61 protein-coding genes, 4 tRNA genes, 5 pseudogenes and 3 riboswitches (2 of these 73 only partly in view) are annotated in these 56,476 nt (G+C 42.1%); of the genes and pseudogenes, 15 read left to right on the top strand and 55 right to left on the bottom strand.

Features of this window, described 5'->3' with window-relative positions; genetic code table 11:
* On the bottom strand, positions 1–26 hold the 5' end (the start) of the coding sequence (locus G4V62_RS00925; protein ID WP_165198895.1) for a YqhR family membrane protein. It extends 496 nt beyond the left edge of the window; 26 of the gene's 522 nt are visible here — the first part of the coding sequence; it begins with the start codon at positions 24–26; its stop codon lies off the left edge, out of view.
* Between the two features lie 122 nt (positions 27–148).
* Between G4V62_RS00925 and G4V62_RS00920 the strand changes: the two genes are divergently transcribed.
* A complete protein-coding gene (locus G4V62_RS00920; RefSeq protein WP_165198894.1) occupies positions 149–1,090 on the top strand; it encodes a DUF1385 domain-containing protein in 942 nt (313 codons plus the stop codon).
* 68 nt (positions 1,091–1,158) lie between these two features.
* On the top strand, positions 1,159–1,611 hold the full coding sequence (locus G4V62_RS00915; RefSeq protein WP_165198893.1) for an SA1362 family protein: 453 nt from the start codon (positions 1,159–1,161) through the stop codon (positions 1,609–1,611).
* 4 nt (positions 1,612–1,615) lie between these two features.
* Here G4V62_RS00915 and G4V62_RS00910 read toward each other — a convergent pair whose 3' ends face one another.
* Positions 1,616–2,500, bottom strand: a complete 885-nt coding sequence (locus G4V62_RS00910; RefSeq protein ID WP_165198892.1) for a patatin-like phospholipase family protein — start codon at positions 2,498–2,500, stop codon at positions 1,616–1,618.
* A 257-nt stretch (positions 2,501–2,757) separates the two neighbouring features.
* Positions 2,758–3,207 carry a transcriptional regulator MntR gene (gene mntR / locus G4V62_RS00905; RefSeq protein ID WP_165198891.1) on the bottom strand — a complete coding sequence of 150 codons (450 nt, stop codon included), beginning with the start codon at positions 3,205–3,207 and terminating at the stop codon, positions 2,758–2,760.
* Between the two features lie 193 nt (positions 3,208–3,400).
* Between mntR and G4V62_RS00900 the strand changes: the two genes are divergently transcribed.
* Positions 3,401–3,784 carry a rhodanese-like domain-containing protein gene (locus G4V62_RS00900; protein ID WP_165198890.1) on the top strand — a complete coding sequence of 128 codons (384 nt, stop codon included), beginning with the start codon at positions 3,401–3,403 and terminating at the stop codon, positions 3,782–3,784.
* Between the two features lie 52 nt (positions 3,785–3,836).
* Here G4V62_RS00900 and gcvPB read toward each other — a convergent pair whose 3' ends face one another.
* From gcvPB to gcvT, 3 genes are read right to left on the bottom strand one after another with little or no spacing between them, the layout of a single operon-like run.
* Positions 3,837–5,303: an aminomethyl-transferring glycine dehydrogenase subunit GcvPB gene (gene gcvPB / locus G4V62_RS00895; protein ID WP_165198889.1), complete on the bottom strand. Its 1,467-nt coding sequence runs from the start codon at positions 5,301–5,303 to the stop codon at positions 3,837–3,839.
* Entirely contained in the window at positions 5,275–6,651 is a 1,377-nt protein-coding gene (gene gcvPA / locus G4V62_RS00890; protein WP_165198888.1) for an aminomethyl-transferring glycine dehydrogenase subunit GcvPA, read from the bottom strand. The genes gcvPB and gcvPA overlap by 29 nt, the downstream gene beginning before the upstream one ends.
* Positions 6,652–7,746 (bottom strand): glycine cleavage system aminomethyltransferase GcvT, encoded by a 1,095-nt coding sequence (gene gcvT / locus G4V62_RS00885; RefSeq protein ID WP_165198887.1) that lies wholly within the window; start codon positions 7,744–7,746, stop codon positions 6,652–6,654.
* A gap of 103 nt (positions 7,747–7,849) precedes the next feature.
* Positions 7,850–7,936, bottom strand: a riboswitch (glycine riboswitch).
* A 1-nt stretch (position 7,937) separates the two neighbouring features.
* Positions 7,938–8,027, bottom strand: a riboswitch (glycine riboswitch).
* A gap of 106 nt (positions 8,028–8,133) precedes the next feature.
* On the opposite strand from gcvT, the gene G4V62_RS00880 reads away from it, so the two are divergent.
* Positions 8,134–9,777 carry a DEAD/DEAH box helicase gene (locus G4V62_RS00880; protein WP_165198886.1) on the top strand — a complete coding sequence of 548 codons (1,644 nt, stop codon included), beginning with the start codon at positions 8,134–8,136 and terminating at the stop codon, positions 9,775–9,777.
* Complete coding sequence (locus G4V62_RS00875; RefSeq protein ID WP_165198885.1) at positions 9,774–10,550, top strand: YqhG family protein; 777 nt, start codon at positions 9,774–9,776, stop codon at positions 10,548–10,550. The genes G4V62_RS00880 and G4V62_RS00875 overlap by 4 nt, the downstream gene beginning before the upstream one ends.
* A 228-nt stretch (positions 10,551–10,778) precedes the next feature.
* Here G4V62_RS00875 and G4V62_RS00870 read toward each other — a convergent pair whose 3' ends face one another.
* From G4V62_RS00870 to G4V62_RS00830, 9 genes are read right to left on the bottom strand one after another with little or no spacing between them, the layout of a single operon-like run.
* Positions 10,779–10,949 carry a YqzE family protein gene (locus G4V62_RS00870; protein ID WP_165198884.1) on the bottom strand — a complete coding sequence of 57 codons (171 nt, stop codon included), beginning with the start codon at positions 10,947–10,949 and terminating at the stop codon, positions 10,779–10,781.
* 38 nt (positions 10,950–10,987) lie between these two features.
* A complete protein-coding gene (locus tag G4V62_RS00865) occupies positions 10,988–11,491 on the bottom strand; it encodes a shikimate kinase (RefSeq protein WP_165198883.1) in 504 nt (167 codons plus the stop codon).
* A 31-nt stretch (positions 11,492–11,522) separates the two neighbouring features.
* Positions 11,523–11,924 (bottom strand): hypothetical protein, encoded by a 402-nt coding sequence (locus G4V62_RS00860; protein WP_165198882.1) that lies wholly within the window; start codon positions 11,922–11,924, stop codon positions 11,523–11,525.
* Complete coding sequence (locus tag G4V62_RS00855; RefSeq protein WP_165198881.1) at positions 11,917–12,321, bottom strand: competence type IV pilus minor pilin ComGF; 405 nt, start codon at positions 12,319–12,321, stop codon at positions 11,917–11,919. Before G4V62_RS00855 ends, G4V62_RS00860 begins: the two co-directional genes overlap by 8 nt.
* Positions 12,318–12,653, bottom strand: coding sequence for a hypothetical protein (locus tag G4V62_RS00850; RefSeq protein ID WP_165198880.1), 336 nt, complete (start codon positions 12,651–12,653; stop codon positions 12,318–12,320). Before G4V62_RS00850 ends, G4V62_RS00855 begins: the two co-directional genes overlap by 4 nt.
* Positions 12,643–13,077, bottom strand: coding sequence for a hypothetical protein (locus G4V62_RS00845; RefSeq protein ID WP_165198879.1), 435 nt, complete (start codon positions 13,075–13,077; stop codon positions 12,643–12,645). Before G4V62_RS00845 ends, G4V62_RS00850 begins: the two co-directional genes overlap by 11 nt.
* Positions 13,064–13,366: a competence type IV pilus major pilin ComGC gene (gene comGC, locus G4V62_RS00840; RefSeq protein ID WP_165198878.1), complete on the bottom strand. Its 303-nt coding sequence runs from the start codon at positions 13,364–13,366 to the stop codon at positions 13,064–13,066. Before comGC ends, G4V62_RS00845 begins: the two co-directional genes overlap by 14 nt.
* 27 nt (positions 13,367–13,393) lie before the next feature.
* On the bottom strand, positions 13,394–14,437 hold the full coding sequence (locus G4V62_RS00835) for a type II secretion system F family protein (RefSeq protein ID WP_376768240.1): 1,044 nt from the start codon (positions 14,435–14,437) through the stop codon (positions 13,394–13,396).
* Complete coding sequence (locus tag G4V62_RS00830; protein ID WP_165198876.1) at positions 14,410–15,441, bottom strand: ATPase, T2SS/T4P/T4SS family; 1,032 nt, start codon at positions 15,439–15,441, stop codon at positions 14,410–14,412. Before G4V62_RS00830 ends, G4V62_RS00835 begins: the two co-directional genes overlap by 28 nt.
* Positions 15,442–15,528: 87 nt before the next feature.
* Here G4V62_RS00830 and G4V62_RS00825 point away from each other — a divergent pair.
* Positions 15,529–15,600 (top strand) — tRNA-Gln (locus tag G4V62_RS00825).
* Positions 15,601–15,706: 106 nt separating this feature from the next.
* On the opposite strand, the pseudogene mgsR reads toward G4V62_RS00825, so the two are convergent.
* Positions 15,707–16,072: pseudogene (mgsR, locus tag G4V62_RS00820) on the bottom strand (transcriptional regulator MgsR); the annotation flags it as partial.
* A 186-nt stretch (positions 16,073–16,258) separates the two neighbouring features.
* Here mgsR and G4V62_RS00815 point away from each other — a divergent pair.
* Entirely contained in the window at positions 16,259–16,498 is a 240-nt protein-coding gene (locus G4V62_RS00815) for a DUF2626 domain-containing protein (protein ID WP_165198875.1), read from the top strand.
* 44 nt (positions 16,499–16,542) lie between these two features.
* On the opposite strand, the gene G4V62_RS00810 is transcribed toward G4V62_RS00815, so the two are convergent.
* Positions 16,543–17,160 (bottom strand): MBL fold metallo-hydrolase, encoded by a 618-nt coding sequence (locus G4V62_RS00810; RefSeq protein WP_165198874.1) that lies wholly within the window; start codon positions 17,158–17,160, stop codon positions 16,543–16,545.
* Positions 17,161–17,624: 464 nt separating this feature from the next.
* Between G4V62_RS00810 and G4V62_RS00805 the strand changes: the two genes are divergently transcribed.
* Positions 17,625–17,810 (top strand): DUF2759 family protein, encoded by a 186-nt coding sequence (locus G4V62_RS00805; protein ID WP_165198873.1) that lies wholly within the window; start codon positions 17,625–17,627, stop codon positions 17,808–17,810.
* 50 nt (positions 17,811–17,860) lie between these two features.
* Here G4V62_RS00805 and G4V62_RS00800 read toward each other — a convergent pair whose 3' ends face one another.
* The 19 genes and pseudogenes from G4V62_RS00800 to rpmG form a co-directional block, all read right to left on the bottom strand.
* Positions 17,861–18,649, bottom strand: a complete 789-nt coding sequence (locus G4V62_RS00800) for an FAD-dependent oxidoreductase (RefSeq protein ID WP_312855403.1) — start codon at positions 18,647–18,649, stop codon at positions 17,861–17,863.
* Complete coding sequence (locus tag G4V62_RS20500; RefSeq protein ID WP_312855402.1) at positions 18,595–18,981, bottom strand: FAD-dependent oxidoreductase; 387 nt, start codon at positions 18,979–18,981, stop codon at positions 18,595–18,597. The genes G4V62_RS00800 and G4V62_RS20500 overlap by 55 nt, the downstream gene beginning before the upstream one ends.
* 12 nt (positions 18,982–18,993) lie before the next feature.
* A complete protein-coding gene (locus G4V62_RS00795) occupies positions 18,994–19,764 on the bottom strand; it encodes a thiazole synthase (RefSeq protein WP_165198872.1) in 771 nt (256 codons plus the stop codon).
* Between the two features lie 5 nt (positions 19,765–19,769).
* Entirely contained in the window at positions 19,770–20,597 is an 828-nt protein-coding gene (gene thiE / locus G4V62_RS00790) for a thiamine phosphate synthase (RefSeq protein ID WP_165198871.1), read from the bottom strand.
* Positions 20,598–20,676: 79 nt separating this feature from the next.
* Positions 20,677–20,784: riboswitch (TPP riboswitch) on the bottom strand.
* A 41-nt stretch (positions 20,785–20,825) separates the two neighbouring features.
* Positions 20,826–21,869: a YqgU-like beta propeller domain-containing protein gene (locus G4V62_RS00785; RefSeq protein WP_165198870.1), complete on the bottom strand. Its 1,044-nt coding sequence runs from the start codon at positions 21,867–21,869 to the stop codon at positions 20,826–20,828.
* 99 nt (positions 21,870–21,968) lie between these two features.
* Entirely contained in the window at positions 21,969–22,850 is an 882-nt protein-coding gene (locus tag G4V62_RS00780; protein WP_165198869.1) for a M14 family metallopeptidase, read from the bottom strand.
* 476 nt (positions 22,851–23,326) lie between these two features.
* A complete protein-coding gene (locus tag G4V62_RS00775; RefSeq protein WP_165198868.1) occupies positions 23,327–24,466 on the bottom strand; it encodes a hypothetical protein in 1,140 nt (379 codons plus the stop codon).
* The gene (locus G4V62_RS00770; RefSeq protein WP_165198867.1) at positions 24,456–25,907 is read right to left on the bottom strand and encodes a sensor histidine kinase; all 1,452 of its coding nucleotides are present in this window, start codon (positions 25,905–25,907) and stop codon (positions 24,456–24,458) included. The genes G4V62_RS00775 and G4V62_RS00770 overlap by 11 nt, the downstream gene beginning before the upstream one ends.
* A 2-nt stretch (positions 25,908–25,909) precedes the next feature.
* Positions 25,910–26,563 carry a response regulator transcription factor gene (locus G4V62_RS00765; protein WP_165198866.1) on the bottom strand — a complete coding sequence of 218 codons (654 nt, stop codon included), beginning with the start codon at positions 26,561–26,563 and terminating at the stop codon, positions 25,910–25,912.
* 149 nt (positions 26,564–26,712) lie between these two features.
* The gene (locus tag G4V62_RS00760; RefSeq protein WP_512698557.1) at positions 26,713–27,825 is read right to left on the bottom strand and encodes an LTA synthase family protein; all 1,113 of its coding nucleotides are present in this window, start codon (positions 27,823–27,825) and stop codon (positions 26,713–26,715) included.
* A gap of 171 nt (positions 27,826–27,996) precedes the next feature.
* Positions 27,997–28,577, bottom strand: a pseudogene (locus tag G4V62_RS21090) (hypothetical protein); the annotation flags it as partial.
* Positions 28,578–28,897: 320 nt separating this feature from the next.
* Positions 28,898–29,860, bottom strand: coding sequence for an ROK family glucokinase (locus tag G4V62_RS00755; protein ID WP_281357964.1), 963 nt, complete (start codon positions 29,858–29,860; stop codon positions 28,898–28,900).
* Positions 29,861–29,895: 35 nt separating this feature from the next.
* Positions 29,896–30,627 carry an oxygen-insensitive NADPH nitroreductase gene (gene nfsA / locus G4V62_RS00750; RefSeq protein ID WP_165198865.1) on the bottom strand — a complete coding sequence of 244 codons (732 nt, stop codon included), beginning with the start codon at positions 30,625–30,627 and terminating at the stop codon, positions 29,896–29,898.
* Between the two features lie 3 nt (positions 30,628–30,630).
* The gene (locus G4V62_RS00745; protein ID WP_165198864.1) at positions 30,631–30,837 is read right to left on the bottom strand and encodes a YqgQ family protein; all 207 of its coding nucleotides are present in this window, start codon (positions 30,835–30,837) and stop codon (positions 30,631–30,633) included.
* A gap of 233 nt (positions 30,838–31,070) precedes the next feature.
* Positions 31,071–32,495 (bottom strand): annotated as a pseudogene (locus tag G4V62_RS00740) (spore germination protein); the annotation flags it as partial.
* A 173-nt stretch (positions 32,496–32,668) separates the two neighbouring features.
* Positions 32,669–32,851 carry a protein YqgO gene (gene yqgO, locus G4V62_RS00735; RefSeq protein ID WP_165198862.1) on the bottom strand — a complete coding sequence of 61 codons (183 nt, stop codon included), beginning with the start codon at positions 32,849–32,851 and terminating at the stop codon, positions 32,669–32,671.
* A gap of 61 nt (positions 32,852–32,912) precedes the next feature.
* Positions 32,913–33,920, bottom strand: coding sequence for a ThiF family adenylyltransferase (locus G4V62_RS00730; RefSeq protein WP_165198861.1), 1,008 nt, complete (start codon positions 33,918–33,920; stop codon positions 32,913–32,915).
* A 130-nt stretch (positions 33,921–34,050) separates the two neighbouring features.
* Positions 34,051–34,491, bottom strand: a complete 441-nt coding sequence (locus tag G4V62_RS00725; protein ID WP_512698556.1) for a 5-formyltetrahydrofolate cyclo-ligase — start codon at positions 34,489–34,491, stop codon at positions 34,051–34,053.
* A gap of 86 nt (positions 34,492–34,577) precedes the next feature.
* Positions 34,578–34,727 (bottom strand): 50S ribosomal protein L33, encoded by a 150-nt coding sequence (rpmG, locus tag G4V62_RS00720; protein ID WP_165198859.1) that lies wholly within the window; start codon positions 34,725–34,727, stop codon positions 34,578–34,580.
* Between the two features lie 240 nt (positions 34,728–34,967).
* On the opposite strand from rpmG, the gene G4V62_RS00715 reads away from it, so the two are divergent.
* Together G4V62_RS00715 and G4V62_RS00710 are read left to right on the top strand one after the other, a co-directional pair.
* Positions 34,968–35,333: a hypothetical protein gene (locus G4V62_RS00715; protein ID WP_165198858.1), complete on the top strand. Its 366-nt coding sequence runs from the start codon at positions 34,968–34,970 to the stop codon at positions 35,331–35,333.
* Positions 35,333–35,878 carry an MltG/YceG/YrrL family protein gene (locus tag G4V62_RS00710; RefSeq protein ID WP_165198857.1) on the top strand — a complete coding sequence of 182 codons (546 nt, stop codon included), beginning with the start codon at positions 35,333–35,335 and terminating at the stop codon, positions 35,876–35,878. Before G4V62_RS00715 ends, G4V62_RS00710 begins: the two co-directional genes overlap by 1 nt.
* A 68-nt stretch (positions 35,879–35,946) precedes the next feature.
* Here G4V62_RS00710 and G4V62_RS20230 read toward each other — a convergent pair whose 3' ends face one another.
* The 10 genes from G4V62_RS20230 to G4V62_RS00665 all read right to left on the bottom strand — a co-directional run bounded on the left by G4V62_RS20230 (position 35,947) and on the right by G4V62_RS00665 (position 44,250).
* Positions 35,947–37,542 carry a peptidoglycan D,D-transpeptidase FtsI family protein gene (locus tag G4V62_RS20230; RefSeq protein WP_281357962.1) on the bottom strand — a complete coding sequence of 532 codons (1,596 nt, stop codon included), beginning with the start codon at positions 37,540–37,542 and terminating at the stop codon, positions 35,947–35,949.
* The gene (locus tag G4V62_RS20225) at positions 37,470–37,958 is read right to left on the bottom strand and encodes a hypothetical protein (protein WP_312855399.1); all 489 of its coding nucleotides are present in this window, start codon (positions 37,956–37,958) and stop codon (positions 37,470–37,472) included. Before G4V62_RS20225 ends, G4V62_RS20230 begins: the two co-directional genes overlap by 73 nt.
* A gap of 77 nt (positions 37,959–38,035) precedes the next feature.
* Positions 38,036–39,331 (bottom strand): MFS transporter, encoded by a 1,296-nt coding sequence (locus G4V62_RS00700; RefSeq protein ID WP_165198856.1) that lies wholly within the window; start codon positions 39,329–39,331, stop codon positions 38,036–38,038.
* 318 nt (positions 39,332–39,649) lie between these two features.
* Positions 39,650–40,258, bottom strand: coding sequence for a superoxide dismutase (locus tag G4V62_RS00695; protein WP_165198855.1), 609 nt, complete (start codon positions 40,256–40,258; stop codon positions 39,650–39,652).
* Positions 40,259–40,559: 301 nt separating this feature from the next.
* Positions 40,560–41,582 carry a Gfo/Idh/MocA family protein gene (locus G4V62_RS00690; RefSeq protein ID WP_212508610.1) on the bottom strand — a complete coding sequence of 341 codons (1,023 nt, stop codon included), beginning with the start codon at positions 41,580–41,582 and terminating at the stop codon, positions 40,560–40,562.
* Positions 41,583–41,750: 168 nt separating this feature from the next.
* Positions 41,751–41,843: transfer RNA gene (locus G4V62_RS00685), tRNA-Ser, on the bottom strand.
* Positions 41,844–41,853: 10 nt separating this feature from the next.
* Positions 41,854–41,927, bottom strand: a tRNA-Ile gene (locus G4V62_RS00680).
* A gap of 18 nt (positions 41,928–41,945) precedes the next feature.
* Positions 41,946–42,022 (bottom strand) — tRNA-Met (locus G4V62_RS00675).
* 104 nt (positions 42,023–42,126) lie between these two features.
* Positions 42,127–42,609, bottom strand: a complete 483-nt coding sequence (locus G4V62_RS00670; protein ID WP_165198853.1) for a DUF456 domain-containing protein — start codon at positions 42,607–42,609, stop codon at positions 42,127–42,129.
* 12 nt (positions 42,610–42,621) lie between these two features.
* The gene (locus G4V62_RS00665) at positions 42,622–44,250 is read right to left on the bottom strand and encodes a Na/Pi cotransporter family protein (protein ID WP_312855398.1); all 1,629 of its coding nucleotides are present in this window, start codon (positions 44,248–44,250) and stop codon (positions 42,622–42,624) included.
* Between the two features lie 403 nt (positions 44,251–44,653).
* Here G4V62_RS00665 and G4V62_RS00660 point away from each other — a divergent pair.
* Positions 44,654–45,355 (top strand): annotated as a pseudogene (locus G4V62_RS00660) (DUF1189 family protein); the annotation flags it as partial.
* Positions 45,356–45,409: 54 nt separating this feature from the next.
* Here the strand turns inward: G4V62_RS00660 and G4V62_RS00655 are convergent.
* Positions 45,410–46,033 carry an NfeD family protein gene (locus G4V62_RS00655; RefSeq protein ID WP_312855397.1) on the bottom strand — a complete coding sequence of 208 codons (624 nt, stop codon included), beginning with the start codon at positions 46,031–46,033 and terminating at the stop codon, positions 45,410–45,412.
* Between the two features lie 161 nt (positions 46,034–46,194).
* Between G4V62_RS00655 and yqfZ the strand changes: the two genes are divergently transcribed.
* Both yqfZ and ispG read left to right on the top strand, forming a co-directional pair.
* Complete coding sequence (gene yqfZ / locus G4V62_RS00650) at positions 46,195–46,557, top strand: protein YqfZ (protein ID WP_165198851.1); 363 nt, start codon at positions 46,195–46,197, stop codon at positions 46,555–46,557.
* A gap of 83 nt (positions 46,558–46,640) precedes the next feature.
* A pseudogene (ispG, locus tag G4V62_RS00645) lies at positions 46,641–47,853 on the top strand (flavodoxin-dependent (E)-4-hydroxy-3-methylbut-2-enyl-diphosphate synthase).
* On the opposite strand, the gene G4V62_RS19645 reads toward ispG, so the two are convergent.
* The 5 genes from G4V62_RS19645 to G4V62_RS20490 all read right to left on the bottom strand — a co-directional run bounded on the left by G4V62_RS19645 (position 47,846) and on the right by G4V62_RS20490 (position 52,569).
* Positions 47,846–48,223, bottom strand: a complete 378-nt coding sequence (locus G4V62_RS19645; RefSeq protein ID WP_246218174.1) for a DUF4190 domain-containing protein — start codon at positions 48,221–48,223, stop codon at positions 47,846–47,848. The pseudogene ispG and the gene G4V62_RS19645 sit on opposite strands and share 8 nt — an antisense overlap.
* Positions 48,224–48,306: 83 nt before the next feature.
* On the bottom strand, positions 48,307–49,152 hold the full coding sequence (locus tag G4V62_RS00635) for a metal ABC transporter permease (protein ID WP_165198849.1): 846 nt from the start codon (positions 49,150–49,152) through the stop codon (positions 48,307–48,309).
* Positions 49,145–49,891: a metal ABC transporter ATP-binding protein gene (locus G4V62_RS00630; RefSeq protein WP_165198848.1), complete on the bottom strand. Its 747-nt coding sequence runs from the start codon at positions 49,889–49,891 to the stop codon at positions 49,145–49,147. The genes G4V62_RS00635 and G4V62_RS00630 overlap by 8 nt, the downstream gene beginning before the upstream one ends.
* Positions 49,892–50,319: 428 nt before the next feature.
* Complete coding sequence (locus tag G4V62_RS00625) at positions 50,320–51,063, bottom strand: transglycosylase SLT domain-containing protein (protein ID WP_246218173.1); 744 nt, start codon at positions 51,061–51,063, stop codon at positions 50,320–50,322.
* A 102-nt stretch (positions 51,064–51,165) separates the two neighbouring features.
* Positions 51,166–52,569 carry a two-component system sensor histidine kinase NtrB gene (locus G4V62_RS20490; protein ID WP_165198847.1) on the bottom strand — a complete coding sequence of 468 codons (1,404 nt, stop codon included), beginning with the start codon at positions 52,567–52,569 and terminating at the stop codon, positions 51,166–51,168.
* A gap of 133 nt (positions 52,570–52,702) precedes the next feature.
* On the opposite strand from G4V62_RS20490, the gene G4V62_RS00615 reads away from it, so the two are divergent.
* Positions 52,703–52,966, top strand: coding sequence for a DUF2624 family protein (locus G4V62_RS00615; RefSeq protein WP_165198846.1), 264 nt, complete (start codon positions 52,703–52,705; stop codon positions 52,964–52,966).
* A 79-nt stretch (positions 52,967–53,045) separates the two neighbouring features.
* Here the strand turns inward: G4V62_RS00615 and G4V62_RS00610 are convergent, their stop codons facing one another.
* Positions 53,046–53,948, bottom strand: a complete 903-nt coding sequence (locus G4V62_RS00610; protein ID WP_165198845.1) for a deoxyribonuclease IV — start codon at positions 53,946–53,948, stop codon at positions 53,046–53,048.
* 152 nt (positions 53,949–54,100) lie between these two features.
* Here G4V62_RS00610 and G4V62_RS00605 point away from each other — a divergent pair, with 152 nt between their 5' ends.
* Positions 54,101–55,057 (top strand): 4-hydroxy-3-methylbut-2-enyl diphosphate reductase, encoded by a 957-nt coding sequence (locus G4V62_RS00605; protein WP_165198844.1) that lies wholly within the window; start codon positions 54,101–54,103, stop codon positions 55,055–55,057.
* Between the two features lie 44 nt (positions 55,058–55,101).
* On the opposite strand, the gene G4V62_RS00600 is transcribed toward G4V62_RS00605, so the two are convergent.
* Positions 55,102–56,199, bottom strand: coding sequence for a Nif3-like dinuclear metal center hexameric protein (locus G4V62_RS00600; RefSeq protein WP_165198843.1), 1,098 nt, complete (start codon positions 56,197–56,199; stop codon positions 55,102–55,104).
* A protein-coding gene (locus G4V62_RS00595) for a tRNA (adenine(22)-N(1))-methyltransferase (RefSeq protein ID WP_165198842.1) crosses the window boundary here: on the bottom strand, positions 56,196–56,476 show its end. Its footprint extends 415 nt past the window's final position; 281 of the gene's 696 nt are visible here — the last part of the coding sequence; its start codon lies beyond the right edge, outside the window; the stop codon is at positions 56,196–56,198. The genes G4V62_RS00600 and G4V62_RS00595 overlap by 4 nt, the downstream gene beginning before the upstream one ends.

Genomic DNA, 56,476 nt, shown 5'->3' with positions numbered 1-56,476 from the left:
TGCTCTTGCAATTTATCTTCTGCCATTTTAAAAAACCTCCTACGTCTTTACCCTCAGTATGTCCACGTTGATTTCATTTTTTACATGTCTGTTGAAAAACATGGTACACTAATAAAATGAATGCTGGGTTTGTAAGGAGGATTTGTGAATGGCGGATGAAAAAACACCGGTCTACGGTGGGCAAGCCGTAATCGAAGGTGTCATGTTTGGCAGTCGCACTCATGGGGTGACGGCAGTCCGGAGAAAAGATGGCACACTTGCATTTTATCAAGCAGATCGGGCGACTCGTCCGTGGTTAACAACGATGAAAAAAATGCCTTTTATCCGTGGTATCGCCGCGATGATTGAGGCAAGTGCAAACGGATCAAAGCACCTCCAGTTTGCTAGCGATCAATATGAGGAAGATCATGACGACGGAAAAACGGATCAAAAAGAACCTTCTAAAATGCAGATGGCTTTAGGGATCGCAGTGATCGGCATCATCTCTTTTATTGTCGGTAAATTAATCTTTACATTAGTCCCAATGCTGTTAGCTATGTCTCTGTACAAATGGTTTCCAGGCCATCTTATTCAGAACTTGTTAGAAGGGGGCTTTAAACTACTATTTTTGCTTGTTTACATTTATGCTTTATCGTTTGCCCCATTAATTAAACGTGTTTTTCAATACCATGGCGCTGAGCATAAAGTGATTAACGCCTTTGAAAACGGGAAGTCCCTCACACCAGAAAATGTAGCCAAGGCATCCAGGCTCCATTACCGGTGTGGAAGTAGCTTTATTTTGTTAACCGTCGTCGTCGGAGTTTTTATTTATTTAAATTTCCCGTCCGATCCATTTTGGCTACGTGTGATGAACCGAATTGCGCTCATCCCTGTCGTTCTTGGGGTATCTTTTGAAGTGCTTCAGCTTACGAATAAACTGAAAGATGTTCCTGTCTTGCGTTACCTTGGCTATCCAGGACTCTGGCTACAGCTACTCACAACAAAAGAACCAAACCGTGAACAAATTGAAGTAGCCATCGCCTCATTTAATGAACTCAGACGCATTGAACAAGAAGAGCAAAAAAGTAAACAGGTTGAGAGCGTCATTTGATTATGTCGTATCTTTTTCGGGAATAAGTGAATAGAGATAAAGTGAAATGAAGAAGGAGGTGTCCGGTCATGCGCCGGCATAAAGGGTTGAGCGTCATTATTGGTTTGGTTTTTGGATTAGCAGCGATAGGTCTTGCATCCACTTTGATTAACAACCCAGGCTCATTGTTCATGTCCCTTTTAATCGCCGCAGGGCTCGTCGTACTTCTCTTATGGTTGATGCGCAGGTTTTTAGGCGTCCAGGGACCAAAAACAATGTCACAAGAAGATATTCGTTACAAAAAAGCGGTGCAACAATCTAAAAGAAAATATCAGACTGCTTCTCGGAACAACGGACGACGAGATACGAAAAAGCCAAAAGCGTTTAAGCTAAACCAAAAACCTTCTAGTTCACGAAAATCAGCACGACCTACCCATCTGCGCGTGATTGAAGGCAAGAAACGGGAAAACATGCCGAAAAAAACATTCGTTAATTCGGACTTAAGAGGATTCTTTCGCGAGAATCTTCTTTTTTGTCGATGAAAATCTATGCCCATGTCTTTAAAAATTGTCCCGCTTTTTCACGACCAAGCTCAAGAAGGGATTCTTTTTCTACCTCCGAAAGTTCAAAATCGGTCGTTTGAACTTTTGAAACAGGCAGAAACATAATATCATCAATGTGGTGCTGGCTAATGTAGCGGTTGTCGTGCGCATTTTGCATCGTCTTAAATAGATGACGGTACAATTGAAGTGCGTTTGAAATAGGTGCTTGTGTCTGCGGTGGGCGATCTCCTGTTAACCGTATCCCTAACACTGGACGTTGAGGCTTCGTCGTTTGCGGCTTAAATAACCACATTGGGAAATTACTTAATACACCTCCGTCAACAATGAGACTTTTCTTTCCCGCACCATTGTATAATTGTACCGGTTGGAAAAAGAAAGGAAGGGTACAACTCATCCGCACCGCACGCGCCACAGGAAAGGCTTTCAATTGTATGCCGTAATGCTCCAAGTCATCTGGAAGAACGACCATGCGACCTTTGGAAACGTCTGAGACAACAACCCTCAATGCTCCCTCAGGCAAATCTTGAAAAGTTTCAACACCCCGCTGGGCGAGCTTGGTTGCGACCCACTCTTCTAAAGCATCTCCTTTGTACAAGCCCATTTTAAAGTAAAGCTTAAACCAGCGGAGTACCCCTCCACGGCTTTTCTGCCCTTCTCCTTCTAACAACGTAGTGCCGTTTAATTCATCGAGGATTGGAACGAGTTCATCCGCCCGATACCCTGCTGCGATCAATGCCGCCAACAACGCTCCCGCACTCGTTCCTGCCGTTCGAACAAAAGAAATCCCTTGCTTTTCGACCTCTTGGATGGCACCAACCATAGCAATCACTTTTATTCCTCCGCCAGAAAACACTCCATCTACATTCATGCCGTCGTCCCCCTTTGCATGCTTTACCGACATCCTAAGCGGGAACGCTTCGATTTAGTACATTACTTTTTTATCTATCCAATCTTTAAGTCATATAGTGAACAAACACAAGCGCTGCACGTGTTTCGATAGAGTTGACACACAAAACGAAAAGCGACCGCCTCATTCGTCTTGACCAGTCCATTTTCAAGAATTTTCTTCATAAAAAAAGCGGATCAACTATGCGTTCATAGCATCCACTTTAAAAACCCGTTTATTTACGATTCTTGCTCTTGTTCAGAAGCTGCTGACGCTTCATTCTTTTTCTGGATAGCCCGCAACACCTGTATACGGCTTTCATCTTCCTCAAAGTATTCTACAAGATCGCCAATACGATCGATTGCTTCCCAACTAATATGATGTTCAATACCTTCTACATCATTATAGATTTTTTTCTCATCAAGACCGATGACGCGCATAAAATCTTCAAGAAGTTCATGGCGAAAAACGAGGCGCTTGCCAATCTTCTTACCTTTTTTCGTGAGTACGAGACCTCGATATTTTTCATAGACGAGATATTCATCTTTATCTAAGCGTTGCACCATTTTTGTTACAGACGATGGATGGACTTCAAGAACTTCAGCAATATCTGAAACTCGAGCATATCCCTTTTCGTTAATTAATATGTAAATTTGTTCGATGTAATCCTCCATACTTGGCGTCGTCATTTCTGATCCCCCAGACCGTAAGAACGTAATACTGACAGGATACAATAGAATCAAAAGAGTTACAAGCAAAGCTATTAGTTTACATAATAAATTTTATGTATACTTAAGCACGTGGCTTTTCTAAATGGCGGATATCGAGTATACTGGGAAAAGAAATTATTGCAACGTTTTTTACGATTAAGGGGGCTTAAGCTTGGAAGCTTTAATTGTTATTGGTCTTATTTTACTCGCGTTAATCAGCTACAGTGTGATTAGTCGCTTGTTACAACGACGGTACTTGAAAACTTTAAGCGAAGAAGAGTTTAAAGAAGGGTATCGTAAAGCGCAGCTTATTGACGTGCGAGAATCACAAGAATTTGAAGGTGGACATATTTTAGGTGCCCGCAATATTCCGCTTTCTCAAATTAAAATGCGACAAAAAGAGATTCGTAAAGATAAACCAGTGTATCTCTATTGTCAAAGTGGCACACGGTCAATGCGAGCAGCAGCCATGTTAAAAAAATTAGGTTGTGAAGATATTAATCATTTACAAGGCGGCTTTAAAAAATGGTCAGGCCGTATTAAAAAAAATAAATAAAAGACCAACACGCAGGCTCCGAAAAATGGATGCCTGCGTTTTTCGTAATGATTTATTGATCATCTTCGGGCCAAGAATAAGTGAGCACTGGCTGACGTGCCGCTCTTGTTTCATCAAGACGGGCCACAGAAGTCGTATGTGGTGCTTCTTGAACAATTTCGGGATTTGTTTTGATCTCTTCATTAATTTGACCAAGAGCATCAGCAAACGCATCAAGCGTCTCCTTGGCTTCTGTTTCCGTCGGCTCAATCATCATACACTCATCCACATTTAAAGGGAAATAAATTGTTGGCGGATGATAACCATAATCGAGCAATCGCTTACCAATATCAAGCACACGTACGCCGAGCTTCTTTTGCGACTTTCCTGACACGACAAATTCATGCATGCAATGGCTTGGGTAAGGAACATCAAACCATTCAGCCAATCGGTGCTTTAAATAATTTGCATTAATGACAGCTTGCGTTGACACTTCATCCATGCCATCTTTCCCCATTGACAATATATACGCATAAGCACGCAACGCAATACCAATATTGCCGTAATACGAACGGACGCGTCCAATGGACTGAGGTCGCTCATGCTCCCAACGGTATCCTTCCGTCGTTTTCGCAAGCACTGGCTTCGGCAGAAACGGCTCGAGTTCTTTTGACACACCAATAGGTCCAGAGCCTGGCCCGCCTCCTCCGTGAGGGCCGGTAAATGTTTTGTGTAAGTTTAAATGGACAACGTCGAAGCCCATATCCCCAGGGCGTACTTTTCCTAAGATGGCATTCAAATTGGCACCATCATAGTACAATCTTCCACCTGCTTTATGAACAATTTCCGCCATTTCGACAATCTGTGTTTCAAAAATACCTAATGTATTCGGGTTTGTCAGCATCAGTGCTGCCGTTTTGTCGTTGACAAGTTCCTTCAGGTGTTCTAAGTCAACGGTTCCTTCGTCTGTAGATCGAACGGTTACTGTATTGTAACCAGCTACGTTTGCCGATGCAGGGTTCGTACCATGCGCAGAATCTGGCACGATCACTGTATCTCGCTCTTGTTCTCCATTGGCTTGATGGAATGCTTTAATCATCATTAAACCAGCCCACTCACCGTGAGCACCTGCTGCTGGCTGCAGGCTCACACTATGCATGCCCGTTATTTCCGATAAAATAGACTGCATATCATAAAGCATAGACAGCATGCCTTGTACTGAATCCTCAGGCTGATACGGATGTACGTGAGCAATCCCAGGTAGGCGAGCAATCGTTTCATTCGTTTTCGGGTTGTACTTCATCGTACAAGATCCGAGCGGATAAAAACTCGTGTCGACACCAAAGTTCCGATTGGACAAATGAACGTAGTGGCGCATAATTTGACCTTCAGATACCTCAGGTAAACGTGGTGCCTTTTTCCGGCGATGGGAGTCTGGGATTGGATTTTCGTCTAATTCAGGTACATCACTTTTTGGCAATGAATACGCAATCCGACCTTCCCGCGACATCTCAAAAAGTAGTGGTTGTTGTTTTTCCATGAGTCATGACCTCCTTAACGAGACGAACGAGCTCGTCAATCTCTTCTCTTTTTCGACTTTCTGTCACACATACGAGCAGATGACTTTTTTCATCATCTGACGTTCTTCCAAGGTCAAAGCCCCCAAGAATACGCTTATCCATGAGCTTCTTCACGACATCCGCAGCTAGACACTCAGTATCAATCACAAACTCGTTAAAGAATGGTCCATCATAGACGACTTGAACGCCTGCTTCCTTAAACGCTTTTTTTGCATAATGTGCATGACGAATATTTTGCTCAGCCATTTCTTGAATACCTTGCTTACCTAGAACGCTCATCGCTACAGAAGACGCCAACGCAAATAGTGCATGGTTGGAACAAATGTTAGATGTCGCCTTGTCACGACGAATATGCTGCTCTCTCGTTTGTAACGTCAATACGTAGCCACGCTGACCGTTTTCATCAACAGTTTCACCAACAATACGCCCGGGAATTTTGCGCATAAAGGTTTTTTTGACTGCAAAGAAGCCACAGTGAGGCCCTCCGTATTGCGCTGGAATACCGAATGGTTGAACATCTCCAACAACAATGTCAGCGCCAAAGTCTCCTGGCGGCGTCAAGACACCTAATGAGAGCGGATTGGCGCTTACAACAAATAACGCTCCTGCTGCTTTTGCTGCATTGGATAAAGCTTCAAGATCTTCCAACTGTCCGTAAAAGTTCGGAGACTGAACGATGACACACGCCGTCTCGTTATCAACCACTTCTGTTAAGAGACTTAAGTCAGTCACACCTTGCTTTTTTTCCACTTGCACAACATCAAAATTGCCGCCACCGCTATACGTATGCAACACTTCGATTGATTCTGGATGGACAGTTTCCGAGACGATGACTTTACGCCTTCTTTTATGACTTGCAGCAAGCTGCGCAGCTTCAGCCATCGCTGTTGCGCCGTCGTACATTGACGAGTTCGCAAGATCCATTCCTGTCAGCTCGGCAATCATCGTCTGAAATTCAAAAATGGCTTGCAGCTCTCCTTGTGACATTTCTGGCTGGTAAGGCGTATAAGCCGTGTAAAATTCCGATCTTGAGATAACATGGTCAACGATCGTTGGGATGTAATGATCATATACACCTGCACCAAGAAATGATGTGTACGAGTTCGTATGAGCGTTTTCATTTGCTTTATTTTGAAAATACGTAAGCACATCGGCTTCAGACATACTTTCCGCCAAATGGCTTTGACGAATTTGATAACGTAAATGCGTTGGAACGCTGGCAAAGAGCGACTCTGCGTCCTCCAACCCAAGTGCAGTCAGCATTTCAGCTTGATCCGCTTCTGTCATTGGCAAATAACGATGCTTCATTTAATTATCCTCCTTAGAACGTTTATAAAAAGGCAGCTTAACAATGGTCGCCGTTTCTTTTGCGCCCCGAATGTCGACGACGACAGTATCCCCCGGCATCATCGTCGCAGGAACATACGCTAGCGCAATTGGCTTTCCTAATGTCGGTGATTTAGTTCCGCTCGTCACTACACCAATTGGTTCTGTGTCGTCTGCCTGCTCGTAGACATCATGTCCTGTGCGTGCGATTCGTTTACCATTCATCGTTAAGCCGACTCGCTTCTGGGGTACGCCTTCTTCTTTTTGCTTCGCAAGTGCTTCCTGCCCAATAAACGGACGTTCTTTCCATTTCACAGCAAAGCTAAGCTTCGCCTCTAATGGTGTAATGTCTTCAGTCAGATCTTGACCGTATAATGGTAAGGCAGCTTCCAACCGTAGTGTATCACGCGCCCCTAGACCACATGGCTTAGCCCCAGCCTTTTGTAATGCTGTCCAAACTGCCTCTGCACCAGATGAAGGAATGTACATTTCAAAACCGTCTTCCCCAGTGTAGCCTGTGCGGGCAACAAGGACATCGTATCCAACAATGGAAAGTGATTGGAATGAAAATGGCACAAGTTCAACAGATGTCCCAGCCACTTCAGTCAATAACTGCTCAGATGTTGGCCCTTGTAAAGCGATTAACGCTGTGTCATCCGAAACATCTCGTAAAGAACAGCCTTCTACAGGTAAATGTTGTTCAAGCCAAGCCCAGTCTTTTGGCCGGTTGGCTGCGTTAACGACGAGCCAGAACAATTCATCGCTTAAACGATAAATGATAAGATCATCAATGATGCCCCCTTGTGGATTACACAAAAAGGTATACATTGCTTTACCGATTTTTTGCTGATCCACATGACCGGTCACCAGCCGATTTAAATAATCGACACTGTTCGGACCGCTCACTTCAAATTCGCCCATATGGGAAACGTCAAAAATCCCTGCCGCAGTACGAACAGCCGTATGTTCATCGATGATGCCTGAGAATTGAACAGGCATCGCCCATCCGGAAAAATCAATCATTTTAGCTTTTTCAGACAACGCTACATCATACAGTGGCGTTTTTTTCAAACCCATACACTCACACCCTTTTTCATTTTTCTTACATTTCAAAGCATTGGTTTTAGGGATCATAAAAAAACAAGGACAGCAAAACAGCGCGAGTCTTCCTCACGAACTGTCCTCTGTCCTTGTCACCTGAGAGTTTTGCACAATTAAAAAACAATTGTATCCCCGTTGGCGGCTGCAAGCAGCACTCTCCAGAGAAGCGTCCCACAAGAGTCTTTTTGCCTGAGAGATTCACTTTGGTTTGCTCCTTCGGCGTCGGAAATAAATCCGATCTCTCCCCTTGTTTTCATCCGCAACAATATTTTTTAAGTTTATTGGTTACACTGAAAATAGCTATCTACATCCTACCACCAAACGGGAGGATGATTCAACACGTATTTTTTAAGAGGTGCCACGATGACAGATATTCAATTCGATTCATCATTTAATGATCAGTTTATGAAACGTTATGAAGCTGACGGCCACTGGGACGATTGGACGCTTTATCAGCTTCATTATGAAGTTGAGAAGAAAAAGCGCATCCAAAGCTTTGATCAGCTGCTTGCACCAGATCACTTGCCAGAGCTTGAAATTTTTAAGCATCAGCGTGAAACGGCTGAAAGAGTCATCCAGCAAATGAACGGCAAGGCCATTCTCGCGGACGAAGTTGGACTTGGAAAAACAATTGAAGCGGGGCTTATTTTAAAAGAATATATGATTCGCGGGCTCGTACAAAAAGTATTAATTCTAGCTCCGGCCTCACTTGTTTCACAATGGGAGCAAGAATTAAACACGAAGTTTTTCATTCCCGCTGTCTCCCATCGAAAAACGTACGTATGGGAGCAATGTGATGTTGTCATTTCTTCGCTAGATACAGCAAAACGCGAACCGCACCGCTCCATCATTTATGAACAAAATTACGACATGGTCATCATTGATGAAGCACATCGTTTAAAAAATCATAAAACGAAAAACTATGAATTTGTTAGGCATTTAAAGAAAAAATTCTGTCTCCTACTAACAGCAACGCCCGTGCAAAATAAAATCGATGAAGTGTTTCACCTCGTTTCTCTCTTAAAGCCAGGCCACCTCGGCCCAATCGAAAAACGAGGCAAGCTAGGGAAGAGTACGAAAGAACAGCATGACTTGAAAGAGCTCATCGGGCGAGTGATGGTACGGAACCGACGGCAGGACACAGGTCTGGAATGGCCGGATCGGGTTGTCCATACCGAGAATATTGACATGAGCGAAGAGGAGCATGCCATTTATCAAGAAATTTCGCGTCTGCCAGAAACGTTAGAGCGATTTAGAAAGCACCCTTTCTTACTGATTACGCTACAACGAGAATTTTGCAGTAGCCGTGAAGCTTTTTTTCAGACCATTTCTCAATACGCCCAAGATCAAACGTTAACTTCTGGAGAAGTGGACGTGCTGCAACCTCTTCTTAATCGGATGCAAGAACTAAAAATTCATGCAAAGGCAGAGCACCTTCTCAAATTGCTCCAGCAAACGAAGGAAAAGGCCGTCGTCTTTACCGAATATCGTGCGACCCAAGTTTATTTACAATGGTTGTGTCAACAACATGGGATTCGTTCAGTTCCTTTTCGCGGTGGCTTTAAACGAAGCAAAAAAGATTGGATGCAGCAGCTATTTCGCGATCACGCCGACGTCCTCATTGCGACAGAAGCTGGAGGTGAAGGGATTAATTTGCAGTTTTGCCACCACGTTTTCAACTATGACCTGCCGTGGAACCCAATGCGCGTTGAGCAACGTATCGGCCGTCTCCATCGTCTCGGTCAGGAAAACGATGTGCACATCTACAATCTAGCTTTAAGAGACACCATCGAGACACATATTGTCTCAATGCTGTATGAAAAAATTCATCTCTTTGAAAACGTCATCGGTCGGTTAGATGATATTTTGGAGCGAGTGCAAATGACCGAAGTGGATGAGTACATTGAGGATATTTTTACACACTCAGAATCAACTGGCGAACAGAAAATCAAAATTGATCATTTAACATCCGTTCTTAAAAATCTCGGAGAGGAGAAGGCGCAATGAATGCATATGAAGTGCAAGACATTGCACAGACCATTTTTCGTCGCTCAGGAGCCGACATTCTTTCTTCGCCACCTGGTACACTGCACATTCAACTAACTGAAGAGCTTGACCAAGCGCTTATGAACCGGCCGTTTTACTGGCAATACGTTCGCAGTACAGGAGAAACGCCAAAGCCGATGCAGCTCCATTTAAAAATAAATCCAGACGCTCCTGGTGACGGTGAAGTTCTTCATTCTGGCTCACCCCGCTTTCATCAATTGCTGGATCAGCTCCGCCTGCGCGGTCGGTGGACACGCCTTTACGAGGAGACTCGAGGTATTCCTGGTAACCAAACGGGGCTGCACCCTTGGCTTAATGTGAATGTAAAAATATCGTACTTATGCGACCGACGAAAAGATATTATTTTGTCTCTTGGGATTCATTTGTTAACCGGTACAGTCAAAGATCATTTTATGGATTCTCTTGCCTCTCGTCCGCTTAGCCCCCATTTGCCTGAATTGACTTTTATCATGGCGCCAATTATTAAACCACCAAGCGCCTTCGTTCGCATAAAACAAATGCTTATGGAGGCCATAGATCAAGGCCCAGACGATTGGGCAAAAGCCGCTGAAGCACGTATGCAAGAGGATCTCGAGCTATTAGACGCTTTTTATGCGGGTGAACATGAGCTACCGGAAAGCTATGAGATTGAAAAAAAAGCCATCGAAGAGCAGTATACGCCTCATATTTATGTAGAAGTGATTAACGCAGGAATATTTTACCTTCTTCCTTGACACTTCGACAAACTTAAAAATCCCCGGCTTCATCATCGCCGGGGTCAGCTGTTGACCTGTGTCATCCTTTTTTATATGAATATTTTTAATATTACTTAGTCTTAATTAAAGGCCAAGCTAAAATTAAAATTTCGCAAGCATGTGCTGAAGTGAAGACAAAATCGCAAAATGATTTTGTCTTCACCTTGCCGCGGATCTATTACCCGAGCATCTTACGCCAAACAGGTGTTATGACGACCGTCGCCCCCGCAGCATAGAGATAGAGAAAGGCAAGAGCCCAAACCACCGATGGCTGTATGGGTGTTTCTGATGCTTTGACTGCACCTCAGGTTTGTTTTCTGGATCGATCCATGTGGCAAACTGCGCGGTGACCTGTTTTACAAAATCATTGGTGCTCATCTCTTCACCTCCTTACCTTTCAACTATTTATTATGTCCTTATACAGCGTTTTGTATACGATCGATTACACTTGAAGCAATCTCCTTTGGCGAGCCTTGATCCGCTTGTACGATCCAAGATGCTTGCCGATATAAGGCTAGCCGCTCCTTATAGAGCGTTTGAATTCTTTCTCTAGCATTTCCTTTTAAGAGCGGCCTCTTTAAATCATCTTCAAGACGACGTTCAATCTCCTCAAGAGAGCACTCTAAAAATACCCATAAACCATTCTCTAACATCCACCGACGGTTCGCTTCTTTTAATACAATTCCACCGCCAGTAGACAGTACAGTTGCTGGTTTTGTAACTGAGCGGAGCACCGCAGCCTCTACGGAACGAAAATACGCTTCTCCTTCTGTTTCAAAGATCGTACGGATTTCTCGCTTCTCTTGCTTTTCAATTTCTTCGTCTGTATCAATAAATTCTGCCTGAAGCTGTTCAGCGATAATCTGACCAACCGTTGTTTTCCCAGCTCCCATGAAACCAGTTAAAAAGATAGGCTGCACCGATGATTCTCCCTTCACGGTAAACATTTTCTCAATATACCCTATAGTTTAACACGATGTGCTCGTCAGGTTCGTATAGAAATGTCACCATTGCCAGCATTTCTTGATCATTTTCAGCACGAATTGTCACATTGAGAAGCTCCGTATATGGTTCATAAACAACCGTACATGTCACTTCTCCATGGTTGAAGGTTTTTGTCGCTTCAAAACCAGCCTCACGCCACCCGTCATCCGTATACCCTCCTTCTCTTAAGATGTCCATCGTCCACTCATTGCCATAATGAAGGAAGTCCTCTAACTGCCTCCGCTCCATTTCTAATTGGTAAGCTTTTTTATCCGAAAAATGCAGAGAGCTGGCATGCAAAACGAGAGCTGTCAAAAGCAAACCTGTCACGAGTGCAGACACACAGACAAACCCTCCTTCCTTAGCCATCGTGCTGCCCCATTGACGGAATTGTTTCTAAAACGGTTTGACCACTTTTAAATTGGATAGCGACGAGTAGTCCTCCTTTCAACAACTGAAAAGACATATTTTTAACATCTTGTAAGACGACATCATGCCCTCGTCCATTCACTTGGCGACGATAAATATCATTGTATTTTTCGTAGGTCACACGTTCACCGTTCACTGTTAGATGCAGCTCGTCTCCCTGGACTTCAGCTTTTGCAGACATCTGATATTCTCTTTGCAGATCGCGAACGAACAGATACAATTCCTGCCTTTCCATCGCAGCTTCAGGCTGTAACTCAAGTGACGCAATCAACCAGCCAGTAATAATGAAAACAAAGGAGGCAAACAGCAAGCCATAAGAAACGCTGACGATGTTCATCCACCGCCCCCCTCGTACATCAACTTACACTCCGCTGTCGACTCACTTATGTCCTCTGTCACACACAGCGTTGTTGTGCCGTCGACCGTTCGTTTCGTCCATAAAAAAATGGACTGATCATATCGATACTCCCCTTGTGCTCCACCGATCTCCCCATTTCGATGTTTTAAAGCCAACAGCTCAGCAAGCTCATACTTTAGCAGCGTTCTTTTCATTTCCTTCTCTTCTTTTTGAAAATAAACAGACATTGGTGTGAGCAAACTGATCAACATCATCATTGTGACGAGACCATACAACGCATCGAGCGCAATTGAACCTCTCTCAGATCTCACGATAGGTCACTCTTCCAGTACCAACCGAAATACTTACCCTGATAAGCCTATTTCGATCTGTAATATGATATGAACCTGCTTTATAAGGAGAGCCATGCCCGAAATACGTTGTTGGAGCAATGGATATAGGCTCGACATCGACCCCTTCTGGGATATCATACGTTCGACGTTCACTTGCACAGCACGTCCATTTCATCGTATACGAACGATCCCGAAGCTCAAAAATACCTACTGTATTTAATTGTTGACTTGACAATTGCAGCTCTCTTAGATGGGTTACAAATTGTTGAACAAAACGATCTGTTTTGGCTGCTTGCGCTATTGGCATTTGCCAAGCAATCATGACAGCAAATGAAGAGACGATCGATAAGACGAGCATAAGCTCGATAAGGGAATGCCCCTCATCTTGCTTAAGTAGACCCATCACCAACGACCTCCCCACCTTCGATTGTGTACGTTATACCATTCCGACACGTATTTGTTTGAATGTAACCATCCTCGATAAGCAATTGAATATCTTCAACAGCTGCATCTTGATCAATTTCATATACTTTCATTTGATTCTCAATAATATTTTTTAACGCCTCACATTCCTTCGCTTCAGCAACCTCTTTATTTTTGGACAGGTTTGCTACGGTGAGCACAATTAGAATAGAAATAATCACGAGAACAATCAACATTTCCACGAGTGTAAATCCGCTTTCACTTTTCATGAACAATACTCCTTTCAGGAAGAAGATCTATATATCAGACATCATTTGAAAGACAGGGAGCATAACAGACAGAAAAAGCACAAAAATAAAGCAACCTAGCGTAAGCAAAAGGATAGGCTGAGTGCGTTGAACAATACTTTTCATCATGTCATTCATCCGTGAAGCCATGCTTTCGCCTAGCTCAAATAGCTGTTTTGATAAATCACTATTTAATTGCCCCATAGAAATGATGGCGGGAAGCGAAGGATCGTAGCAGTCGCTTTTTTTTATCGCAACAATGAGCGTCTCACCCGACTCAAGGCAATCATAGATACGGTGGCTTTCTATTTTTAAAAACGCACTGCTAGATGTTTTGGACAGGAGAGAAAAGGCTTCTTTGGCAGAACAACCAGAGGAAAATAGCGTAGAAAGCTGAGTGGAAAGAAAATAGGTGTAATAGTAACGCAACCATTGCTTAACTAAAGGGATACGTAAATAAAGCGTTGTTCTTACGTGCGGTGAAGCCCACCTTTGCAAGCTAAATACGAGGAGCACCGTTAGGAGAAAAGCGATAAACAACACTTGGATAACGATGAGGAGCACATCAGGAAGAGCGGTGGCAAACCAAGCCGATTTTTCCTGGGTAATGCCTTGAAACAACGGGAGGATATATATCTTTAAGCAAATAAGAAACAAGAGCATGCCGATGGTCATCATGATAGGGTAGCGGAGGATACGGTAAAATTGATGGCGATACGTAGCCCAGCCAGCTAGCATCTCCCCGGATTGTTTAAGCAGATCAGGGAAGCTTTTTTGCGAGTGCGGCATTTTGAAAAAACTAAGGACGTGCGCGTGAAAGCCGAGGTGATGTAAAGCATCAGAAAACGATACCCCTTGTGATAGCTTTAACAGCATTTCCGTAAAGCTTTTTTCATATTTTGGACCAAAATAGGCTTGGAGGTGTACTAACGCATCCTGCATCGAGTACCCCTTATCCATTAAATGACCTGCTTTACTTAAAAAAAGTGCCTGTATAGCTAATGGCCATGTTTTCTTTTGTCGTTTTAAGAAGAAGGGAACCACCTCCTCCATTCATTCTCTGTAATAAATCCGTAAGCGTAAGCTTTACGCAATTCTTTCGCTAGTCCTTCACCAGCTGCAGAGCGTTTCCACGCTTGACCAATTGCTAAATCGAACACAGCTGCTCTCGGACGGCTTATTAGACGGTTTGCAGTAGCCAAAGTTGCCAGTCGTTGTGACAAAATACCGAGAAGACTTTCTTCTAAGTCAAGCAATTGAATGCCGTATTCAAGAAAGCGCCGTGCAGCAGAATATGGATGACTCCCATGAATTGTACTTAAGACGAGGTGACCAGTCATTGATGCACGTATGACCCATTTCGCGGTCAGAGCATCACGAATTTCACTGATGACAATAACATCTGGGTCGTGGCGCATCACAGACCTGAGCCCTTCTTCATAATGAAAGCCTGCAGCCTCATTGATTTGTAATTGTACGACGCCTTCGATTTGTTGCTCGACTGGATCCTCTAGCGTAATAATACGTTTTTTTGTCGTTTTTTGAATGGTTTTCAGCAAGGCATATAGCGTTGTTGTCTTGCCAGCTCCAGTAGGACCACACAATAAAAATAGCCCATGAGGAGCGTTTAACAAAGGAAGGATGTGTTGATGTGCTGTCGGGAAGATGGATAGTTTTTCAAAGGGAAGAATGGTTGAAGAGAGTATGCGGATCGTTAAATGTTCTAAGGGGATTCCGGGTAGCGTGGAAATACGAAGATCAAGCGGCTGAGATTTCACCATGATCGTATATGAACCGCTTTGTGGTCGCCTTTCTTCCCCGATATCAAGGGAAGCTGAAAATTTCAAGTGACGTAACAGACTTTGATAGGCCTCGTATGACAACTGTGAACCGTTGAATATTGTGCCGTGAGCACGATACTGAGCTTGTACTTTTTCTGACGACGGCTGAAGCAAAAAATGGACGTCCGTCGCAGACATTTGCTGAGCCTCTCTCAGTAAAGGCATAAGCACATCCATTCCATTAATAAATATGACACCTCCTCTTAGTGATTTCAAAATATAGATTCGACACCAAAATACATTCTCCTGCAAAAAGTGTGTATAAAAAAAATGATCTGGAAAGTATAATTAAAGGGAAAGCGATGGGCTATAGCCAAGCGGTAAGGCAACGGACTTTGACTCCGTCATGCGCTGGTTCGAATCCAGCTAGCCCAGTATTGCTCATTAAAAAAGCTGGCTTTAGCGCACAGGCGTTTGAGCCAGCTTTTAGCTTATTATCATACAGTTTAGCTGGCATTAGTTCGCAACCGACAGACGTTCTTTTTTTTTGGGAAATATTCCTCAACGCTGAAGGATTATAGCCAACGACAAGCTTTTTTCCATCTGTAATGATTGGCCGTCGTAACAGCTTTGGTTCTTTATGTAGTAGTCGAATCATTTCTGAGAAACTTAAATCGTTTACATCTTGATTCAATCTTTTGAAAGTTTGACTTCGTGTCGCTAATATTTCGTCTACTCCCTCAGTTGTTAACGATAAAATGTGGCGAAGCTCCTCAACCGTCGGCGTCTCTCGAAATAAATGCCTTTCCCCAAAAGGGATGTTATGCTTTTTTAACCAGGCTTTCGTTTTACGGCATGAAGTACAGCTTGGATACGTATAAAAAATAATTTGAGTATGTTCGTCCATGATCATATCCTCCTTTGGGCTATCTACTTGTTGTCATTTCCCGTAATTAAATGTTTCCCAAACCTCTTTTTCCAAAGTTTTCTTATCTTATCTCTCTTTTTGGCTTTTCTAGCTTTGCAACCGGTTCATTTTGTATTATAATGATATCGAATGTTTTTATGTTCGTGTGCAGGAGGAGGAATACATATGGAACGGATGTACCGCGTGCTTGGGTTTTGGACAGCAATTATTGCGATCATGGCCTTTCTTGGCGACTTAAAGCCAATGGCACTTATTTTCTTTGCCCAGACCGCCTTTTTTGTATTTTTAAGTTATCTCAAATTGTCTGAGCGCATGTATATATATGTATTCGGCGCGTACTTAACAGTGTTTTTTGCCGGATTCACATATTACACGACGTTTGTTTTCCAACCTGGCGTACATTAATTCACTTTTATGAAAAAACCCCTCTATTAAAGGGGTTTTTTACGTTATAAAAAAGGGTTGGTTGTCATTTCTTCTTCAATTGTCGTCTGCGGCCCGTGTCCTGGTGCGACAACAGTTTGTTTAGGTAAAGTGAGCAATTGTTGTTGAATACTTTGTAAGAGCTGCTCGCCATTTCCCCCGTATAGATCGGTGCGCCCGACACTTCCTTTAAACAAAGCATCTCCTGCAAAAACAACATTTTCCTCTTCCCAATAAAATGAGCAGCTACCAGGTGAATGGCCTGGCGTCTCTAAAACGAGAAAATCAAATGGACCGATAGATAATTTCCCCTGTTTTAACGTATGGATTGGTGCACCTTCGCGAATACTAACTTCAGGAACACCCATTTTTGCGGACCCATTTTTAGCAGCATCAAAAAGCCATGACTCCTCATGAGCATGCACATATAAAGGAATTGATTCATGTTGTTCAAGCATCGGCTGAACTGCGCCAATATGATCCCAATGAGCATGAGTCAGGATAATCGCTGCAACATCCCCTGAGAGCTCTTGAGAAAGACGCTCTGGTTCATCACCGGGATCGATAATGAGATGTGTGTTATCTTTCGTCAGCACATACGCATTGGTCCCCAATAATCCTAAAGACAATGTTTGATAGGACATCTTATACCCTCCAAAAATAAAATGGCTTGTTTAATCATTCATCCCTATCATCGTAGCATATATTTTCCTTATGCTTATCGACAAATGATACAAAAAAGAGTAAAATATATCCGACAGGGATGTATGCGTTCTATATATAATAAAAAAACGTTGGCATGCCTTCACGAACGAGGAATCGAATTGCATCATTATGAGCTCAAAGGGACATTCCCTCGTTGTCCATGAATGTCTTATGCGTATGCTGATCTCTCATCTAGCGAGGCTTAAATACATAGCATTTGTTTGCGTTTCGTCATGTATGTCATGCATGTAAGCTTCGCCATGAATGAATGGATTGTATCATGGCATGTAGACAACCACTTAATGAAAGCTCTATAGCCATGACACATCTCCGGATGCTCATGCTCTTCGTGTTGCAGGCTCTAAAAAACGTGTCAAGCAATGCACTGTTTAGAAAGGGAGGGATGATCTTGGGTATCATCATTATCTTTGGGATCATTACGATTCTTGGTGTCTTCGGATTCTTCCGATCGTTTTCCGCAAAGAATTTTATTGCTGTTGCTTTCTCTGCAGCAACGGTCGCTGTATTCGGATGGTTTTCCGTCAGCACGCTCGTCAGCCTTATTGTTAATGGTCCGCAAACCTATTAATGAAATGAAAGCCGTTAACCCGACGATTCGTCAAAGGGTTAACGGCTTTTTTATACAGCATTTAATTGAAAACGGGTCGGGTCAAACGATTGAAGTCGTTCTTTGACGCCCGATTTTTCCTCCAGTAGATCAGCAACAAGCTTAGCGGTCACCGGTGATAATAATATGCCGTTTCGATAATGACCACAAGCTAACAAAACGGCCGGGTTCTTCGTTACACGACCGATCAACGGATAACCGTCTCTCGTCGCTGGTCGTAATCCCGCCCATTGATGGAAGGGCTTTACATCTTGCAGAGAAGGCTTTAATTTTGGTGCCCACCGTTGCAATCGTTGAATGCCTTGCTCAGTTACACTCGTTTGAAATCCAGCAATATCCTCTGTCGCTCCTGCGACGACGACGCCTGTCTCTTTTTGAACGAGGTAACCTTGGCTTGAAAACACGATATACGGCAGAGAATATGGTGGCTCTTGATAGGCGCAAATTTGCCCTCGAATCGGCATAATGGGAATATCAATAGCTAAAGCTTCCTCCCATTCCTTTGCCCATGCACCTGAACAAATAATTAGTTGATCCGCTTCATACACGTGATCTCCGGCTTTTACATGACCTGCTTCAAGATCCTGCACCGGTTGAACAAATGTATGGTCAAAGCATTGCACACCGATGCGTTCACAAGCGATCTTTAATGATTGCACGTAATGTGGCGCATATACATGCGCTTCCTCAGGTCGATAAATGGCGCCGGTAATTCTGTTACTAAGTCCAGGCGCTTTTTTTTGCACTAGATGATGGTCCCACCATTCTGCTTCAACACCAAAGCTACTTTGCCATTCCATCGTCGTTTCAGCAGCCAGCTGATCGGCTTCATGAAAAAAACCGTTAAGCTGCCGCTAGCAGTATATTCAAATGGCTGTTCGCTGACGGATTGAATATCGTCTTTCCAATCAGGGAACAGACGCAAACTATCCTGACATAAGACAAAAAAATCATCTGGGTCCTCTTCAACCTCCGCATATGGTGCCAGCATTCCAGCTGCCGCTCCGGATGCTTGACCACCAAAGGCGGATTTTTCAAAAATACGGACGTCGTACCCTCGTCGTCTTGCTTCAAAAGCAATGGAAAGGCCGATGACTCCTCCGCCTACAATGTTGATCGATTGCTGCGGCATGTTCTCTCTCCTTTACGAAAGCCTACCGTGGATCGGACTGCTCTCAGTCGCATATTGTTTTTTCGGAATCCGCCCCGCACGTCTTGCTGTGTACCCAGCCATGACTGCATGCTTCATCGCCGTAGCCATTGCTGCCGGGTTTTGCGCGCGAGCAATTGCGGTATTAATTAACACCGCACTGGCGCCTAGCTCCATCGCTGACGTTGCATCTGTAGCAGAGCCAATACCAGCATCAATCACGACCGGAACAGTTAATGTTTCACAAATTTGCTGTAGGTTGTATGGATTTAATAACCCTAAGCCTGTTCCTATCGGTGACCCACCTGGCATAACAGCTGTCGCCCCGGCTTCTTCTAATCGTTGGGCAAGCACAGGATCGTCGGACGTATAAGGAAAGACTTTAAAACCTTCCTCAACAAGTATCCTTGTCGCTTTCAGGGTTTCAATCGGGTCAGGCATTAACGTTCGGTCTTGAACGCTAATTTCTACTTTGATCCAATCGCTTAGCCCGCTCGCTCTCGCTAATTTTGCGATTCGAATCGCTTCTTCGGCATTTGTCGCCCCAGAAGTGTTTGGTAAGTAGACAAACGGCCGATCTAAATGTTGTAAAATAGCATCTTCATGCGGATTTTCGACATTGACACGCCGAACGGCAAACGTTAGCACGTTAGCTTCTGATGCTTCAATGGCTTCATTTTGTACAAACGGGTTCGGAAATCGCCCAGTCCCAAGAAAAATTCGTGAAGTGAGCGTCTTCCCCCCAATCGTCCATGATTGATTCATTAAGCTTATCCTCCTCCGACAAACTGAACCATTTCTATTGACATACCATCGTGAAGAAGAACAGAATGTCTGTCTTCCTCTTGAATAATCTGCCCATCCACTTCTGTAACAACGAGACCAGGGTCAATGCCAATTTCTTTAACAAGCGCTTCTACCGTTTCTACGTTCGTTGTTGTCGTTTTACCATTCAATTGAACCGAAATGCTGTTATGCGTTTTTAACAACTCATGCGCCTTCCGAACGACATAGGCGGGATCTTGATGCCCAACGATTTCACTCACCATACAAATGCTTGCTGCACCTGCCTCGATGACTTCTTGGAGATTGTGTAGCTTGATGCCACCAATCGCAACAAACGGAATATGAAGATTACTTTCTTTTAACGCTTTAATATATTCAAGACCTACCGGCGCAACAACATCTTCTTTCGTGTTCGTTTCGTAGACTGGTCCTGCCCCAATATAATCCGCACCTCTCGCTTGTGCGTCTAAAGCTTGCTCCATTCCGTGAGTTGAAATACCGATCACTTTACCTGGACCAAGCTGCCTTCTAGCTTCTTCAATCGGTGTATCGTCCTGACCGAGATGAACCCCTGTGGCATCCACATCAAGAGCAATATCAATGTAATCATTTATAATGAATGGTACATCATATTGATCACACAGCTTTTTTAGCTGCTTTGCTTTCTCATAAACGACTGGCTTAGAAGAATGTTTATCTCTTAGCTGCACAATATTAGCTCCACCTTTGAGCGCCTCTTCCATGACTTCAAGCATGGATACACCTGGATGAAAAACTTCTCCTGTAATAGAATAAACGGGTCCCAGCTGCATATAGAAATCCTCCTTTATAAAAAATAAAGCCGTTTTCCATAGGGAAACGGCTGTACGGATGGTATAAATCAACCCATCTAACGTTACACCGTGACTTCCCTTCGCTGGAACAACCCAGAGCAGGTTCAAAGAGTAAAAGAATCGATTTCTTTTTCTCAGCCCATATTGGGCACCTCTAGTCACTCATTCACTATATTATCTCAAATGATCAAAGATTTCTCAACTCAGCTACAAAATCTCCTTCGTCTCGCTAGATCGTAAGCGAACAATCGTTGCCTGATCGTAAGAATGTACGATAGCCCACTCACCATTCGGCGATACATCGAGACGATGATTCATCGGCAATTGAACCTCCTGCAGCGACTCACCATCGCTTAAACGATACGTATGTAACATTGATTGCTCCATACGATTTTGCATGACAAAAAATTGGTTTTTTTCCGGATGAAATTGCAACGGTGGCAAAAAAAAGCTGTCTCCCTTCCACGGAATCATCGCTTGTTCTTGAAAAATGCCTTCTACGATCTTATATATACCGATCATGAGACGAGACTCACGCTCTAGGAGTAAGGCTACATTTGGTGCATCAATATAAAAATCCTTCACAGCTGCTTGCAAGGGAATGTCCGAATGCGCTTCTTTCTCAACGACATGAAGCGAATTGTCTTCAGCATTTTGGTACATGAGTGAAGATGCATTAATCCATTTGACAAATGGTGAGGCCGTATCCACTTTCATAACCTCATCCGTATCGTAGTTCCATACTTCTGTGTTAAAGCTCCAGTCTCGATTAAATGAAGAGATGACCATAGTCGAGGCATTCATAGGGTTTAACGCAATATACAGGTCATTGGCCTGTGCTGTTTTTTTATTTAACACGTTGCCGTCCGAATCGATGATTAACAATGTGCTGTCTGTCCCTGTTTGGCTTGTATGAAGAGCAAACCTTTGCTGGCTTCGCTCATATTGGGCAGCACTGACAATATCCGTTGTCGCATATAACACTTTTTGCGAGCCGGTATGTAAATGATAAAGCACGATCGTGGTCTTCTCAGGCTCCCTTTTTAAGAAATATAATTCCGCGTTATTTTTCCATTGAATAAATTCCCAAGCCTCATCATCTGTCCTTTCTAAAGTGACAAGGCCATTGATACCGACCTGCTTTAATTCTAAGCTTTTCGCACTGACACTTGCTTGACCAAGGGATGACGCTTGATTACAGCTCACCAATAAGATTAGGCAAAAAAGCAAGACCCCTTTCAACATTTTCATCCACATTATTCTCTCCATCATCTATCATTCTTTCTCTCTATTCTACCGTTTAGGTTTTGACTTCACAATGAAAAACCAATCGTTTCCACTCTATTCTTTTTAGCAGGAATCTTTTGTCTTTAAAAAGGCGGCCATAATTTGTTCTGTTGCCTGATATATCTCACGATACATACTCAGCGGCAGCGGGTTGATCCCTTTTCCGAGCTCTACTGTAAACCCTGGTCGTCTATGCGTTTGAATAAACCAGTCCTTAAATCCAGCGTGACTGTCAATGGTTTGGACCGGCTCATAACCGCAAACGTTTTGAAACGAAGTCACTATTTGTCTTGATACCGTTGGCTCTTTGTGCTGATATCCCCAATAAATCACTTTGCCTTGGGTGTGAAAAGCAACGACTTGCTCAAAATCGTTTGCTGAGACAAGCGCTTCCATAGCCAGCGCTTCTGGCTCACTTAAAGGCTTAGGTCCTGGATAATCTCTATGTGCAGGCGCTTGCGGTTTTCGTTGTTGTTCAATCTCCCATCCTGCGGGAAACTGATTATTTAAATCTACCCCACGAATATTCGCTTTCCAGCCCGTAAAATCATAGCTGTTTCGGTTTAAAGAGAGCACGTCATTTTGCCATTCGCCTGCTGACTCTACACCGTCTAGCAAAAGCGCCACACCATCAGGGTTAACAATTGGCACAGTAGACAAATTTGTTTCCTGATATGTTAAAGCCCAATGACTATTCGGTGAATAAGCACTATGGTAAGCATATGTTTCTAAAAATTCCAGCAACGATAGTGAGGTAATCCATTCATGAGCATGAAAAGATGCATTTGCATGTAGCTGGCGACTGCCTTCTCCTATACTCACCTCAAAAATTGGTCTCCGCAAGACGGAATGACCGATTGTTTGCACACGGACAAAAGGATAACGCTCCTCTAAACGAGTTATCCTGTTATAAAGATGACTGATCGTTGGTAAATGATTATTCAAAACATCCCTCCGTTCATTTGCTCAATATAACTATATGCACCTGCATGAACAGCAAATACCTCCGAGTACTTTATGTACGACGTTTATTGATTCATGGTTACGTATTTCTCAAAAAATCAGCTCCCTTTTCTTGAAACGTTAAGGGGGGATTACAAATCAAAAGCATTAACATTGGCACAGGCGTTCAATGTAGAATCTGGATTTTCAAAAAGATGATATAGAACTCACTTGACAAGGGTTCTGCCAATACACATACTGCCAACGCTGAAAAAGAAACCGAGAAACAACTTTTCTTCAGCTAGGTTCATAATGAAAAACTACAATCAGTGTACGGCCAGTCTGTATCAAGCAGCGATCATTTTACCGTCATTTTTGCATCATTTACAACATCATTGTTACGACGGTGAGGTAAAAAAACGATGCAAAGTCATTGTCGACTTTTTGCTGCACTCTGACATAGTATGATATTGCTATCATTAGCCAAGAAACGGCTCGACAATCGTTATCTCATCTAAATTTTCGTTTTCTGCTTTTGGCACAATTTCCAAACTCTTTAACAGATTTTCTTGATCTGAACGGTCTAATGCCATCGTATTTACAAACACTTGATAGACGCCACCTTCATTATCATCAATGAAATACGTCGATGTCGTTGATTGATCTTCTTTATTAAAATCATTTAGTCGAATAGACGGAATGTTTAGGTCGGACTTCACGATGCTCGCTGTAACTCCTTCAAAGGATTCCTTAAAGGTCTTTAGCGCTTTTGCAGCAGTATACATGTCTTGATTAGGGGTATGCTCCCAAGAAAGATAGATGACACGGCGCTCATGATCTGTTAAGGAGACGAGGGACTCATTTTCCGCTTGAATCAACTGGTAGTCTTCCGGATCATAATTAAAATAAAGACTATTTGCTTTATCAATTTGGACCGCAAAATAATGCTTTTCTTGAACATAGAGATAGGAGAGATCGACCTCTTCATTGCTATATTGATAATATCCAAACCTTCCTGATGAGCCTGATTTATGCTGAATATGATCAGAGGGCAACCCTAAATAATCCATATAAGCTTGAACTGCTGGCGTCTCTTTAGTAATGACAGAATGTTCTTTTGAATAAATTTCGAATTGATAAATCAGATCTGCTTCATCATCCATCCAAACGACAATTGAATAATCATCAAATGCGAGCCGCACTTCTTGTATGTCCACCTTGATCTGGGGATTATTTACATCGATAAAATCTTTTTTGATCAAGCGCTCAATGGCATATTTGCTCGAGAAGTCTATGCGAGAAGGAATGACCTTTACTTTTTGCAGTTTCTTAAGCTCCTCTATTACAGTACGTGCAATATCCTCATCACGAACATCGCTGACCTGCTCATTCCAAGTGACGATTCCTCTAGTATTCGAAACTGCGCTTTGAATCGTCGCGATTTTTGTACTTACTTCGATATTTTCCGAAGACACGTATTTTTTGTCATCTAACGTTTCTGTGTAGACAGCATTCAACAACCGTTTATTTTTTATTTCAGCGATAAACAAAGGCGCTAACGCAAGCAAAACAAGTAACAAGCAAAAGAAAGCAATATTTACCGATGCCTTAACGTTCATAATCGTCCACAGCCTTTTTCAGTGGTATTGTTACACACGTCCCTTGATTGACTTTGCTCGTAAAATACATCGTTGCTTCATGCAATTTAAGGATTTCTGCCGAAAGGCTTAGCCCCAGGCCTACGCCTCCTTCAACATGAGTTCTCGACTGATCAACCATATAAAAAGCTTGGGTGATTTTGTCTAACTCACTTTCTTCCATTCCTTTTCCATTATCACAAATGGATATTTCATAATGATCGTTTTGCTGTTTTCCTGTCACTACAATTTGACCATTGCTTCCGATCGCTTTTCGGGCATTATCTAGCAAATTTAAACAAACCGTTTTGATCAGCTCAGGTTCAATCTCGATCCTCCCTGGTTCGACGTGCTGTTTAATCTTAATTTCAGATTTTTCACACACTGGCTGCAACGATTTGATCGTCTCATCCAAAAATGTTTGCACAGAAACCTTTTTTACGATGATGTCTTTCTGTTTTAGAGCGACGATTTCCAGGAGTCTCATTGACAATTTCTCAAGCCGTTTTCCTTCTTCAAAAATATATTGTGCAGAAAGCACGATATTTTCATTGGACATGCGTTTAGTTCGCAACATGTCCGCGTAGCCAATAATTGACGTTAATGGGGTCTTTAGCTCATGTGAAAAAGAGGCGACAAACAGCTCTTGCTTTTCTGCTTCCTGCTTCAGCTCATTCATTTGTTTTTCTAATTTAGCTGCCATCGTATTAAAATGACTTAATAAAACAGCGAATTCATCCCTGCTTTTAATCTCAATCTGTTTATTAAAATGTCCTGATGCAATTTCATTTGTTGCCTCTGTTAACCTTTTGACCGGTTTGGTCAGCCATTTGGAGATGACAGCTGTAATCCCTCCGACAACAATCAGCATAGCAATGATAAGCTTAATAAACATTTCGTACTGCTGCTGTTGATTATAAAAGATGTGTGAAACGTCTCTTAATACTTCAATATAATATCGCTCACCATACAACGTAGTGGGTCGAAATACTTGAACATATGTGTCATCACTCGTCGTATGGAATGTGTAGCCCTTCTCATTCTCAGAGACCTCTTTCAACATGTCATTGTCTGGTATGCTATTTAATGATGAGAAAACAATTTGATAGTCACTGTCACTAATTCGGAAAGAAATTAAGCCGTTAATATGATTAATATTCATCGCGTTAGCAGTATTTGTAATCTTTTCTTGTAATGCTGCTAATTGTTTTTCATTTACATTCATTTCCACATGAACATTATATTGGTTTTTTAATTCATTATTCATCGAATAATGAATAATATCACTTAAATCATAAGCAGCATCAATTTCCCGTTCCATCGCCGAATTAAAGTTACGATCCATTAATAAATAAAGGCCGACAGAAAAAAAAGAAACACTTATCAAGAGCGTACTAAAGAAAATTTTCCAGAAAAACGTCATCGCTACACCTCCAAGCGATACCCAACTTTATACACAGCAACTATCTTATGTTCCAATCCTAATTTTTTCCGCATTCTTTGAATATGCAAATCGACTGTTCGACTTTGTCCAACATACACATCTCCCCATATGTTTTCGTAAATATGTTCACGATAAAGAGCGATGTTTTTATTTCTGCAGAACAATAATAATAGCTCATATTCCTTTGCAGTTAATTGCACCTCTTTGCCCGCCTTTTGCACGACGCGTGATTGTGTATCAATATGTATATCAAACAACTGAAGATACTTGGACGCTTTATCGTATCGACGTAAAACGGTTTCTATTCGCGCTAACAGCTCAACAATTTCAAAAGGCTTTGTCATATAATCTTCAGCGCCTAATTTTAACCCTTTCACTTTATCGTTCACATCTGATTTGGCAGTTAAAAATATGACTGGAATCTGTAGCTGTCTGATGTAATCCATCAGTTCATAACCATTGATCTCAGGAATCATTACGTCAAGCAAAATTAAGTCAAAGCTTTCCTTTTCTAGAATATTTGCTGCTTCCAAACCGTCCCAAACGCATGTACATAAGTAACCTGCATCGGTTAAGTTCATCCGGATTAAATTAGAGATCGGTTTTTCGTCTTCGACAATGAGTATTTTGATCATCTTCATCCTCCTATGTCCAGCCATTTTACAGCAAAGATGTATCATAGTTGTTTCCTATGCAGGGCTTTTTTGCTTATTTTTCTTAAAATTGGTCGCCAATGTTTCATAACAAGCAAAACACCCTCTGCCAACAGAGGGTGAATGATCAGTTACTGACGATATTGCGTTTCCTCTTGGAGAAAACGTAAAAGGTCGCCATAAATGACTTTGTCTGAGAAGTTCAACTCTTGGTCAACCTTGTTTTGATACGGTTCACACGAAGAGGCGTCTAGCTCCTTCCCTGATTCCGCATCATAACAGATCCCTTTTGTATATAATACTTCTTCTGTAATGAAACTACCATCTCGTAATATTGTTAAAGAAGGGGTGTCTTCTGACAGCATATCATGACCAAAATATAGGCCATCGCTCTTTATACCTAATAAGTTGAGTAAAGTCGGTTTCATATCAATTTGCCCATATACTCCTTCAACAATCCGATTGTCTTCGTACCCTGGAATATGGATCAAGAGTGGTACACGTTGAAGTTTCACATGGTCAAATGAACTGAGCTCTTTATCTAACACTTCTTCAAGGCCATTGTAATTATATTCTGGGATGCCGAAATGGTCGCCGTATAAAATAAAGACCGTGTCTTCATACAAACCTTCACCCTTCATTTGTGCAAAAAAATCGCGAATGGCGTCATCTGTATAACGAACAGTTGTAAAATATTTATTGACCGTTTCACTGCTCGTATCAAGAGGCGCAAATGTTTGCTCTTCAGGAGCGAGATCAAACGGGAAGTGGTTTGTCAAAGTAATAAATTTCGTATAAAACGGCTGCTCCAATTCTTTTAAATAAGGAATGGATTGTGCAAAGAACTCTTTGTCCTTTAGTCCCCAGCCGACTTGGTTTTCCTCTGTTAACGTATAGCTGGCAATATCATAAAACTCATCATAACCAAGCTCGTCATAAATCATGTTTCGATTCCAAAATGTCTCATCATTGGCATGAAATACGGCGGAACGATAGCCATGCTCGCCGACAATTTCTGGAACCGCCCTAAACTCATTATTGGGATGCGAAACAAAAGCTGAACCCCTCGGCAAAGGATATAACGAGTTTTCGACGAGAAATTCGGAGTCAGACGTCTTGCCTTGACCTGTCTGGTGATAAAAATCCGGAAAATAAAGAGACTCTTCCACTAAGTCATTTAAAAATGGCGTGACTTCTTTTCCATCCACTTCTTGACCGATCACAAACTCTTGAATCGATTCCATTGAAATAAAAACAATGTTCTTACCTTCAATGAGCCCAGTCATATTCGTATTTGGATCACTTTTATTTGCCTCAACGTAGTTGATAATCTCATCAAGCTCACTTTCATTAGCAAATGCTTTTTGCATGGACGTCTTTGAAGACATAAACATGTCATGCAAGTGATAATTGACCGTTCCTAAGTTTTTAACCATCACTTCACGGTCAAATGTCTTTGTGAGAAGCCAAGGCATTTGGATTTCAGCAAGTGTTAAGTTAAATAAAAACAAAGCGGAAACAGCGACATAGTACTTACGAATATCCAGCTTTTTAAATTGAAATTGTATATCTGGCTGTTTACGGTATAAAAACCAAGCGAGAAAAAGAATATCGATAAAAAACAAAATGTCATAAAACTTAATCAAAGCAAAAAAACTTGAGCCAAGGTCAGCGGCGTTGTTTGTCATAAACAGTACAGGCATTGTAATAAAATCATTGAAGGAGCGGAAGTACAATACATTAGCGTACAATAAAAGTGTATAAGCGATGCTCGCTGCCAGTAGCCAACCCCTTCTTCGTTTTTTGCAAAAATAAACACTGTCCCGATTAGCAAAAATAATGTACTGGCCGGATTAATAAATAAATTAAATTGTTCGAGGAATGAATTCATCCCAATATCAAAATCTAAACGATAGATCAAATACGTTTTTAACCATAAAAGCACAACCGTCAGCAAAACGATGCTGAATTTCGAAGATGCAATACGCTTCTTCATTCAAAAAGCCTCCTCCGTTACTCCACTCCATTTACAACTCTTTTAAACAATATACAATATCTTAATGTGTTCTTTACAAAATCGCAACCTAAAAAGCATACGCCTCTTACCATGCCCCATAGCCTTCTTATTCAATCCCTAAACCACTAGACGAAACAAATCGACATTTAGTTTCACAGACAATGCTGTTTGAATGACGTTTTCCGTGCTCTAGCCCATGGGAGACATAGGGTTTACGTTTTTCAGCAAAAAAAAAGAAAAACATTTGACCAAATGGACAAACGTCTCTCTTTGTAAATCGTATATGATCGTTAAACTTCTTAATTTCCAGAGATTTTCTCACGCACGAGCCAAGCACAACCAACAATTCCTGCATCATTTCCGAGCACAGCCTGTTTAATTTCGCATGCTGAGGAAACTAACGGTAATGCCGATTGCTCAAAAGCTTTTCGGACGGGATCTAAGAGTGTCGCACCCGCTTTAGAAACTCCTCCGCCTAACACGATGACACTTGGGTTTAAGACGACAGCAATTTGAGCAAGTGCATGGCCTAATTCCCGACTCATAAAAGAAACGACACTTTGCGCTAATTCGTCTCCTTTTGTTGCAGCTTCAAATACAGCTTGTGACGTCACCTCATCACGATTACGAAGCAATGAGGGGGTTTCGTCAGCTTGCAAGGCATCGAGAGCAAGACGAACAATACCAGTGGCTGAAGCGATTGTCTCTAAACAGCCTGTTCGACCACAGTTACAAGGTGCGCCGTTCTCTCTTACAACCGAGACATGACCAATTTCACCAGCAATGCCCGATGACCCATGAACGATGTCATTGTTTACAATAACTCCACCGCCAACGCCCGTGCCAAGGGTAATACATAAGCAATCTGCTTCATCATTTCCCGCACCCTTCCACATTTCACCGATCGCTGCAACATTTGCGTCATTATCGACAATCACTGGTAAATCTGTTTCATCCTGTAATTTTTGTTTTAGAGGAAAGTCTCTCCAGCCAATATTGACTGCATGGTGAACGACCCCATTTTCCATGTCCATAAAGCCAGGACAGCCGACACCAAGTCCTTGCACATTTTCCTTTGCAATTTCATGTTTATCCATATACTGGGATAGTGACGCTGCCAAATGCGCTGGAACTTGAGCCCCGTCATTGCTTGTATCAGTAGGGATTTCCCACTGATCAATCAAATCACCACTTGAATGAAACAATCCCATTTTTATCGTTGTTCCACCAATATCTGCTGCAGCTAATACCTTTGAATTCAAAACGCTCTCCCCTTTAATCTTTATCCCTCTATTTTTTAAAAACCTTGATTCTGTAAATAATTGAGCAAATACGTTCTTTTTGGAGCAGCCAATGTCTGAGTCGCTTGATCCGACCAGCTGTCTGAACGCTTCCCTTTTGTCCGCTCTTGATAATAATCGGACACTATCTCATCATATTCATCTATTTGAGCGATTCGTTCATCTTGATATGTATCTTCATGGAAAAGCACAGAAGCGGGAAGCCGAGGCTTTTTGTCTGTTTCCTTCGCCGGATGACCAATGGACATACCGAACAACGGAACAACATGAGACGGAATGTTTAAGCATTCACTTACTTTATGTAGATCATTACGAAGCCCACCGATATAGCAGATGCCAAGCCCAAGCGACTCTGCCGCAATAGCGACATTTTGCGCCGCTAGAGCTGCATCAACAACACCAACCGTGTAGGCTTCCGCATGTAACAATGATTGCTCAAGCTGCCGATCATATCGTTGCGCTAGTTCAATATGCTTATGAAAATCAGCACAAAACACGAGAAACAATCCATTCTTTTCAACATATTCCTGATCACGTGTCACTTCTCGCAATACTTTACGTTTATTTAGATCACGAACAATAATGATCGTAAATGCTTGAAGGTAGCTTGAGGTTGACGCAAAACGTGCACTTTGCAAAATAGCCTCTTCCATCTCTTTCGCTATAGGCTTGTCTAGAAAATTTCGGACCGAACGATGATTTTTTAACAACTCAATGGTCGGATTCATGGTTTATTCACCAACCCTTTTCTTAACAATCAATTCCTCATTGCGAATAAGGTTCACTGCCTGTGCATAATCAGCCGTGCTCAATATTCCTCTGTCTAACAGCTCTTTCAAATCTGTTTTCATTAATGTAAGGTCGGCGATTCGATCGCCTGTGTAAATAAATGACCCATAACGACGTAATAATCGAACGACATCGTCATAACGCTTCATGTCTCATGCTCCTAACGTACGCTAATCTTCATTATAATCAATTTTCCAAAAAAACTCTACGATGAGGAAGATAATATTCTTATCAAACCGGATGGTGGAGAAGGCTGATTGTTTTCCCCATCCTTAAGTAATTTCACCATACCATAGAAACGAAGGTTTGATAAAGCAAATAAAAGCTCAAAAAAGGATTGGGCCTTCTTTCGAGCTTTTTTGCGTTCTAAATATACGATCCATTAACGATCGGGGTCTTTAGGCTGTAAAATTTCTGGCCGATGATGCTTCAACGGTATCGGCGATCGGAACAAGACATCCTTTAAGGCCTTATAATTAAATGGGAGTAACGGCCATAAGTAAGGGACATCAAACGCTTTAATGCGAGCAAGAAATAAAACCCAAAGCGTGACACCAACGACGTACCCTATACCACCGAAGAAACCTGTCACCAATAGCAAAAGAATGCGGAATAAACGATTGGCAATACTGAGTTCATAACTAGGTGTTGCAAATGTACCGATGGCGGCAATCGATAAGTACAGAATGACTTCATTCGAAAATAATCCTACCTCAACTGCCACTTGACCGATTAAAATTGCAGCGACAAGCCCAAGAGCAGTGGCTAGCGAGGAAGGTGTATGAATGGCAGCCATCCGTAATAAATCTAAGCCAATTTCGATAATAATAAATTGCGCGAGTAACGGAACAACACCAAAATCGTCTGCACCAATGTAATCGAACGCTTCTGGCACCATACTAGCGTTCATCGCAAGCAAATACCAAAGAGGGAGCATAAACAACGAAAGCCATACGCCAAGGAAACGGACGAAGCGTAAATACATTCCAACGACCGGCTTTTGCCGATATTCCTCGGCATGCTGTAAATGATGAAAAAAAGTTGTCGGCGTAATGAGTACACTCGGCGAACCATCAACGATGATGAGCACATGACCTTCAAACAGGTGTGAAGCTGCCGTATCTGGCCGCTCCGTATAGCGCGCCAGCGGATATGGGTTGTTAAAACGCTCAAAAATAAATTCCTCTATCGTTTTTTCCCCCATCGGCAAGCCATCAGTGTCAATTTTCTTTAACGATTGTCTTATTAGCTCCACATGCTCTGGATTGGCTATATCATCTAAAAAACTAATACAAACGTCTGTCTTAGAACGACGACCGACTTGCATGTATTCCATCCGCAATGAGCGATCTCGAACACGCCGACGCGTCATAGCCGTATTAAAAACAATCGTTTCGACAAAACCATCTCGCGCCCCACGCACAACCCGCTCCACATCCGGCTCCTCTGGTCCACGAACCGGATATGTTCTTGCGTCAATTAATATCGCATGATCGATTCCGTCCACAAGCAAAGCGGCGGGGCCACTCAACACTTGATCGACAACCCGCTCCAAATCGTTTTCTGTATCAACTTCCACATATGGGATATACGTGCGTAACAACGATTCCAAAGGATCATCAGCCAATTGCGCTTCATCAAGCCCTGACAAAAGTCTCATTAAATAATGCATAATGTCATCTTTAATAAAGCCATCCACTAAAAATATCGCCATTTTACGATTCGCATATGTTAAATCGAGTTGAATCACATCGAAGCTCTCTTTAACTCCTAATCGTTCACTTAAATATTCTACATTTTTTGCAACTCAGCTGAGCACGGGACTTTGTGTACCTCTTTATTCGTCATACGTTCGCCCTCCGATTGTGTACTATCACAAGCATTGGCAAGAACTGGACGAGACATACATTCCCTTTAAGAGATCGCAACAAAAAAGCCCCTTGATAAAGGAGCTTCATGCAAAAATAAATGAAATGAAAGTCACCGAAACAATTCTTCAGATAGCTTTTTACGAATATAAGGACCTGCGAAACGCCTAACGACAATCGAACGCAACCATTGTTGTGAGAGGATTAGCTGGAACAGTCGGAACCGAAACCGATAGAGTAAGACGATTCCTAAGACAATGAAGATCGCTCTAATTAAAACTTCTCCTTCTCTCAATCGACATCCCTCCTACATAATAGGATGCCATGTAAACAAGTTCCTTATGCATAAAGAAGTGTTAGTTCCCAATAAAACGACTATAAAGACTACGTGCTCTCGCTGAATCTGTTGTACCTTGAATGAGCACACGTCCATCAGGAAAAATAACAAATGTAATGTCATCGTCAAGATGAGCGCGAACGAGAAAAGGTGTTTTTTTAACTTCACCGAAGGGAGAAAGCTGTGTTGCCACTTTATCTAATTGAAACGCGTCTTCATAGTGCAATTGAACTGAATCACGGCCACACATGACAGACGTCGTACGTTCTGCACCATTTAAAAGAGGGAATTGTTTTTTCTGACAAGTTGGACATTGCTCTTTCGGCTTTGCATACGGGAAAAAATGAGACTGTCCCGTCCAAATATCACAAGACATCATTCCGGGTCGCTCCTCTTTTGCGTCAACAAGGTATTTTAACGTGCTTGCTGCTTGCCAAGAGGTCGTTAATGTCACTGCAGGTGAAATGACCCCTGCTGTATCACACGTTTCTGATGATGTCCCTCCTGAAATCAAGCATCGTAAACATGGGGTTTTTCCTGGTTCAAAAAAAGCTGCCAAGCTTCGCGAACTGACAACACCACCATAGGCATACGGAATACCGTATTTGACACTTGCTTCATTTAACAAAAAACGCGTCTCGAAATTATCGGTTCCATCTACGATGACATCCATTCCCTCAAGAAAAGATGGCAGATTTTCAGCTGATACGTCAGCGATAATGCCTTCTACATGAATTGAGCTATTGATTTGCTTTAATTTCAGTTCAGCGGCCTGAGCTTTCGGAAGAAGTTGGCGCGCATCCTCTTCATCAAACAGTTGTTGACGCTGTAAGTTAGACCACTCAACAAAATCTCGGTCAACAAAACGAACATGTCCTACGCCAGCACGAACAAAATGAGATGCGGTAGCCGTTCCTAAAGCACCCATTCCAACAATAAGAACGGAAGATTGCAATAACTTCTCCTGACCTTCCTGTCCAATCGGCGCAAAAAGGGTTTGCCTCGAATATCGTCGTTGACTTGTCATTACGCCTCCCTGCCTCCTTTTTTTGGACGGTAAATTTTTTGATCAGTCACAATAAGGTCCATCAACACATCTGTTGTAATCGTAGGCAATTGATCAAGGAGCTGCTCTTCAAAAGCGAGCCCGACCTTTATCATTGGCGTATTCGCAAAAAACGATCGTAATACCCGCCTCCATATCCTAAGCGAGCTCCTTTTTTTGTAAATGCTAGGCCAGGGACGATCATCATATCCGACGGTTGAAAATTGACCGAGCCTTCTCCGACCGGCTCTTCTATTCCGTAGCGATTTTTCTTCGTCTGTATATGCGGCGCCCATGGATAAAAAGCCATGTGCTCTTTATCAATCACTTTCGGCATCACAATACGTTTATTTTCTAAAAGCGCTTTTTCTTTTATCAATGAAGGGTCACATTCTTCACGAATTGGTGAGTAGACCCCTACTGTCTGTGCCTTCCTCCATTCATCTGTCTCTGTCAAACGTTGACAGGCAAGCTCTGACTTTAACGATCGATCTTGGATATGCGTGCGAATCATATTCATTTTTTTTCGTAGCATCTTTTTATCATTTTTCATCATAACAATATTTTAGAGGAGCTGCTTTCAATTGCCAACTGAAGCGCATTTTTATAATAAAAAAACAACAGGTGCTAAACCTGTTGTTATTTCGTCTCGCGGTGTACTGTATGACGGCGAAGACGTGGTGAATATTTTTTTAGTTCAATACGTTCTGGGTTAGTTCGCTTGTTTTTAGTCGTAATATAGTTACGATCGCCGGTTTCTGTGCACTCAAGTGTAATGTTTACACGCATTGCTATCCCTCCATTCCTTACAACACATACTTTATTAAGTTACCAAAAAGGACTTGAAAAGGCAAGGGTTTTCTATCGAAAATGAACAATCACTGCTTACTTTTCATGATCATAACCATCAGTCGTATCATTGATTCGACACATTCCGAAAAAATTCGCCCCTGTCTTCCTGAAAACCCTTCGTTTGCTGCGAAGAATATGATATAACAGAGAGAGATTTTAGGAAAAGGAAGGGAACTTATGACAACAGCTGTAATTGTATTGTTATGTATTTCGATCGTATTATTGGTTCTTTCATTCTTTACGCGTGACCGTGTTAAAGTTGTTGAGGAGCAGCTCGAGCAACTGACAATACAAACCGCTCAAGAAAATTATCAACTTAAACGAAAAGTTGAAGTCTTTGAAGAAGAAATGATGCTGACTTACTCTTCAAGCGATGATATAAACGATCAAGCTGCCAGTACAGAGGAACGCTTGATCGAACAAGCGCTTCATTTTCATACGCAAGGCTTAAACATTCAACAAATCGCTAGTGAACTTTCTCTGTCTGAAGAAGTCGTTGAACAAATATTATACGGCGAGCAAAGTCGGGGTGTCATAGGATAATGAAATATTCACTTCGCGCCTTTGCTGGCGGCATCTTGTTTTCTATTTGCGTGCTCCTTGTTTTTACTGGCTTTTCAAACGATCTTGACATGAATGATGAAACAGTCCAAGCCTATTTAGCTGAACAAGGACAAAAAGCTGTTCCAATCAATCAGTCCATAGATGATCAAGTAGCTGACGCACAAGAAGACAACGATCCAGTAGACAAAAAGCACCCTTCAGCAGATGATGATTCTACAGAAAAAGCACCGATCGAACAAGCAGAAAAACTTGAAGAAGAATCCACAACGAATTCTGAAAAAGAGGTACCTGCCAAGCCCGAGAAGGAAGACACAACGCCAAAAAAAGAATGGACGATTACGATCTCCGAAGGCATGACGACTGGTGAAGTTAGTCAACAGCTCGAAGACTTAGGTCTCTTAAAAGCAAATATTTTAAACGATTACCTCGAAGACAACGACATGGCCCAATCAATTCAAATCGGTGAACATATCATTAAGCGTGGTATGAATGTCGTCGATATCGCCAACGAAATCACGAATTAAATATACGTAAGGAGACGGATGGATGCAGCCGTCTCCTTTTATTTTTTCACGATAGCCTCAGCCTCGCTTTATGAGCCTTCATAATTAAAATATTCATCTAAAATACGCTGTCCTATATTTAAGTTGATTCGATCCTGGTCATCAATGCCTGGAACAGTCACGGCAAAAGCAACCTCTGGATCATCATATGGTGCATAGCCGACTAAGGTAAGGTTATAAGAATTTCCTGCTTCAGCCGTACCCGTTTTTCCAGCCGCCTCATATGGTCGATTCGCAAAGTGGGTATCTGCCGTTCCTGGTGTCGTATGAAATACCATATGAAACCCTTGTTGCACACGCTCAATATACGATTGTGGCATTTCAACTTTGTTTAAAATGTTTGGTTCAAACCTTTGAATTAAAGGTCCAGGACCATCATTAGACAACTTAGGCTCACGTATTTCCTTTACAAGGCGCGGTTGGATACGGTATCCGTCATTGGCAATTGTAGATACATATTGATTCAGCTGCATCGTCGTATACGTATCATACTGACCGATCATCATATCCATCAAGTTACCAATGAGTCGTCCAGTACCAATGTAACCAGAGCTTTCAGTCGGTAAATCAATGCCTGTTTTCACACCAAGACCAAACTGTGAAAAATAGTTGCGCACTTCTTCAAAGGCAGCCGGGTTATTAAATGGTGCTGCCTCATTGGGGCGATAATTGTAATCACCCATGCGCATCCCGATATGCCACATGTAGACGTTCGACGATTGCTGCAACGCTTGTAAGTCATTATTGTAACCGAGATATTTCCAAGATTTCTTGATGGGTGTATCCTTAATTTGAATCGGCCGATCATCGATTTGTTCTCCTGGTTGAATTACACCGCTTTGCAAACCTGCTAGAACGCTTGCACCTTTAACAGCCGATCCCATTTCATACGCATTATTCGTTACACCGAGAGGATTATCGATAAATTGAACTTCCCCTTGCTCATTACGATGATACATTTTCCCTGCCATCGCAAAAATTTCCCCTGTATGTGGATCCATCATCGATACGTAGGCTTCATTTGCGTATTGGCTTGAGCCATACATCGCTTTTGACCTTAAAATCTCCTCTTCAATGATATTTTCCACTTCTTTTTGCAGATCTGTATTAATCGTTAACACTAAGTCCTTACCCCGAGTTCCTTCACGAACCACTTTCGTTGAGATCACCTCGCCATCGTCTAACGTATTAACAACCTGCTTTTTCTGACCTTGCAACACATCTTCATATTGTTTCTCTAAATAACTTCGCCCGACTCGATCATTTCGGCTGTACCCTCGTGCCAAATAATAATCAAGCAGCTCTTTAGGTAACCCAGTTTCGGAACTGCTAATATTTCCGATCACACTTTTAAAAAGACCGTCTTCTTTGTAATCCCGTTGCCAGTTCGTCGTCGTTTCAATCCCCGGCAGCTCCTCTAACCGTTCACTCACCCTTGCATACTCTTCTACCGTCACATTTTCGATTTTAATATTTTGCGGTACAAGATCATATCCGCTCGCCATTTCACGATAAATGGCAAGGACTTCTCTTTCATCTTTGCTTATCGTCGCTAAATCTTCTTTTGTAATCCGTTCAAGCTGTAATTGATACAGCTCATTGTCTTCAAGCTCCCCTTCCTCCATCTCAGCAGCGATTTTTTCTCTTGCCAGTTCAGGGTTTGTAATGATCCAAAATCTTTTTCATCACGTTCAGTCACTTTCTCGTCACTTTTATCAATTAATCCTGCAAGTGTCTGAGCGATGTCTAACATCTCATTATTCGAAGTATTTTTATCTCTCGTATATGTAATTGCATACAGCGGTTCATTATCAACGAGAAGCGTATAGTCACTATCATATATTTTCCCGCGCGGAACAGGCGTATTGACTGTATTGTTTACTGTACGATTTAAGCTACGTTGATACTCTTCACCATGAACAATTTGCAACACTCCAAGACGTAAAACAAGCACAGAAAACAATAAAAAAACGATAAAAAAGAGAACGTTAATTCGAAAAGGTAATTGTTTTTTCTTACGGTTTTTTTGGTTTGGCTCCACTATAGCAGAACTCCTTCACTCCACGTTATTACACCATTTTACCATGAATAAGCAATGGGAAGGAAGGCGAAAAGCGCTTACCGCGGACCAGACTTATTTTGCTGGAAAACCCAGGCATTTCCGCGATAGCGCTCTTCTTCATCTTTACGAGGAGGCGGCGGATGGTATAAATGCCGAATGGCAAGGTACATAAGCAAATGACCTGCACCAATGACCGCAATTAAAATCGGCAACCCTATATCTACGTAAGGTGATAAAACAACACCTATAAAAAGTAAAATCGATACGATACGCCCAGCATTTAAATAGAGCTCTTTGACAACCACATATTCTACACGCATATCTGCTGCCCTCCAGCCACGACCAATCACATCATAAGTCAAAGATGCAAAAGGAACGGTTAAAAGCGGATAAGCAACGGCTGTGATGACAGCATAAGTAAGCAAGAGTGGAAACTGTATTGAAAACATGAGACAAAGTACACTCGCGTACATAGCTAAGCTGGCATATAAAATCGTTTCTTTTCGATAACTAGGTGCTATAAAGCGTGCTGCAATAAAATAAAACAACAGAGCGATCGACGAATTGACTAAGCTAAATGTCCCTATTGCCAACTCACTCCCAGTCGCAATAAATACCCAAATGGTAATTGCAAATGCAAAGGTTCCTTCCCGAAACCCTTGAAAAAAGTGCGCGTGCAAAATTCGTTTCCAATCCGAATTATACGAACGCTCTTTAAAGATGCGCTTCCATTCGTAACTTCCCTTTGCTGGACGAGGAGAGAGAAAAAAGCTTAACGCGACAGCAGCAGCAAACAAAAGTAAAGAAGCTGTAAAAATCGTTGTATAGCCTGTAAATTCTTCCATGCGTGAAATAATAAACCCCGCTGAAATGGGCCCGATGATACCAGTAAACGAGGATAAAAAACCTAAAAACCCATTAAAAAAATCGCGGGTATCCGGTTCGGTAATTTCAAAAGTAAGCACATTAAACGCAAGCCAATAAAAGCCAAAGCCAATTCCGAGAAGACTTCCTAATAAAACTAAGTGGTCGGACGATTGTTCACCAATCAGTAATACGGTTAGGTAAAAAAACGCAAGAAAAATAACGCCTATCCGTAATACGAGGACGCGATCCACTCGCTTCGCCCAGCGTCCGGCAATAATAAAGGTAATTGGTTGCCAAATGACTGTTGCTAAATTGTAGATGGCTATCGAAGCATAGTCTCCTGATTGCTTCCACAAATACACATTGACAAACGTATTGGACAGCGCAATAGATAATGCGTATAAACCGCCGATGGCGATTAAAAGCAATAACGCACGTAGCGTTTTTTCAGACCCTGGATTCAATTTTTTCATTAAAAAATTCATGTCAACGCCTCGCCTTCTCATGCTTTTCTTAGCATGACCTCTCACGAAGTGGATATACAAGAAGATAGACGTTGATCATTACCAGTTGGAATGAAGTAAAAGAAGAAATAAAATGACGACGCAAAAACGCGCCCCCATTATTTAGGGACGCGCTAGCTTGTAAACATCCGTTTATTGCTCGCCTAACAAACATTCAGGTCAACGTATCGGAGAGATGCTTACACATTATCCAAAAAAAAGAGCGTAAACAAAGCCTAGTAAGACTTTGTCTACACTCTGACACATCCCTTAGATTAGGGAAGCGATCGTCAGCCGCAATTATTTCGCGCTCTGATATTGTTTCTCCGCTTGATTCCAGCATACAACATTCCAGTATGCAGCAATGTAATCTGGACGACGATTTTGGTATTTCAAGTAATAAGCATGCTCCCAAACATCAAGACCGATAATTGGTGTTGCACCATCTGTTAATGGAGAATCTTGATTAGGAGTGCTTGTAATTTCCAATTGACCATTTTTTACAACAAGCCAAGCCCAGCCTGAACCGAAACGACCTGTTGCAGCAGCAGTGAACTTTTCTTTAAAAGCATCAAAGCCACCAAAAGTGCTGTCAATCGCTGCCTTTAGGTCACCGACTGGTTCGCCTCCACCATTCGGAGAAAGGCTATTCCAGAAGAAAGTGTGATTTGCATGGCCGCCACCGTTATTTCTTACAGCAGTGCGGATATCTTCAGGTACATCGTTTAAATTTGCAACGAGGTCATTTATATCTTTGTTTTCTAAGTCTGCATGACCTTTCACTGCGTCATTTAACTTAGTCACATACGTGTTGTGGTGTTTCGTATGGTGGATGTTCATCGTTTCTTTGTCGATATGTGGTTCTAGAGCGTCGTAAGCGTAAGGCAGTTCTGGTAGTTCGTAAGCCATTGCAAAATCCTCCTTTAAAAAATATATGTAGTCGGCCAATCAATGGTTGGATTAGCCTTCCAACTACATTCACAGTATCAAATTTACCCGATAAGTGCAAAGAAAAAACATTGTTCTAAAGATTTTCTATGTCAACCGCTTCTCGCCAACTTTTTCAGCCTCTTCAATCAGTTGAGGTACGGTTTTTGACTAACTAGGCGGGAAGGCATTAGAGAGGCTTGTCCTTCGATCAACCCTTGCTCCTTTTAAGCACGACAAAGCTGCGACATTAGGCACTCTGAGGTGACCTCTTCCTTTATATCTAGTCGCGTTTTAAAATAATTTTCCTTTGTTCTTTGGCGGATTGGATCGCACCAAAGACCATTTCCATGCTTTTTATGTTAGAGCGACAATGCGTTTCTGCTAGCCTTCCTTGCTCTAAAGCAGCGAACATTTCATCTAAGCAACCTCGATGCCCTTCCCTAAACGAATCATCTGGTGTAATGGTGCTCGCTTCATATTCAGGAATAAATGCCTCTTGCTGCTCTCCTTTTAACCGTTCATACGAGGGAACGTTCGTACCATCCCATAAAGCTGTCCCTTCTGATCCGTGTACACGCCATGATGCTTCCCACGACGTTCCGGCACCAACCGCACTCCAAGATCCACGATAAGTAAAGACGGCACCGTTGTCCATTTCAAAAATGCATACAGCTGATGCATTTCCTTGGTACCATGATCCAGGCGGATTATATTCATGACAATAGACAGAGACCGGATCAGCTCCGATCATACATCGCGCCTGATCAAATGTATGAATTGCCATATCGATAATCAACGGACTGTTCATCGTTTCCCGAAAGCCGCCAAAATGTGGTCCAAGAAAAAAATCAGCGTGAAGTGCTCCAACGCGTCCAACAATTCCTTTTTGCAGAGCTTGTTTTAATGCTCTAAGTTGATGGTTATAACGACGGTTTTGCATCACAGCATAAACAACGTTTCTTGTAACCGCTAAATCAACGACCTCGTAAGCATCTTCAAGTGTCTCGGCGATCGGCTTCTCCCCAAAAACCGTTAGGCCAGCTTTTATTGCCGTTGTCGTAATGTTTTTATGGCTCGCTGGGATCGTCACATCAAAAACAAGTGTGGCATCAGTGTTCTCAATGGCTTCAGAAAGATTTGCATATATAGGAACCTTCAAACCATATGTTCCTCTGACATTTTCGGCATTTGCGACATTCATGTCGACAAGCGCAACAATGTCGGCATTCTCTCTTTCTAACGCATAATCAATCCATTGGATGGACATTCCTCCGCACCCTACGATAATGACCCGGTGTTTCATCACTTCACTCCTTAGGTTTACTCGTTATATCGTCTCATTGTATACTAGCCCGATCAATCACTATAAATTTTTCTATGGATTATGCGCCCAATCCTCCGAAAGAAAGCGCTTTAGTATAAATGCGCATAAAAAAACAGCCTCAAAATAGACTGTGTACGTTCTTAGATATGGCGGAGGAGGAGGGATTCGAACCCCCGCGAGCCGTGAAGCCCCTGTCGGTTTTCAAGACCGATCCCTTCAGCCAGACTTGGGTACTCCTCCGTAAAGCTAGTGGACCCTGCAGGACTCGAACCTGCGACCGATCGGTTATGAGCCGATAGCTCTAACCAGCTGAGCTAAGGGTCCTAAATGCATCTATTTAAGTGGTAGCGGCGGAGGGAATCGAACCCCCGACCTCACGGGTATGAACCGTACGCTCTAGCCAGCTGAGCTACACCGCCGAAATCAAAAGACAAAGAGTATTATATCTTCTAAAATGCAAAAAGTCAATTGCAGGAGAGAAATTACTAAATTTTTCTCCTGCGAAAATTTAAAACACAATGTGTCAATGAATCCAGATGAAAAAGAAAATAATCATGATCGTTTGTAAAATAAATTTAGCTACACTTCCGGCAAGAAAACCTAAAAGTGAGCCAACACCTATTTTTAATGCATTTAACGGTGAGCCACGGTGAACAATATACTCTCCAAGCACGGCACCTGCAAAAGGACCGATCAGTACCCCAAAGACCGGAATGAGAAATGGTCCAACAATGAGTCCAATCATACTCCCATTGATCGCTGCTTTCGATCCTCCCCACTTCTTCACGCCAAAGTAGGTCGCCGCCCAGTCAGCAAGAAAAAAGATGAGGACGATGAGTCCTTGCAAAAGCCAATACCAAACGCCGAACGGCGCAAACGAAAACCAAAACCCATACAGAAATAAAGCGCCAATGACGAATAGTAACCCTGGCAACACAGGATAGACTAAACTGACATAGCCTAAAGCAAACAAAACGATGATGAGTGTCCAACCGATGATTTCCACCGGAACCCTCCTCTACTCTTTACCAATGACCGCCTGAGCTACATTCATAGCGTGGTCGCCGATCCGCTCCAAGTTACTAATAATATCGACAAATACGATACCTGCAGAACCAGAGCATTCCCCTTTGTTTAAACGAAGGATATGTTTTTTACGCAGCGACCGTTCCATATGGTCGATACTTTCCTCTAGCTTGATCACTTCCGAAGCGAGCTGGCTATCATTTGTATCAAATGCCTTAAATCCTTTGTCTATAGCCTCTTTTGTCATTGTAAACATATCATTTAAGTCTTTCATCGCTGACTCAGTCAATTTTACTTTATTAGCCAATTGATACTCAACGAGCTCGACAATATTTTCAACATGGTCACCAATCCGTTCAATATCCCTTACACTGTCAACGAGATGAGCGTGCTCTGTTGACTCGACATTGGACAGTGAGGTTGAGGCAAGCCGTACTAAGTAATCTGTTATTTTTTTGTCTAATGTATTGATCGCATCCTCAAGCTGATAGGCTGTATCGCTATGCACCTTTTGCTTTGTATTTAAATATGACATGGCCTCGTTAATTTGTTGTTTAGAAATATCCCCCATGCGTAAAATTTCTAGCTTTGCTTGGCTAAGCGCCAAAGTAGGCGACTGTTCAAGAAAGATCGGATCAAGATGTTTTGGTTTATAGTCGATGATCTTATCATCACCGGGAATAAATTTCGTAACGAGATATGCAAGCACACCGATAAATGGTAAATGCATTAGCGTATTTGTTGTATTGAATATACCATGCGCAAAAGCAATCGTCGATTTATCATTAAGCTGCCACGCTTCCTGCAGCCAACCGATAAATGGCCCGTACGCCCATAAGAAGATTAAAAAGATTGTCGTACCAATCAAGTTAAAAATGACATGGGTCAACGCAGCGCGCCGTGCCGCAATTGAAGCACCGATTGCAGCTAACACCGCAGTAATAGTTGTCCCGATATTATCACCAAACAACACTGGTAACGCCGCATTTAAGTCGATCAAATCTTGACTAAATAACTCTTGCAAAATACCAATTGTTGCACTTGAACTTTGAACAACAACTGTAAATAACGTACCGATAAAGACACCTAATAAGGGCATTTCGCTCATGCTAACAGTCAAGTCATGAAAGGCTTGTAGTCCTCGAAGCGGTTTAAGACCGTCCCCCATCAAAGACAACCCTAAAAACAGGGCACCAAATCCAAAAATAACTTGTCCGATATAATTAATACGTTCTTTCTTAAAAAAGAACAAGAGTAAAGTACCAACAAACATAATTGGCAATGCATAGGCTTCTACGTCAAATCCAATAATAAAAGCCGTTACCGTTGTCCCGATATTGGCACCCATAATAACCCCAATCGCTTGACGCAACGTCATAAAACCAGCATTGACGAGACCAACCGTTAATACAGTAGTTCCTGAACTGGATTGAATTAAAATCGTAACAACAATTCCAGTCAATACCCCCATAAATGGGTTGCTCGTAAAACGGTCCAGCAAGTCACGCAATTGATCTCCTGCAGATTTTTGCAGCCCGTCCCCCATATACTTGATACCAAAAAGAAAAATACCGAGGCCGCCAATAAATTGAAAAATCATCTGTTGGATGTTAACATCCACCACATTTCATCCCCTTTCTCTCTCGTTGTGGACCGATTCAGAAGCCCCTTTTCCTCTGAACCTTTTCTTTTTAGAAGCAATCCTTCCTCATTATTCGGTGCTTGTCGACATTTGTAAAGAAAATCCGAGGCGTTTTTACACAATCTTTACATATAGTTAACATAAATATCCTTGATACCTTAAAAATTGTTTCTCTTCACCTGTTTAATCTAAGAAATGAAAGTGTCGACGGTAAAAAGCGTAATGGTTGCCGTCGATCGTTCATCGACATAAAATGTATGTATAGCTTGCTCGCAACGTCTTGCCCAGCCTAACTTAGAAAGCAAGCAATGAGCGTTATTTAATAAGCTCAGATATTAATGACTAGGAGACTGCCGAAAATGAAGCTCATTTTTTCCAACTTAAAAAAAGCTTTTCTAACCCTGCATTTATTGGAGCAATGCGTGTCAGAGGAGCTGGCAATGCCATTCGTTTTTTACTCGCCCTAGCAGCTTTAACCGCACTGATCTATGGCAGCATCGTCACGTGGAATACAATTCAATGGGTTAACCAAGCGAACGAAGGGCTCCAAAAAGGACAAATTGAGTTTGAAGCGTACGATTCTCAGCTCACCTCTTTCATGAGCGATCATTCTTTTTTTAAAGAAGGGCAGCCTTCATCCCATGAGAATGGACTCTTTTTTAACGCCCATACGATGACAGTACATACGTCGTACTGGTCACAAACACTTACATACGATACGTTTCCGGAAAATCCATTTACAAATCAAACACTTTCATCCTACATCACCGCACTAAAATCAAATATCATCCTGTTACCAATTGTAGCAATCGTGATTAGTTTTATTGGTTCCTTTAGCTTATTCATCCTGTTTGTTAGCCTACTTGCCCTTATTATGTCCTTAAGCGCACGAAAAAAACGGTTTACGTATGAACAGGCTTGGGCATTATCTTCATTTACAATCCCAGCCGGTGGAGCGCTCGTTTTATTTGCTGAAATCACTCATATCGATTGGCTGAGCTTTATTGGCGGCTTCATCATCCTACTCTATGCTTTTTTAGCATTTAAAAAAGTCCCCGCTAAAACCCCGTCGTCCCCGCAATAAATAAAACAAAGTCTGGCAGCTCTACTTCAGCTCCAGACTTTGTTTAACAACAACTTATTTTTCAGCACTTTCCTCATTTAATACAATTAAAATACGCGTCCCGTCTACTGACAGTACTTTTACCTTTTGCCCATATTTTATCCATTTACCGTCTGATACTGCGCTATAATCTTTGTCTTGAACACGCACTGTACCCGTTGGTCTAAAATCTGTCACAGCGACACCCTCTTGACCAACGAGCGAATGGTAACCTTCATTGATCGAGTTATAACCATCCTCGCTCGTTAAACGATCCTTCAGGGCAATTTTTTCCCACATTCTTCGGCGCGGAAATACTTTTAGCCACAACAGAGAAGCGGCTGTCCCACTCGCCATCCCGAAAATAACCGACGCACCATATGTGATTGTAGGCGCAGGTACCGCTACAGCTACCATCATCAAAATGACTCCTAGGACACCAAGCGTTCCATCGTTTAAAACTTTGCCATCAATAATAATCATGACAACGCCTATAATATAAATGGTAGCCATCCAAATGAGTGCTTCTCCAGAGACATGGTAAGAAAAATAAAACAGCATTAATGCCAATCCAAGCAGTCCCATAAAGCCTTTTGTCCTCACGAGAACCTCACCGAGCATAAAAGCTGTTGCCAAAAAACGACGATCATGCCCATCCACACGAAATCCAACAGCATGGCCTTCACCCCTCTACAATTTTGTTGTAATTATATTACGAAAAAGCCGACCTAAAGGTTTCAAATACATTCTATGGCATATTTCGTCCACTCTCCTCATATAATTTTAGAAATTATAGAGACCGGAAAGGGTGGACAAACATTATGAAACAGTTTATCATCCTCGTTCTAAGCTTTGCCATCATTTATGCCATTGTTTATGATATAAGAAGTGGAACTATACCTACTGTTCCGGCAGTTTCGGGCGATGTTGCTCAGCAAAATTCTCAATACAGCAAGTTTGTTACAGACACCCAAACCGTGCCCGCAGGAGTGCAACCCACCTTTACAGTCATTGAAGTGGCGCCGGGAGATACTGTACTCGGTATTATTGAACAGTTGCACGAAAACCATCTGCCTGTTCCAATCGAACAAATTACAGAAGATTTTTTGTCTCTGAATGAACTTGAAGCAAGCGAGATTCGAGCAGGCCAAGCCTACCGCTTCCCATTATATCATGATTCATAATGGGTTTTTCTTGATTTTAGCATTCGTATTGTTACAATAGCAGATAGGAACACATCTAGGCTCATAAAGAGGAGAGATGATCATTGGGTGAGATCACACACCGTAAAGATACAAGACCCGTCAACGTTGGAGATTTAACAATCGGCGGCTCGAATGAATTAATTATTCAAAGTATGACAACGACCAAAACGGATGATGTCGAAGCAACAGTTGCTGAAATTAAACGGCTTGAAGAAGCTGGCTGCCAAATTGTCCGTGTCGCTTGTCCAAATGAAAAAGCCGCGGATGCAATACCAGAAATTAGAAAACGCATTAATATTCCGCTTGTCGTCGATATTCACTTTAACTACAAGCTTGCCCTTAAAGCGATTGAGGGTGGAGCAGACAAAATCCGCATTAACCCGGGTAACATCGGTAAGCGTGAAAATGTCGAAAAGGTCGTGACAGCCGCAAAAGCAAAAAATATTCCGATTCGAATTGGTGTAAATGCCGGATCATTAGAGCGACACATCATAGAAAAATATGGCTATCCAACAGCCGATGGAATGGTCGAAAGCGCGCTCCATCATATTAAGATTCTTGAGGACCTCGACTTTCATGACATTATCGTATCCATGAAAGCCTCGGATGTTGAATTAGCCGTTGAAGCTTATGAGAAAGCCGCACGTGCATTTGACTACCCCCTTCACCTTGGCATCACCGAATCTGGAACCTTATTCGCCGGCACGGTAAAAAGTGCTGCTGGTATTGGAACGTTGCTCAGTAAAGGGCTCGGAAATACACTGCGCATTTCTTTATCTGCTGACCCTGTCGAGGAAGTGAAGGTCGCACGTGAGCTATTGAAAACGTTTGGACTAGCTTCCAATGCAGCGACGCTTATTTCCTGTCCGACATGCGGACGAATTGAAATTGATCTCATTTCAATTGCAAACGAAGTTGAAGAATACATTTCAAAAATACAAGCACCGATTAAAGTCGCCGTTCTAGGATGTGCTGTTAACGGACCTGGCGAAGCACGTGAAGCTGATATTGGGATTGCCGGGGCCAAAGGTGAGGGTCTTCTCTTTAGACATGGAAAAACTGTGCGTAAAGTACCGGAAGAAACGATGGTTGAAGAGTTGAAAAAAGAAATTGACATCTTAGCTGAAGAGCATCGCAAAAAAGAAGAAGCAAAAAAAGAAGTTGAAGCATGATACGTGCTTTGCTACGTTTAAAGTTTGCACTCCATTAAAAATGACCTCGGGGTTTTGTCCGAGGTCATTTTTTGCTTACTTAAACAGTTTCATCACTATATGAAGGGGGCAAAGAACAGGCTTATCACAATAGCAACTGTCCCGATACCGATTGCCCAATTGGCCATCGCCCCTGCGCCTCTTCTCCGAGCTACAAAGCCTATAATGATACCAGCCGCACCTAAAAGGACTGGCCAGATCAATAAAGCAATGATGGAAAGAGCCAGCGCTACGCCGCTTAAACCAGTTGCATTTGAATCTGCCTCGGATTCCTGCTGCACCTCTTGTTCAGCATCTGCTTGCATAAGCTCCGCATCGGCAAATGTTGCTTCGGCAGCCGTCTCCTCTAAATACGAGTGGTTCTCCTCTGTGTAGCCTTGATGATTTCTCGCTATATGGTTTTGCACATCATCTTTGTTTTGTTCTTTTTCCATCTTTTACACCTCCTCGGATAGAAGAGCAAGCATAGTATGCTTCTGAGGTATAAAGACTATACAAAAATACAAAAAACGCGCCCTTATGAAGCAAGGACACGCTTTAAACCTTTTTGCCATAAAACGACGAGTAAAAGCTGAAGAAGGGATAAAAGTACAATAGTACCACCTGAAGGCCATTCTAAATAATACGATATGACAAGTCCTCCAATAACAGCCACTTCCCCAAAAGCGATTGCATACCAGATCGTTTCTTTAAAGCCCTTCGCCAAGCGCATACTTGCAGCAACTGGCAGCGTCATTAGTGCGGAAACAAGCAAAATACCAACGATTCTCATACTGGCAGCAATAACCAACGCCACGATCACAATAAATGTGATATGAAGCCTTTTGACAGGTAACCCAGACGTCTTCGCTTGCCTTTCATCAAATGAAATATACACGAGTTCTTTATATAATAAAAGCACAGCGAGTAATACGACCACCATAATACCTGCCACTGTCCACATATCGCCCCGGGAAATCGCATTAATACTGCCAAAAAGATAATAAAACAAATCTTGGTTGAAACCATTTGCCATCGAAATAAAAATAACACTTAAGGCGATTCCACCAGACATAATAATCGGAATCGATAATTCTTGGAATGATACATATAAGGAGCGTAACTTTTCTATGAGCAAAGCGCCGCCAACCGAAAAAAGAAGCGCGCTATATAAAGGGTTAAATGCCGGCATGACAGGAAAACGTGCTTGCACTAATAACCCTGCAGCAATCCCTGCAAGCGTTATATGCGACAAGGCATCTGCTAATAACGCTAACCTCCGCACAACGATAAACACGCCTAATAGCGGAGCAATTGCCCCAATCATTAGCCCTGTTAAAAAAGCATTTTGCAAAAACTCAAAGCGAAATATATTCTCAATCACCTTCTCTGCCTCCTTTGACATGAGAAGCACGATCAGAGTGTGAATTCACATCTAATTTTTGTTCATACCCCTTACCCAGACTGAATACGTGAGTGGCATATGTGTTCATTACATGCCGATCATGCGCCACGATTAAAAGCGTCATCCCATGATCATCGTTAAGTTGCTGTAAAAGACGATAAAACGACGCTACACTGTCTTCGTCAATACCAACCGTCGGCTCATCAAGAATAAGAAATTCCGGCTGACTCACGAGAGCCCTAGCAATAAACACACGTTGCTGCTGCCCACCGGACAATTGCGACATTTTGCGCCCCGAAAATGACGCCATCCCTACCTCATGAAGAGCTTCTTTGACACGCATTTTATCTTTATGCCGAATTGGTTTAAAAAGCCCTCTTTTTCCGACCAACCCCATGGAGACCACTTCAAAAACAGTTACAGGAAAATCTTGATTAAAGCTTGTTGCCTTCTGAGAGATATAGCCAATCCGACTCCACTCAGTAAAAGATGGCACAGAAATACCGAAAACTTTAATTTTTCCCCTTTCATTTGAAGGCAACAGGCCGAGAATTAATTCAATCAATGTCGATTTCCCAGAACCATTTGGACCAACTAACCCAAAAAAAGCCCCAGCAGGAACTGTGAAGGATAAATGGCTAAGCACGAGCTCTTTATCATATGTAAAAGACAGATCTTGTATTTGCAATACAGGTGGCAAAGATGACTGATTCTTCATATTCCTCATCTCACGATCTTAATTAAGAATGATTACGATTTAACACATGCTCATTAGTATAGCTGATCTACAAACGATTGTAAAATAAAAAGACACGTGTGATCACAATTCTACCTGTTGCGCTTCATACGCGCCACCTGCTAAATGCTTTAAATCAGACGTTGCAAATAATCAAGTTCTGTAGACAAGGTGACTTTGTCCTTAGCCAATCAATTGATTTTGCAGCCTGGCCAGGCATGAGGTTACCTTAATGAACTAGGTGCGAAAAGTTCGATGAAACGTGCATAATCAGGGCGGACCCAACGAGCATTTGTCCACAGAACAATGATGACATTTGAAGTGATACGTCATCCTTCAATTTTTTAGAGAAAAACACCTCCAAATTTGTCCAAAATGGACAATTGGAGGAGGTGATGAACGAATTTTTGTTATGAGTCACCTTTCTGAGCTAGTAACGTTTGCTTTTGCTTCGCTGCGTCTGCTTGAATTTGTGTAGCGTACCAGCTTTTCGCGTCACCGTTTTCTTTAACATAATTGTGCATACCGAAGATACCTCGATGGTAAGCGGTTAGCGTCTGATCCCAGTTGTCGTATCGCTCGTGAAGAAAGTCAAGATACACAATGGACAGTTGAATTGAGTACATCGGATCAAACAACATTTCATCCTTATAAGGCAAACCTGCCATTTCAGCAATCCAAGGTGCGGTATTTTTCATAAACTGTGACATCCCATAAGCTCGTCCATATTTTGTCTCTGGTCCTTCTAAAGTCGGATCAAACGTACCTCCACTCTCAACGTCTAAGAGCTCATAGACCACATATGGGTCAATTTCATAGCGTTGGGCTTCTTGTACGAGAAAGAGTGCCCATTCTTTTTTAAATTTCCCGCCACTTTGACGATAAAATTGATCTGCAACTCTGTCTGCTTTCTTCCAGTCTGTATATCCATCCATACTAGGGTTACGTTCTTTTTTTACATAAGACTGAATCATTTCAGGTGAGATCGAGTACTGGTCCATTATCCGCTCTTTTTCGTTATTCTTTTTTTCGAGTGTTTCAACTTGATTCTCTAAGTCTGTAACCAATAGATTGAAGTAAAAGGTGATGCCTGCACAGAGTAAGATGGCCGTGAGCATCATGAACATTGTTGGACGCGATCGTTTTTGATGCATTCCTATCCCTCCTTTGTTCATGACGACTATCATAGCGGATTGCTTCTCCACTTGCAACCCTTAAACTTCTTTCACCCTCGACGAGCCTCCTTAATAAAATGCTTAAGGCGAATGATGAATCAAAGGCAAGCTGAATGTAATTTTTGTACCAACACCTAACTCACTCTCTACATGAAATTCCCCTTCATGGCTTTCAACAATCTTCTTACATAACGGTATTCCAATACCATTTCCTTTCTCTTTCGTTGTAAAAAACGGTTTTCCCAGCTGTTCTAAAACTTCCGGAGACATCCCTTTTCCAAAATCTTGCACAGTAATATAATAATCTCCATTGGCGACCCGCGTATATAAAACAAAACGCCGGTTTTTAGACTTTTCCTCATAAACTTCGATCGTGTTTCGAAGTAAATTTAGTAAGACCTGCTTAATCATCGCCTCGTTTACGTTGACGTAAGCCTCTGTCTCCTCGATATGATATTCAAAGGTGATGTTATGTAACAAACATTCAGAACGAATGATGTATATGAGTGATTTAAAAATGGTGTGAGGCTGTACCTTTTGCTTGTTAATTTTCTTTCTTGAGACCGAAAGGAAATCTTCAATAATATCGTTCATTCGTGTCAGTTCACTAAGAATTGTATTGTAATATTTATTCCAATCATTTGTTAACGAGGATAATTGTAAAAATCCGCGTATGACTGACAGTGGATTCCTTAACTCATGAGCAACACCAGCTGCAAGTTGGGAAACGCTTTCCATTTGTTGTTTATATACGAGCAAATTTTCAAACCGCTGTTGGTATGATCGATCATGAATAATAAGTAATACAGCTTGATCATCTTCAAAATAAATGCCTTGAAATTGAAATAATGCTTCGTCTTCATAATAATAGCGTTCACTGACTTTCTTATTTATCCGCGTATCTTTCACAATACTCTTTAACGTTTCTTTCATCGGATGATCATCATTTAGATCAAAAAGTGTTTGACCAATCATTCCCTCTTCTTCAACTAAAAACATTTCTTCAAAACGTTTGTTAGAGAACTCAATTGTATCCTTATCAGAAAACAAAATAATCGCTAAATCTAATTGTTCTGTAAGAAAATGCAGGAGCTGTCCGCGTTGCTCTTGATTTTTCAGCAGAGAGAATATTTGTTCCCCTTCAGCACTTTTTTCATTAGATGCTAAGAAAGCAACGATATAAATGCCCCCCTTACCTTTTTTTCCTTTGCATACGAGCTTCTTCTTTTGTTGTTTTTTTACAATCGGAAGACTGACCTTCAGTTCCTGCTCAGATAAAGTAACATTTTGCAAAAATTGAAACGCTTTGTGCCGAACGTCTTCTTCAAAGTAGTCGAAAAAAGAGAATGTCTCCTTTTCAAATATTCTTCTCCCATAGGAATTTATGCTTATTATCTCACCATTGGTGTCAAGCACAAGGCGGATTTCTGAAGTTAGTCCTTCAAAAGCGTTGACCTTGTCATCGACTCGATCGTATGATTGCACGCTATGCTTCCCCCTCTTTTACGTCTCACACTATACCTATACAGCATATTACCACGATTATCCTTCCTAGACCATTCATGATCTTTCGCCTTATGGCATACTTTTTAAGAAAAAGGTGACAAGGAGGGAAGAAATGATTATCCAGAATATCGTCAATCAAAAAGTCAAAAATTTAACAACGAATGAATTATTAAAGTATGCAAAAAAATATGATTTTTCCATCAATAGACAACAAGCAGATTCTATTATAAATATATTGAAGAAAGAGCCAAGAATCAATATATTTGACACGCAACAAAGGAGAAGGCTCATCTATTCGATTGAACAAGAAACAGATCCAAAAACCGCTCAACAGCTTAACCAACTACTTGATGAACTTCTAAACAAGAGAAAGTAATCGTGTGTGAAAATAATGGTAAAAAAGTGTAGACAAAGATTACAGTTCACTTTGTCTACACTCCTTTAATGTCTAAAGGCTAGGCGTTTGTTTTTTCACCCATCAATTCATCCTTGAGACGCTCATTAAATGATCCACCTTTTAGCATATCAATTTCTAGCTTGTATGGCGGTTTTTTATGATTTTTGTCTTCTCCGACATAAGGCGTCTCCAAAATTTTTGGCAACGCCGCAAATTGCTTATGCGTAACGACTTGCCAAAGCGCATCAAACCCGATATGTCCAAAGCCGATATTCTCATGGCGGTCTTTTCCGGCGCCTCGCTCATTTTTACTGTCGTTGACATGAATCACTTTGATGCGATCAACGCCAACGATGCGATCAAACTCGTCCAGTACCCCATCAAAATCATGGACAATATCGTAGCCTGCATCATGGGTATGACATGTATCGAAGCAAACAGAAAGGTTCTCATTGTGCGTTACACCATCGATAATCGAAGCGAGCTCTTCAAATGTACGGCCACACTCTGAACCTTTTCCAGCCATGGTCTCCAGTGCAATTTGTACGTCCTCTTTTGCGTTGAGCACCTCATTCAACCCTTTAATGATTTGTTGAATGCCTTTTTCAGGTCCTTCCCCAACATGTGCTCCTGGGTGCAGAACAATTTGCTTGGCACCAATTGCTTTGGCACGATCAAGCTCATTTCGTAAGAAAGAGACTCCTAATTCAAAGGTTTCTTTTTTGACAGAGTTCCCTAAGTTAATAATGTACGGTGCGTGTATCACAATTTCGTCAATACCGTGGGCCTTCGCGTGTTCTAAGCCCTCAGCAATATTTAATTCCTCTATAGGCTTTCTTCTCGTATTTTGCGGTGCACCTGTATAAATCATAAATGTCGTAGCACCGTAGCTCACAGCTTCCTCACTGGAGCCAAGAAGCATTTTCTTTCCTTTCATTGACACATGAGAACCAAGCTTCATCCTCTCCACCTACCTTACACTTTCTATATTCTTCACAGAGTGTATCATACCACCATCGCCTTTTCCATGTTCAGACACTTCCTGTGACACGGAACCTTTGTCAAACCTGTCTCGTATCATTTATAATGGTAGTGATTGAGAGGAGGGCTGGAATGAAAGTTATTAAAATTGCACCTAGAGGCTATTGTTATGGCGTTGTTGATGCGATGGTGATCGCGAAAAATGCCGCCATGGATAAAACACTGCCCAGACCGATCTATATCCTTGGAATGATTGTACACAATGCGCATGTTACCGATGCCTTTGAGTCAGAAGGCATTATTACACTAGATGGTGACAGCAGAGAAGATTTATTGGAAGGCATTGATCATGGAACGGTCATTTTTACTGCACACGGTGTATCTCCTTCTGTTCGAAAAAGAGCAGAAGCAAAGGGTCTGACAGTATTAGATGCGACATGTCCAGATGTCACAGTGACACATGACCTCATTCGTGATAAAGCGGCCGAAGGGTATGATATTGTGTATATTGGCAAGAAAAAGCACCCTGAGCCGGAAGGAGCGATTGGTGTTGCTCCCCATGCTGTTCATTTAGTTGAAATACCAGAAGACGTTCAACATCTTCAGATAAACAATGATCATATTCTCATTACGAACCAAACGACGATGAGCCAATGGGACGTTATTGATGTTTCAGAAGAAATCACGAAACGTTACCCTCAGGCTGAGTTTCATAAAGAAATTTGCAAGGCGACCCAAGTTCGTCAAGAAGCCGTTGCTGAGCAAGCGAAGGAAGCCGATTTAACGATCGTCGTCGGTGATCCACGCAGCAACAACTCAAACCGGCTTGCTCAAGTGTCCGAGGAGATAGCTGGAACGAAGGCCTATCGTATTTCTGACATTCGTGATATTGAACTGGACTGGCTAAAGAATGTAGAGACTGTTGCCGTAACAGCAGGCGCATCAACACCTACACCAGTCGTGCGTGAAGTTATTGCATTTTTTGAAGCTTTTTCTTGGGAGAACGAAGCCACTTGGAAACGAGAGTGGACATTAGAGCTAGGAAAAATCCTTCCAAAAGTACGTGCCAAAAAATCATCGACAACATAAAAAAAGGTGCTTTTCGTAAATCAAAGCGAAAAGCACCTCCTTACTTATCCTAATTTAAACGGCTCAGAGCTCAGTTGTGAAGCGTACATCTTTACATGGGGAAGCTTTTTCCGTAACACATCAACAACCCCTTGTTTCATTATTTTTTCCGCATGATGACCAGGGTCAATTAACATTAAACCTTCATACATCGCATCTTGAGCAATGTGAAAGTATAAATCACCCGTGACAAAAACATCCGCTCCTTGTTTTTGCGCCGCTGAGACATACTTATTTCCATCCCCGCCAAGGACTGCAACCCTTTCTACAGGCTGATCTTCATTTCCTATGATACGGACAAAGGGGACGTCAAAACTCTTTTTGACAAGGTCTGCAAATGACTTTAAAGTCATCGGAGCAGGCAAGGTACCAATCCGTCCCAATCCATATTCCTTGCCTGGAATGTCCATGCGAATGAGATCATATGCCATTTCCTCGTATGGGTGAACCTGTCGTGCAGCGGTAAGTACATTTTCAATGTCCCCCTCTTCTACGACGACCTCCAAGCGAATTTCATCCACTCTTTCTAACACACCTTCTTTTCCAAGATAAGGTGTCGCCTCTTTATCCGGTCGAAACATCCCGATCCCTTTTGTTGAAAAAGCACAGTCACGATAATGGCCAAGGCTGCCAGCACCAGCCTGTCCCATTGCTTGATGAACAGCTTCAGAATGCGTCTCTGGTGTATAAACAATCAGTTTATGTAAAGCCTCTGTTTTCGTTGAGACGAGTACTTGACTGTTAATGAGTCCAAGCGCTTCGGCCATCATATCATTCACGCCACCTTGAACAATGTCTAAATTCGTATGAGCAACGTAAACAGAAAGATCATTTGCTAAAAGGGACGCTAAAAGTCCTCCGCGATAAGTAGAAGTGTGTACATTCTTTATAGGCTGAAATATAAAAGGATGGTGTGCAATAATGAGATTTGCTCCACACTGCACAGCTTCAGCTACAACGTCTTTGGTTACATCTAGAGTCACGAGAATGCCCGTGAGCTTACGTGAAGAATCGCCAATTTGCAAACCAATGCGGTCGCCTTCCACTGCAAATGACGGCTTCGCCCAACGTTCGAATACATCGATCGCTTCTTGAATGTTCATGTGATCACCTCTTGAATCATCGATAGTTTTTGTTGATAATATGCTTTTTTCTGCACAATATCCTCTGAAAGGGTCGTAGCCTTATTTAATGACGTTAATAAGCGCTCTACCTTGTTATATTCCTGCTGCCATTTTTCTTGAAACACCAAATCTTCGCTTCGTTGACGAAGCTTTGGACCAAACAGCAGATCCGCTTCCTCCAACTCACTCACGCCAGGCTCCGCTGCAATAATTTCGTAAATTTTTCCGTTTTCTTTTAAGATGACTTCCTCTGTAA

It is taken from the genome of Litoribacterium kuwaitense (assembly GCF_011058155.1).
In the GTDB taxonomy this organism is placed as follows: domain Bacteria; phylum Bacillota; class Bacilli; order Bacillales; family DSM-28697; genus Litoribacterium; species Litoribacterium kuwaitense.
Note: the sequence above shows the minus strand (reverse complement) of the source record. Positions and strands in the feature narration are given on the sequence as shown.

What these genes read in the sequence shown, in the direction of transcription:
- G4V62_RS00920 (WP_165198894.1), top strand. Translation starts at nt 149, where the DNA reads ATGGCGGATGAAAAAACACCGGTCTACGGTGGGCAAGCCGTAATCGAA.
- G4V62_RS00915 (WP_165198893.1), top strand. Translation starts at nt 1,159, where the DNA reads ATGCGCCGGCATAAAGGGTTGAGCGTCATTATTGGTTTGGTTTTTGGA.
- G4V62_RS00910 (WP_165198892.1), bottom strand. Translation starts at nt 2,500, where the DNA reads ATGAATGTAGATGGAGTGTTTTCTGGCGGAGGAATAAAAGTGATTGCT.
- mntR (WP_165198891.1), bottom strand. Translation starts at nt 3,207, where the DNA reads ATGACGACGCCAAGTATGGAGGATTACATCGAACAAATTTACATATTA.
- gcvPB (WP_165198889.1), bottom strand. Translation starts at nt 5,303, where the DNA reads ATGGAAAAACAACAACCACTACTTTTTGAGATGTCGCGGGAAGGTCGG.
- gcvPA (WP_165198888.1), bottom strand. Translation starts at nt 6,651, where the DNA reads ATGAAGCATCGTTATTTGCCAATGACAGAAGCGGATCAAGCTGAAATG.
- gcvT (WP_165198887.1), bottom strand. Translation starts at nt 7,746, where the DNA reads ATGGGTTTGAAAAAAACGCCACTGTATGATGTAGCGTTGTCTGAAAAA.
- G4V62_RS00880 (WP_165198886.1), top strand. Translation starts at nt 8,134, where the DNA reads ATGACAGATATTCAATTCGATTCATCATTTAATGATCAGTTTATGAAA.
- G4V62_RS00875 (WP_165198885.1), top strand. Translation starts at nt 9,774, where the DNA reads ATGAATGCATATGAAGTGCAAGACATTGCACAGACCATTTTTCGTCGC.
- G4V62_RS00870 (WP_165198884.1), bottom strand. Translation starts at nt 10,949, where the DNA reads ATGAGCACCAATGATTTTGTAAAACAGGTCACCGCGCAGTTTGCCACA.
- G4V62_RS00860 (WP_165198882.1), bottom strand. Translation starts at nt 11,924, where the DNA reads ATGGCTAAGGAAGGAGGGTTTGTCTGTGTGTCTGCACTCGTGACAGGT.
- G4V62_RS00855 (WP_165198881.1), bottom strand. Translation starts at nt 12,321, where the DNA reads ATGAACATCGTCAGCGTTTCTTATGGCTTGCTGTTTGCCTCCTTTGTT.
- G4V62_RS00845 (WP_165198879.1), bottom strand. Translation starts at nt 13,077, where the DNA reads ATGGGTCTACTTAAGCAAGATGAGGGGCATTCCCTTATCGAGCTTATG.
- comGC (WP_165198878.1), bottom strand. Translation starts at nt 13,366, where the DNA reads ATGAAAAGTGAAAGCGGATTTACACTCGTGGAAATGTTGATTGTTCTC.
- G4V62_RS00835 (WP_376768240.1), bottom strand. Translation starts at nt 14,437, where the DNA reads ATGGAGGAGGTGGTTCCCTTCTTCTTAAAACGACAAAAGAAAACATGG.
- G4V62_RS00815 (WP_165198875.1), top strand. Translation starts at nt 16,259, where the DNA reads ATGGAACGGATGTACCGCGTGCTTGGGTTTTGGACAGCAATTATTGCG.
- G4V62_RS00810 (WP_165198874.1), bottom strand. Translation starts at nt 17,160, where the DNA reads ATGTCCTATCAAACATTGTCTTTAGGATTATTGGGGACCAATGCGTAT.
- G4V62_RS00805 (WP_165198873.1), top strand. Translation starts at nt 17,625, where the DNA reads ATGATCTTGGGTATCATCATTATCTTTGGGATCATTACGATTCTTGGT.
- G4V62_RS00800 (WP_312855403.1), bottom strand. Translation starts at nt 18,649, where the DNA reads ATGGAATGGCAAAGTAGCTTTGGTGTTGAAGCAGAATGGTGGGACCAT.
- G4V62_RS20500 (WP_312855402.1), bottom strand. Translation starts at nt 18,981, where the DNA reads ATGCCGCAGCAATCGATCAACATTGTAGGCGGAGGAGTCATCGGCCTT.
- G4V62_RS00795 (WP_165198872.1), bottom strand. Translation starts at nt 19,764, where the DNA reads ATGAATCAATCATGGACGATTGGGGGGAAGACGCTCACTTCACGAATT.
- thiE (WP_165198871.1), bottom strand. Translation starts at nt 20,597, where the DNA reads ATGCAGCTGGGACCCGTTTATTCTATTACAGGAGAAGTTTTTCATCCA.
- G4V62_RS00785 (WP_165198870.1), bottom strand. Translation starts at nt 21,869, where the DNA reads ATGAAAATGTTGAAAGGGGTCTTGCTTTTTTGCCTAATCTTATTGGTG.
- G4V62_RS00775 (WP_165198868.1), bottom strand. Translation starts at nt 24,466, where the DNA reads ATGAACGTTAAGGCATCGGTAAATATTGCTTTCTTTTGCTTGTTACTT.
- G4V62_RS00770 (WP_165198867.1), bottom strand. Translation starts at nt 25,907, where the DNA reads ATGACGTTTTTCTGGAAAATTTTCTTTAGTACGCTCTTGATAAGTGTT.
- G4V62_RS00765 (WP_165198866.1), bottom strand. Translation starts at nt 26,563, where the DNA reads ATGATCAAAATACTCATTGTCGAAGACGAAAAACCGATCTCTAATTTA.
- G4V62_RS00760 (WP_512698557.1), bottom strand. Translation starts at nt 27,825, where the DNA reads ATGGAATCGATTCAAGAGTTTGTGATCGGTCAAGAAGTGGATGGAAAA.
- nfsA (WP_165198865.1), bottom strand. Translation starts at nt 30,627, where the DNA reads ATGAATCCGACCATTGAGTTGTTAAAAAATCATCGTTCGGTCCGAAAT.
- G4V62_RS00745 (WP_165198864.1), bottom strand. Translation starts at nt 30,837, where the DNA reads ATGAAGCGTTATGACGATGTCGTTCGATTATTACGTCGTTATGGGTCA.
- G4V62_RS00730 (WP_165198861.1), bottom strand. Translation starts at nt 33,920, where the DNA reads ATGACAAGTCAACGACGATATTCGAGGCAAACCCTTTTTGCGCCGATT.
- G4V62_RS00725 (WP_512698556.1), bottom strand. Translation starts at nt 34,491, where the DNA reads ATGAAAAATGATAAAAAGATGCTACGAAAAAAAATGAATATGATTCGC.
- rpmG (WP_165198859.1), bottom strand. Translation starts at nt 34,727, where the DNA reads ATGCGTGTAAACATTACACTTGAGTGCACAGAAACCGGCGATCGTAAC.
- G4V62_RS00715 (WP_165198858.1), top strand. Translation starts at nt 34,968, where the DNA reads ATGACAACAGCTGTAATTGTATTGTTATGTATTTCGATCGTATTATTG.
- G4V62_RS00710 (WP_165198857.1), top strand. Translation starts at nt 35,333, where the DNA reads ATGAAATATTCACTTCGCGCCTTTGCTGGCGGCATCTTGTTTTCTATT.
- G4V62_RS20230 (WP_281357962.1), bottom strand. Translation starts at nt 37,542, where the DNA reads ATGGAGGAAGGGGAGCTTGAAGACAATGAGCTGTATCAATTACAGCTT.
- G4V62_RS00700 (WP_165198856.1), bottom strand. Translation starts at nt 39,331, where the DNA reads ATGAATTTTTTAATGAAAAAATTGAATCCAGGGTCTGAAAAAACGCTA.
- G4V62_RS00695 (WP_165198855.1), bottom strand. Translation starts at nt 40,258, where the DNA reads ATGGCTTACGAACTACCAGAACTGCCTTACGCTTACGACGCTCTAGAA.
- G4V62_RS00690 (WP_212508610.1), bottom strand. Translation starts at nt 41,582, where the DNA reads ATGAAACACCGGGTCATTATCGTAGGGTGCGGAGGAATGTCCATCCAA.
- yqfZ (WP_165198851.1), top strand. Translation starts at nt 46,195, where the DNA reads ATGAAACAGTTTATCATCCTCGTTCTAAGCTTTGCCATCATTTATGCC.
- G4V62_RS19645 (WP_246218174.1), bottom strand. Translation starts at nt 48,223, where the DNA reads ATGGAAAAAGAACAAAACAAAGATGATGTGCAAAACCATATAGCGAGA.
- G4V62_RS00630 (WP_165198848.1), bottom strand. Translation starts at nt 49,891, where the DNA reads ATGAAGAATCAGTCATCTTTGCCACCTGTATTGCAAATACAAGATCTG.
- G4V62_RS00625 (WP_246218173.1), bottom strand. Translation starts at nt 51,063, where the DNA reads ATGCATCAAAAACGATCGCGTCCAACAATGTTCATGATGCTCACGGCC.
- G4V62_RS00615 (WP_165198846.1), top strand. Translation starts at nt 52,703, where the DNA reads ATGATTATCCAGAATATCGTCAATCAAAAAGTCAAAAATTTAACAACG.
- G4V62_RS00610 (WP_165198845.1), bottom strand. Translation starts at nt 53,948, where the DNA reads ATGAAGCTTGGTTCTCATGTGTCAATGAAAGGAAAGAAAATGCTTCTT.
- G4V62_RS00605 (WP_165198844.1), top strand. Translation starts at nt 54,101, where the DNA reads ATGAAAGTTATTAAAATTGCACCTAGAGGCTATTGTTATGGCGTTGTT.
- G4V62_RS00600 (WP_165198843.1), bottom strand. Translation starts at nt 56,199, where the DNA reads ATGAACATTCAAGAAGCGATCGATGTATTCGAACGTTGGGCGAAGCCG.